Origin of the sequence: Brevundimonas sp., from assembly GCF_016742135.1 — a bacterium.
GTDB lineage: Bacteria > Pseudomonadota > Alphaproteobacteria > Caulobacterales > Caulobacteraceae > Brevundimonas.
The window spans coordinates 1-54222 of sequence record NZ_JACVCG010000001.1; the positions used below are offsets into that span (position 1 = coordinate 1).

General features: G+C 68.0%; 61 protein-coding genes and 2 tRNA genes (1 of these 63 only partly in view). 34 read left to right on the forward strand and 29 right to left on the reverse strand.

Going from position 1 to position 54222, the window contains the following annotated elements; all coding sequences use genetic code 11:
* Window positions 1-154 precede the first annotated feature (154 nt).
* A complete protein-coding gene (locus IBJ06_RS00005; protein WP_292156469.1) occupies window positions 155-922 on the reverse strand; it encodes a molybdopterin-binding protein in 768 nt (255 codons plus the stop codon).
* A 162-nt stretch (window positions 923-1084) separates the two neighbouring features.
* Here IBJ06_RS00005 and map point away from each other — a divergent pair, with 162 nt between their 5' ends.
* From map to IBJ06_RS00050, 9 genes are all read left to right on the forward strand, one after another.
* The gene (gene map / locus IBJ06_RS00010; protein ID WP_292156470.1) at window positions 1085-1906 is read left to right on the forward strand and encodes a type I methionyl aminopeptidase; all 822 of its coding nucleotides are present in this window, start codon (window positions 1085-1087) and stop codon (window positions 1904-1906) included.
* Window positions 1907-1937: 31 nt separating this feature from the next.
* Window positions 1938-2666, forward strand: a complete 729-nt coding sequence (gene radC, locus IBJ06_RS00015; protein WP_292156471.1) for a DNA repair protein RadC — start codon at window positions 1938-1940, stop codon at window positions 2664-2666.
* A complete protein-coding gene (locus IBJ06_RS00020) occupies window positions 2663-3646 on the forward strand; it encodes a N(4)-(beta-N-acetylglucosaminyl)-L-asparaginase (protein ID WP_292156472.1) in 984 nt (327 codons plus the stop codon). Before radC ends, IBJ06_RS00020 begins: the two co-directional genes overlap by 4 nt.
* Complete coding sequence (locus tag IBJ06_RS00025) at window positions 3643-4161, forward strand: GNAT family N-acetyltransferase (RefSeq protein ID WP_292156473.1); 519 nt, start codon at window positions 3643-3645, stop codon at window positions 4159-4161. The genes IBJ06_RS00020 and IBJ06_RS00025 overlap by 4 nt, the downstream gene beginning before the upstream one ends.
* 54 nt (window positions 4162-4215) lie before the next feature.
* Window positions 4216-4458 (forward strand): BolA family transcriptional regulator, encoded by a 243-nt coding sequence (locus tag IBJ06_RS00030; protein ID WP_292156474.1) that lies wholly within the window; start codon window positions 4216-4218, stop codon window positions 4456-4458.
* Window positions 4459-4461: 3 nt separating this feature from the next.
* Window positions 4462-5376 (forward strand): oxidoreductase, encoded by a 915-nt coding sequence (locus tag IBJ06_RS00035; protein WP_292156475.1) that lies wholly within the window; start codon window positions 4462-4464, stop codon window positions 5374-5376.
* A 63-nt stretch (window positions 5377-5439) separates the two neighbouring features.
* Window positions 5440-5796 carry a Grx4 family monothiol glutaredoxin gene (gene grxD, locus IBJ06_RS00040; RefSeq protein WP_292156476.1) on the forward strand — a complete coding sequence of 119 codons (357 nt, stop codon included), beginning with the start codon at window positions 5440-5442 and terminating at the stop codon, window positions 5794-5796.
* Window positions 5796-6227 (forward strand): acyl-CoA thioesterase, encoded by a 432-nt coding sequence (locus tag IBJ06_RS00045; RefSeq protein WP_292156477.1) that lies wholly within the window; start codon window positions 5796-5798, stop codon window positions 6225-6227. Before grxD ends, IBJ06_RS00045 begins: the two co-directional genes overlap by 1 nt.
* Window positions 6228-6321: 94 nt before the next feature.
* Window positions 6322-6738 (forward strand): hypothetical protein, encoded by a 417-nt coding sequence (locus IBJ06_RS00050; RefSeq protein WP_292156478.1) that lies wholly within the window; start codon window positions 6322-6324, stop codon window positions 6736-6738.
* A gap of 5 nt (window positions 6739-6743) precedes the next feature.
* Here IBJ06_RS00050 and IBJ06_RS00055 read toward each other — a convergent pair whose 3' ends face one another.
* The 11 genes from IBJ06_RS00055 to IBJ06_RS00105 all read right to left on the reverse strand — a co-directional run bounded on the left by IBJ06_RS00055 (window position 6744) and on the right by IBJ06_RS00105 (window position 13979).
* On the reverse strand, window positions 6744-6872 hold the full coding sequence (locus IBJ06_RS00055) for a hypothetical protein (RefSeq protein WP_292156479.1): 129 nt from the start codon (window positions 6870-6872) through the stop codon (window positions 6744-6746).
* Between the two features lie 108 nt (window positions 6873-6980).
* The gene (locus tag IBJ06_RS00060) at window positions 6981-7376 is read right to left on the reverse strand and encodes a hypothetical protein (protein ID WP_292156480.1); all 396 of its coding nucleotides are present in this window, start codon (window positions 7374-7376) and stop codon (window positions 6981-6983) included.
* A 249-nt stretch (window positions 7377-7625) separates the two neighbouring features.
* Window positions 7626-8243, reverse strand: coding sequence for a 30S ribosomal protein S4 (gene rpsD / locus IBJ06_RS00065; protein ID WP_209117257.1), 618 nt, complete (start codon window positions 8241-8243; stop codon window positions 7626-7628).
* 163 nt (window positions 8244-8406) lie between these two features.
* Complete coding sequence (locus tag IBJ06_RS00070) at window positions 8407-9021, reverse strand: superoxide dismutase (RefSeq protein WP_292156481.1); 615 nt, start codon at window positions 9019-9021, stop codon at window positions 8407-8409.
* A 98-nt stretch (window positions 9022-9119) separates the two neighbouring features.
* Complete coding sequence (locus IBJ06_RS00075) at window positions 9120-9344, reverse strand: hypothetical protein (RefSeq protein ID WP_292156482.1); 225 nt, start codon at window positions 9342-9344, stop codon at window positions 9120-9122.
* A 2-nt stretch (window positions 9345-9346) separates the two neighbouring features.
* Entirely contained in the window at window positions 9347-10180 is an 834-nt protein-coding gene (gene fghA, locus IBJ06_RS00080; RefSeq protein WP_292156483.1) for an S-formylglutathione hydrolase, read from the reverse strand.
* Window positions 10181-10195: 15 nt separating this feature from the next.
* Window positions 10196-11659, reverse strand: a complete 1464-nt coding sequence (locus IBJ06_RS00085; RefSeq protein ID WP_292156484.1) for a sodium:alanine symporter family protein — start codon at window positions 11657-11659, stop codon at window positions 10196-10198.
* A gap of 83 nt (window positions 11660-11742) precedes the next feature.
* Window positions 11743-12156, reverse strand: a complete 414-nt coding sequence (locus IBJ06_RS00090; RefSeq protein ID WP_292156485.1) for a type II toxin-antitoxin system VapC family toxin — start codon at window positions 12154-12156, stop codon at window positions 11743-11745.
* Window positions 12134-12388 carry a hypothetical protein gene (locus tag IBJ06_RS00095; RefSeq protein WP_292156486.1) on the reverse strand — a complete coding sequence of 85 codons (255 nt, stop codon included), beginning with the start codon at window positions 12386-12388 and terminating at the stop codon, window positions 12134-12136. The genes IBJ06_RS00090 and IBJ06_RS00095 overlap by 23 nt, the downstream gene beginning before the upstream one ends.
* Before the next feature lie 41 nt (window positions 12389-12429).
* Window positions 12430-12813: a VOC family protein gene (locus tag IBJ06_RS00100; protein ID WP_292156487.1), complete on the reverse strand. Its 384-nt coding sequence runs from the start codon at window positions 12811-12813 to the stop codon at window positions 12430-12432.
* A gap of 59 nt (window positions 12814-12872) precedes the next feature.
* On the reverse strand, window positions 12873-13979 hold the full coding sequence (locus tag IBJ06_RS00105; RefSeq protein ID WP_292156488.1) for an S-(hydroxymethyl)glutathione dehydrogenase/class III alcohol dehydrogenase: 1107 nt from the start codon (window positions 13977-13979) through the stop codon (window positions 12873-12875).
* A gap of 641 nt (window positions 13980-14620) precedes the next feature.
* On the opposite strand from IBJ06_RS00105, the gene IBJ06_RS00110 reads away from it, so the two are divergent.
* Window positions 14621-15343 (forward strand): NAD-dependent deacylase, encoded by a 723-nt coding sequence (locus IBJ06_RS00110; protein ID WP_292157247.1) that lies wholly within the window; start codon window positions 14621-14623, stop codon window positions 15341-15343.
* Here the strand turns inward: IBJ06_RS00110 and IBJ06_RS00115 are convergent.
* Both IBJ06_RS00115 and IBJ06_RS00120 read right to left on the reverse strand, forming a co-directional pair.
* Entirely contained in the window at window positions 15340-16122 is a 783-nt protein-coding gene (locus tag IBJ06_RS00115; protein WP_292156489.1) for an RNA methyltransferase, read from the reverse strand. The two genes, IBJ06_RS00110 and IBJ06_RS00115, sit on opposite strands and share 4 nt — an antisense overlap.
* 3 nt (window positions 16123-16125) lie before the next feature.
* The gene (locus IBJ06_RS00120; protein ID WP_292156490.1) at window positions 16126-17148 is read right to left on the reverse strand and encodes a S1/P1 Nuclease; all 1023 of its coding nucleotides are present in this window, start codon (window positions 17146-17148) and stop codon (window positions 16126-16128) included.
* Window positions 17149-17307: 159 nt separating this feature from the next.
* Between IBJ06_RS00120 and IBJ06_RS00125 the strand changes: the two genes are divergently transcribed.
* Window positions 17308-17841, forward strand: a complete 534-nt coding sequence (locus IBJ06_RS00125; RefSeq protein ID WP_292156491.1) for a 3D domain-containing protein — start codon at window positions 17308-17310, stop codon at window positions 17839-17841.
* On the opposite strand, the gene IBJ06_RS00130 is transcribed toward IBJ06_RS00125, so the two are convergent.
* The 3 genes from IBJ06_RS00130 to IBJ06_RS00140 form a co-directional block, all read right to left on the reverse strand.
* Window positions 17838-18158, reverse strand: coding sequence for an Mpo1-like protein (locus IBJ06_RS00130; protein WP_292156492.1), 321 nt, complete (start codon window positions 18156-18158; stop codon window positions 17838-17840). The genes IBJ06_RS00125 and IBJ06_RS00130 overlap by 4 nt on opposite strands.
* Before the next feature lie 122 nt (window positions 18159-18280).
* Window positions 18281-20233 (reverse strand): DEAD/DEAH box helicase, encoded by a 1953-nt coding sequence (locus IBJ06_RS00135; protein WP_292156493.1) that lies wholly within the window; start codon window positions 20231-20233, stop codon window positions 18281-18283.
* A gap of 127 nt (window positions 20234-20360) precedes the next feature.
* The gene (locus IBJ06_RS00140) at window positions 20361-21023 is read right to left on the reverse strand and encodes a helix-turn-helix domain-containing protein (RefSeq protein WP_292156494.1); all 663 of its coding nucleotides are present in this window, start codon (window positions 21021-21023) and stop codon (window positions 20361-20363) included.
* A 62-nt stretch (window positions 21024-21085) separates the two neighbouring features.
* On the opposite strand from IBJ06_RS00140, the gene IBJ06_RS00145 reads away from it, so the two are divergent.
* The 3 genes from IBJ06_RS00145 (at window position 21086) to IBJ06_RS00155 (ending at window position 22684) form a co-directional block, all read left to right on the forward strand.
* Window positions 21086-21487, forward strand: a complete 402-nt coding sequence (locus tag IBJ06_RS00145) for a nuclear transport factor 2 family protein (RefSeq protein WP_292156495.1) — start codon at window positions 21086-21088, stop codon at window positions 21485-21487.
* An 87-nt stretch (window positions 21488-21574) separates the two neighbouring features.
* Complete coding sequence (locus IBJ06_RS00150; RefSeq protein ID WP_292156496.1) at window positions 21575-22225, forward strand: glutathione S-transferase family protein; 651 nt, start codon at window positions 21575-21577, stop codon at window positions 22223-22225.
* A gap of 111 nt (window positions 22226-22336) precedes the next feature.
* A complete protein-coding gene (locus tag IBJ06_RS00155; RefSeq protein ID WP_292156497.1) occupies window positions 22337-22684 on the forward strand; it encodes a DUF1428 domain-containing protein in 348 nt (115 codons plus the stop codon).
* Between the two features lie 42 nt (window positions 22685-22726).
* Here IBJ06_RS00155 and IBJ06_RS00160 read toward each other — a convergent pair.
* Window positions 22727-22803, reverse strand: a tRNA-Arg gene (locus IBJ06_RS00160).
* A 145-nt stretch (window positions 22804-22948) separates the two neighbouring features.
* Here IBJ06_RS00160 and IBJ06_RS00165 point away from each other — a divergent pair.
* Window positions 22949-24244 carry a hypothetical protein gene (locus tag IBJ06_RS00165; protein WP_292156498.1) on the forward strand — a complete coding sequence of 432 codons (1296 nt, stop codon included), beginning with the start codon at window positions 22949-22951 and terminating at the stop codon, window positions 24242-24244.
* A gap of 725 nt (window positions 24245-24969) precedes the next feature.
* Here the strand turns inward: IBJ06_RS00165 and IBJ06_RS00170 are convergent.
* On the reverse strand, window positions 24970-25752 hold the full coding sequence (locus tag IBJ06_RS00170; protein WP_292156499.1) for an SDR family oxidoreductase: 783 nt from the start codon (window positions 25750-25752) through the stop codon (window positions 24970-24972).
* Entirely contained in the window at window positions 25749-26051 is a 303-nt protein-coding gene (locus IBJ06_RS00175; protein WP_292156500.1) for a 4a-hydroxytetrahydrobiopterin dehydratase, read from the reverse strand. The genes IBJ06_RS00170 and IBJ06_RS00175 overlap by 4 nt, the downstream gene beginning before the upstream one ends.
* 112 nt (window positions 26052-26163) lie before the next feature.
* Here IBJ06_RS00175 and IBJ06_RS00180 point away from each other — a divergent pair, with 112 nt between their 5' ends.
* From IBJ06_RS00180 to IBJ06_RS00195, 4 genes are all read left to right on the forward strand, one after another.
* Entirely contained in the window at window positions 26164-26877 is a 714-nt protein-coding gene (locus IBJ06_RS00180) for a Crp/Fnr family transcriptional regulator (protein ID WP_292156501.1), read from the forward strand.
* A 62-nt stretch (window positions 26878-26939) separates the two neighbouring features.
* Window positions 26940-27731 (forward strand): class I SAM-dependent methyltransferase, encoded by a 792-nt coding sequence (locus IBJ06_RS00185; protein WP_292156502.1) that lies wholly within the window; start codon window positions 26940-26942, stop codon window positions 27729-27731.
* Window positions 27719-29308: a 2-polyprenylphenol 6-hydroxylase gene (gene ubiB, locus IBJ06_RS00190; RefSeq protein WP_292157249.1), complete on the forward strand. Its 1590-nt coding sequence runs from the start codon at window positions 27719-27721 to the stop codon at window positions 29306-29308. The genes IBJ06_RS00185 and ubiB overlap by 13 nt, the downstream gene beginning before the upstream one ends.
* Window positions 29309-29358: 50 nt before the next feature.
* A complete protein-coding gene (locus IBJ06_RS00195) occupies window positions 29359-29886 on the forward strand; it encodes a hypothetical protein (protein ID WP_292156503.1) in 528 nt (175 codons plus the stop codon).
* On the opposite strand, the gene arfB is transcribed toward IBJ06_RS00195, so the two are convergent.
* The gene (arfB, locus tag IBJ06_RS00200; RefSeq protein ID WP_292156504.1) at window positions 29883-30284 is read right to left on the reverse strand and encodes an alternative ribosome rescue aminoacyl-tRNA hydrolase ArfB; all 402 of its coding nucleotides are present in this window, start codon (window positions 30282-30284) and stop codon (window positions 29883-29885) included. The genes IBJ06_RS00195 and arfB overlap by 4 nt on opposite strands.
* 57 nt (window positions 30285-30341) lie before the next feature.
* Between arfB and IBJ06_RS00205 the strand changes: the two genes are divergently transcribed.
* The 12 genes from IBJ06_RS00205 (at window position 30342) to gspM (ending at window position 41045) form a co-directional block, all read left to right on the forward strand.
* A tRNA-Gly gene (locus tag IBJ06_RS00205) sits at window positions 30342-30415 on the forward strand.
* A 210-nt stretch (window positions 30416-30625) separates the two neighbouring features.
* On the forward strand, window positions 30626-31498 hold the full coding sequence (locus IBJ06_RS00210; RefSeq protein ID WP_292156505.1) for a type II secretion system protein N: 873 nt from the start codon (window positions 30626-30628) through the stop codon (window positions 31496-31498).
* On the forward strand, window positions 31495-33546 hold the full coding sequence (gspD, locus tag IBJ06_RS00215; protein ID WP_292156506.1) for a type II secretion system secretin GspD: 2052 nt from the start codon (window positions 31495-31497) through the stop codon (window positions 33544-33546). Before IBJ06_RS00210 ends, gspD begins: the two co-directional genes overlap by 4 nt.
* A 4-nt stretch (window positions 33547-33550) precedes the next feature.
* Complete coding sequence (gene gspE, locus IBJ06_RS00220; RefSeq protein ID WP_292156507.1) at window positions 33551-35056, forward strand: type II secretion system ATPase GspE; 1506 nt, start codon at window positions 33551-33553, stop codon at window positions 35054-35056.
* Window positions 35056-36270 (forward strand): type II secretion system inner membrane protein GspF, encoded by a 1215-nt coding sequence (gene gspF / locus IBJ06_RS00225; RefSeq protein WP_292156508.1) that lies wholly within the window; start codon window positions 35056-35058, stop codon window positions 36268-36270. Before gspE ends, gspF begins: the two co-directional genes overlap by 1 nt.
* Before the next feature lie 166 nt (window positions 36271-36436).
* The gene (gspG, locus tag IBJ06_RS00230) at window positions 36437-36850 is read left to right on the forward strand and encodes a type II secretion system major pseudopilin GspG (RefSeq protein ID WP_292156509.1); all 414 of its coding nucleotides are present in this window, start codon (window positions 36437-36439) and stop codon (window positions 36848-36850) included.
* A gap of 133 nt (window positions 36851-36983) precedes the next feature.
* A complete protein-coding gene (locus tag IBJ06_RS00235; RefSeq protein WP_292156510.1) occupies window positions 36984-37400 on the forward strand; it encodes a GspH/FimT family pseudopilin in 417 nt (138 codons plus the stop codon).
* Window positions 37401-37512: 112 nt separating this feature from the next.
* On the forward strand, window positions 37513-37896 hold the full coding sequence (gene gspI / locus IBJ06_RS00240) for a type II secretion system minor pseudopilin GspI (RefSeq protein ID WP_292156511.1): 384 nt from the start codon (window positions 37513-37515) through the stop codon (window positions 37894-37896).
* Window positions 37896-38492, forward strand: coding sequence for a type II secretion system minor pseudopilin GspJ (gspJ, locus tag IBJ06_RS00245; RefSeq protein ID WP_292156512.1), 597 nt, complete (start codon window positions 37896-37898; stop codon window positions 38490-38492). Before gspI ends, gspJ begins: the two co-directional genes overlap by 1 nt.
* Window positions 38489-39475: a type II secretion system minor pseudopilin GspK gene (gene gspK / locus IBJ06_RS00250; protein ID WP_292156513.1), complete on the forward strand. Its 987-nt coding sequence runs from the start codon at window positions 38489-38491 to the stop codon at window positions 39473-39475. The genes gspJ and gspK overlap by 4 nt, the downstream gene beginning before the upstream one ends.
* A complete protein-coding gene (gene gspL, locus IBJ06_RS00255; protein ID WP_292156514.1) occupies window positions 39472-40581 on the forward strand; it encodes a type II secretion system protein GspL in 1110 nt (369 codons plus the stop codon). Before gspK ends, gspL begins: the two co-directional genes overlap by 4 nt.
* On the forward strand, window positions 40578-41045 hold the full coding sequence (gene gspM, locus IBJ06_RS00260; RefSeq protein ID WP_292156515.1) for a type II secretion system protein GspM: 468 nt from the start codon (window positions 40578-40580) through the stop codon (window positions 41043-41045). Before gspL ends, gspM begins: the two co-directional genes overlap by 4 nt.
* On the opposite strand, the gene IBJ06_RS00265 is transcribed toward gspM, so the two are convergent.
* The 8 genes from IBJ06_RS00265 to IBJ06_RS00300 form a co-directional block, all read right to left on the reverse strand.
* Window positions 41012-42697, reverse strand: coding sequence for an amidohydrolase (locus tag IBJ06_RS00265; RefSeq protein ID WP_292156516.1), 1686 nt, complete (start codon window positions 42695-42697; stop codon window positions 41012-41014). The genes gspM and IBJ06_RS00265 overlap by 34 nt on opposite strands.
* A 46-nt stretch (window positions 42698-42743) precedes the next feature.
* A complete protein-coding gene (locus tag IBJ06_RS00270; protein ID WP_292156517.1) occupies window positions 42744-42947 on the reverse strand; it encodes a hypothetical protein in 204 nt (67 codons plus the stop codon).
* A 359-nt stretch (window positions 42948-43306) separates the two neighbouring features.
* Entirely contained in the window at window positions 43307-43915 is a 609-nt protein-coding gene (locus IBJ06_RS00275; RefSeq protein ID WP_292156518.1) for a hypothetical protein, read from the reverse strand.
* A 134-nt stretch (window positions 43916-44049) separates the two neighbouring features.
* Window positions 44050-44850, reverse strand: a complete 801-nt coding sequence (locus IBJ06_RS00280; RefSeq protein WP_292156519.1) for a DpnI domain-containing protein — start codon at window positions 44848-44850, stop codon at window positions 44050-44052.
* 28 nt (window positions 44851-44878) lie between these two features.
* Complete coding sequence (locus IBJ06_RS00285) at window positions 44879-45097, reverse strand: hypothetical protein (RefSeq protein WP_292156520.1); 219 nt, start codon at window positions 45095-45097, stop codon at window positions 44879-44881.
* Window positions 45098-45102: 5 nt separating this feature from the next.
* Entirely contained in the window at window positions 45103-47061 is a 1959-nt protein-coding gene (locus IBJ06_RS00290) for an AAA family ATPase (RefSeq protein WP_292156521.1), read from the reverse strand.
* A 126-nt stretch (window positions 47062-47187) separates the two neighbouring features.
* Window positions 47188-49416 carry an excinuclease ABC subunit UvrB gene (gene uvrB / locus IBJ06_RS00295; RefSeq protein WP_292157251.1) on the reverse strand — a complete coding sequence of 743 codons (2229 nt, stop codon included), beginning with the start codon at window positions 49414-49416 and terminating at the stop codon, window positions 47188-47190.
* A 155-nt stretch (window positions 49417-49571) separates the two neighbouring features.
* Window positions 49572-51857: a TonB-dependent receptor gene (locus tag IBJ06_RS00300; RefSeq protein ID WP_292156522.1), complete on the reverse strand. Its 2286-nt coding sequence runs from the start codon at window positions 51855-51857 to the stop codon at window positions 49572-49574.
* A gap of 135 nt (window positions 51858-51992) precedes the next feature.
* Between IBJ06_RS00300 and IBJ06_RS00305 the strand changes: the two genes are divergently transcribed.
* From IBJ06_RS00305 to IBJ06_RS00315, 3 genes are all read left to right on the forward strand, one after another.
* Window positions 51993-52739 carry an extensin family protein gene (locus tag IBJ06_RS00305; RefSeq protein ID WP_292156523.1) on the forward strand — a complete coding sequence of 249 codons (747 nt, stop codon included), beginning with the start codon at window positions 51993-51995 and terminating at the stop codon, window positions 52737-52739.
* 349 nt (window positions 52740-53088) lie between these two features.
* Window positions 53089-53388, forward strand: coding sequence for a helix-turn-helix transcriptional regulator (locus tag IBJ06_RS00310; protein ID WP_209120614.1), 300 nt, complete (start codon window positions 53089-53091; stop codon window positions 53386-53388).
* A gap of 14 nt (window positions 53389-53402) precedes the next feature.
* On the forward strand, window positions 53403-54222 hold the 5' portion of the coding sequence (locus IBJ06_RS00315; RefSeq protein ID WP_292156524.1) for a hypothetical protein. It continues 269 nt past the right edge of the window; the window shows 820 of its 1089 coding nt (coding positions 1-820); the start codon lies at window positions 53403-53405; its stop codon lies beyond the right edge, outside the window.

Sequence of the window (54222 nt, forward strand, 5' to 3'; positions counted from 1 at the left end):
CTTCTGATCCGGACCCCGGACCGGACCGGCCTCTCCCCGCGAGAGACCGGCCCCGGCCCGGACCCGGCCAGAAGGTCGACAGACTGCAGGTCAACAGACCTCAATCCACCGCCGTGGCCCCCCGGTCACGGCGGTGGTGTCGTTTCCGGGGGGCTCAGACCTCGGCCACCCGCACGCCCCGGTCCGCCAGGGTGACCTCCAGCGCCTCCTTCAGGGCTTCCACGGCGGCCGACAGCATGGCCGCGTCGCGCCCGCGCACCACCAGCTGGGTGCCGTATTCGCCGACCGTGCCGTGTCCAAAGGGGTAGCTGCCGAAGCTCAGCGTCCGGTTGGCCTCGGCGGCGGCGCCCAGAAGGTCCGCGACATCGCCCTCGCCGACCCCGTCGACCCTCAGCGTCCGGGCATGGGTGATCGCCCCGACCTTGAGACGCGGGGCCACATCATCCAGCATGGCCGTCATGATCTTCGGAACGCCGGCCATCACGAACACATTGCCGATCTGGAACCCGGGCGCGTCCGTGACCGGATTGGCGATCAGCGAGCCGCCCTCGGGGATGCGCGCCATCCGCCGCCGCGCCGCGTTCAGCTCATCGCCATAGCGTCGCTCCAGGATTGCCAGCGCCTCGGGATTCTCCGGCAGGGCCACCCCCATGGCCTCGGCCACGCAGTCGGCGGTGATGTCATCATGCGTCGGGCCGATGCCGCCTGTGGTGAACAGATAGTCGTGGCTGGCCGACAGGGTGCGCACCGCGTCGACGATCTGGCCGCGCCTGTCACCCACCGTGCGCGCTTCCCTGAGGTCGATGCCGAGCGCGGTCAGAAACCGGGCCAGGGTGTTGAGATTGGTGTCCTTCGTCCGGCCTGACAGGATCTCGTCGCCGATGATCAGGACGGCGGCCGTGGGGGAGGGTGAGTCGCTCATCGTCTGCGCTCCGGCTTGCGCCCGGAGGCCGAAGGTCCGATATGGCCCGGCATCGGTCGCGGCAGGGTGGGCATTTGTGCTATCTTCATCGTGACCTTCTTTTCTGATGACGCGCTTCCGTTTGGCGGCGGACGTCAAAACTGACCTATCGGGACGCCCCGCATGTATGAAGCCCAGGATATGGACGGCGACGTTTTCGTCCGCACCAACGAAATCCGCCTTCACGACGAGGAGGCGTTCGAGGGCATGCGCGCGGCCGGCCGTCTGGTCGCCGAAGCGCTCGACATGATCGGCGACTACGTCAGGCCCGGCGTGACGACGGGAGAGCTGGACGACCGCATCCGCGAATTCACCCTGGACCACGGGGCCGTGCCGGCCTGCCTTGGCTACAAGGGGTATGAGAAGACCATCTGCACCTCGATCAACCACGTCGTCTGCCACGGCATTCCGGGCGACAAGGTTCTGAAGGAGGGCGACATCGTCAACGTCGACCACACCGTCATCGTCGACGGCTGGCACGGCGATTCCAGCCGCATGTTTGCGGTGGGCGAGATCAACACCCGCGCGCGTCGTCTGATCGAGGTCACCTATGACTCGCTCGAGGCCGGCCTCGCCCAGATCAAGCCGGGCAATACCTTTGGCGACATCGGCTATGCCATCCAGCGTCTGGTCGAGGATCAGCGCATGAGCGTGGTGCGGGACTTCTGCGGCCACGGCATCGGTCGTCTGTTCCACGACAGCCCCAATGTGCTGCACTATGGCCGCCGGGGCGAGGGCGCGGTGCTCAAGCCCGGCATGTTCTTCACGGTCGAGCCCATGGTCAATCTGGGCAAGCCCCAGGTGAAGGTGCTGTCCGACGGCTGGACGGCTGTTACGCGGGACAAGTCCCTGTCGGCCCAGTGCGAACACACCGTCGGCGTCACCGAAGACGGCGTCGAAATCTTCACCGCCAGCCCCGCGGGCCTGTTCCGCCCGAGATTCTGAGGCTAGCCTTCGCCCGAGGACGGGGAAGGTCATGCTGGAACAGCCACCGGAAAAGCCCAAAGCGCCCCATCACGCCGGCCATCGCGAACGGCTGAGGGAGCGGGCGCGCGGGGCCGGTATCCATCACCTGCCTGACTATGAGCTCCTGGAGCTGTTCCTGTTCCGCAGCCAGCCCCAGGGCGACGTCAAGCCGATCGCCAAGGCCCTGCTGGCCCGCTTTGGCTCGCTCGCCGCCGTACTCGCAGCCTCGGTCGAGGATCTGATGACCGTAAAGGCCGAGGACACCCGGGGCCGCACCAAGGGCATCGGCGCCGAGACCGCCCTCGATATCGCCGCCCTGCACGAGGTCGCCCGCCGCGTCGCCCGCGAGGAGGCTCTCAACCGTCCGGTCATCTCATCGTGGACCTCGCTGTTGTCCTATGTCCGGCTCAGCCTGCAGCATGAACCGCGCGAGCAGTTTCGCGTGTTGTACCTCGACAATCGCAACCAGCTGATCCTCGACGAGATCCAGAACCGGGGCACGGTCGATCACGCCCCCGTCTATCCGCGTGAGGTCGTCCGCCGCGCGCTTGAACTGTCCGCCAAGGCCATGATCATCGTTCACAACCACCCGTCCGGCGACCCCACCCCCAGCCGCGCCGACATCGACATGACCCGCCAGGTCATCGAGGCGGCTCGCGCCCTCGGCGTAGATGTGCACGACCATCTGATCGTCGGCCGCAAGGGCGTGGCCAGCTTCAAGCAGCTGGGGCTGATGTGAGCGGCCCGTCGCGCAGAACCGTGCTGGCCGGAGCCGCGACCGTTGCCGCTGCCGCAGGGGCCAGCCCGGGCGATACGCCGCCCGCCGTGCTCGTCTCGACGTGGGATTTCGGCGTGCCGGCCAACGCCGCTGCCTTTGCGGTGCGGGAGGCGGATGGCCCGGCCCTCGACATGGTCGAGGCGGGCGCCCGCGTGGCCGAGGCCGATGTCACCAATACGACGGTCGGGATCGGCGGCTTTCCGGATCGCGAAGGGCGGGTGACGCTGGATGCCGTCATCATGAACGGACGCGGCGACATGGGCTCGGTCTGCGCGCTGGAGGACGTCGTCCACGCCGTCTCCGTCGCCCGCCGCGTCATGGAGGCGACGCCCCATGTCATTCTGGTGGGCGAGGGGGCCCGCGCCTTTGCCCTGGACCAGGGGTTCGGGACCACCCGACTTCTGACGCCGGAGGCCGAAGCCGCCTGGAGGCGCTGGCTGGAGACCGCGGACTACGCGCCCCGTGCCAATGTCGAAAATACCGACTGGCGGGGCGGGGCCTCCGACCACGACACCATCGGTATACTCGGCATGGACCGGCAGGGGCGGATGGCCGGGGCCTGCACCACCTCGGGCATGGCCTTCAAGATGCGCGGGCGGGTGGGCGACAGCCCCATCCCCGGTGCCGGTCTGTCGGTCGATGACGAGGTGGGTGCGGCCACCGGGACCGGCGTGGGCGAGGACGTCCTGCGCGTCTCCGGCGCCCATGCGGTGGTCGAGGCCATGCGCGCGGGGCTGGACCCCGATACCGCCTGCAAACGGGTCATCGAGCGCCTCGCCCGCCTGCGGGGCGAGAAGATCGCCGACCATCAGGTTGCCCTGCTGGCCCTCGACCGTCAGGGACGGGCCGGAGGATACGCCCTGCGCCCCGGCTTTACCTATGCGGTCACCGATGCCGCGGGTGAAACCTGGCTGGTCCGCGCCGAAAGCCTGTTTTCATGAGCCGGGTGATCGAAACCGACCGCCTCATCCTCACCCCTGTGGCAGAGGGGGATTATGCCGACCTGTGCGCCCTGCTGGCCGACCCGGGCTTCTTCCGCCACATCTTCCCCCAGGCCCTGAACGCCGAGGAGGCCTGGTTCCGCCTGCTGCGCGACATCGGCCACTGGCAGGTCATGGGCTATGGCAACTGGACAATCCGCACCCGCGACGACGGCCGCTATGTCGGCAGCGTCGGCCTGCTGAATTATCACCGCATCGTCGACCCCGCCTTTGACGCCCCCGAAATCGGCTGGGGCCTGTCGCCGGCCTTTCAGGGCAGGGGCATGGCGTTCGAAGCCGCCACGGCCGCCGTCGCCTGGGCGGAACACCACCTCAAGGCCCACCGTCTGGTCTGTATGATCAGTCCGGCCAACGGCCCGTCGCTGGCGCTGGCCGGGCGGCTGGGCTTCGTCCCCTCTGCCGACACGATCTACAAGGGTGAGGCCGTGATCCTGCTGGAACGGTGCGGAACGTAGCCGGACATTAAGGTTTATGAGGCATGAGGGGAGGCGAATAATCAGGTTTCCCCCATGCCCATGTCCGCCGACAGTCTGCGATCGCATCTTCTGGAAGCCTTTCCGGATGCCGAGATCGACATCGTCGACCTGGCCGGGGACGGGGATCACTACCGCGCCCGCGTCGTGTCCGGGGCCTTTGTCGGGCTCACCCGGGTGAAACAGCATCAGATGGTCTATGCCGCGCTCAAGGGCCGGATGGGCGGGGAACTGCACGCCCTGGCGCTCGAGACCGCCGCACCGGAAGGAAGGGGTTAAGCCATGCGTTATCGTCCCTTCGGCCACTCGGGCACCGCAGTGTCCTCGCTGACGCTCAGCCTTGGCCACGCGGCCCTGGCGCGCGGCTTCGAGGCCGCCCAGTCGCTGATCTATTCGGGGCTGGAAGCCGGCATCAACAGCTTCCGCCTCGAGACCGCCGATCCGGTGCTGGCCGATGTCGTCGGACAGGCGCTCAGCCACGTCGACCGCAAGCTGGTCTCGGTCACCCTGATGCTGGGCACGGGCGACGGCCGCCGCGGCTCGCAGCGCGATTTCACGGCCGAGGGCATGACCCATGCCATGGACCGGGTGCTGCATGTCTCGGGCCTCGGCCACATCGACGTGGCCCTGCTGGACGAGCCCGAGGAACACGAACTGGCCCAGTCCACCCTGCATGCCCTCAAGGCGCTCAGGGCCGCCGAACGCGTGCGCCTGCTGGGTGTCGCGGGCGAGGGCGAGGTCATGGACACCTATGTCTCGACCGGCGCTTTCGACGTCCTGGCCACGCCGTTCCACGTCAACTCCGACTGGCGCATCCAGTCGCGCATGCGTCAGGCGCGCGAGCGCGACATGGCCATCCTCGGCTACGCCTATTTTCCCGAAAGCCTCGACACGCCGAAAAAGGCTGAGGCCGTCAATGAGCCGAAGCGCGGCCTGTTCGGCTTCGGCAAATCCCGCACGCCCGATACCCCGCTGAAGGGCGCGGGTACCTTTGCCTTCCTGCATCGCACCCCCGGTTGGACGGCCGAGCAGATCTGTCTCGGGTATGCCCTGGTCGATCCGTCGATCTCCAGCGTCATGATCCGCGCCACCACTGACGAACGCGTCAATGAACTGGCCCAGGTGCCCGAACGCGACCTGCCTCCGGGTCTGCCGGCCCAGATCGAAATGGCCCGCTTCGGGACTGCGGCCGCCTGACCCTGCCCTTGACCCGGCCTCCCGGGCCTCCTAGCTCACAGGGCTCGTGAGAAGGGACGCCCCGTGACCGATACCGCCGCCGCCGACCCCGTGCGCGATTTCATCGCCCGGACCATCGCCGACCATCCCGTGGTCCTGTTTATGAAGGGCACGCCGGATCAGCCGCGCTGTGGCTTCTCGGCCCAGGCGGTGCAGATCCTCGACCACCTCGGTGCCCCCTTCGTCGGCGTCGACGTGCTGCAGGACGACGGCCTGCGCGAGGGCATCAAGACCTTCACCGACTGGCCCACCATTCCCCAGCTTTATGTGAAGGGCGAATTCGTCGGCGGCTCGGACATCGTGCGCGAGATGTTCCAGGCGGGTGAACTGACCGCCCTGATGACCGACAAGGGTGTACCGCTCGGCGACGTGGACGCCTGATGGCCCGGGCACCGCTGGTCCCGCGCGAGGACCGCGAGGTCTTCGTCGTCCCGCTGGAGGTCCGTCCCGAACACATCGACGCCAATGGCCACGTCAACAATGTGGTCTATGTCGGCTGGCTGCAGGATGCCGGCACGGCCCACTGGAACGCTCGGTTTAACGCCGACACGCGCGCCCGCTGGTCCTGGGTCGCTCTCCGGCATGAGGTCGACTATCTGCGCGGCATTGAGCCCGGGGCCACGGGCGTCGTCGCGCGCACCTGGGTGGGCGACCCCCAGGGCCCCCGCTTCAATCGCTACGTCCGGATCGAGGACGGTCAGGGTCGCCTGTGCGCCCAGGGCGTGTCCGAATGGTGCCTGGTCGATGCCCGCACCCTGCGCCCGCACCGGATCGCGGGCGAGATGATCACCCCCTTCGTGGCCAGGGTCTGACCTTTCCGTGTGATCAGGGGCGGAAAGGGCTTGAACCGACCCGTCTTTACGTGAACGATTGCCGATCTGGGGTGGGCGGATAATGAGGTACCGGATGCGACGGATCGTGCCGACGCTGTTGATCGGGGTGATGATGTCTGGCGGGCTCGCGGCCTGCGGCGGAAACACCGAAGAGCTGCAGCGGGAGGCGGTCGGCTGCACCACCTACTTCACCGTGCTGAACGAGCAGATCGTGAGGGATGACCCCGCCCTTGCTGACCGCATCATGGCGGCGCTCGTTGATCCGGCTTCGGTCGACGCCGATCAGCAGAAGCAGACCATCAATCGTACCCTGGTGGACATGGCGGGTGGCACCGACGCCTGGCGCGCCGAGATGGACCCCGCTGCCGTCGCCACCCTCGACAATGAACAGTCGGCCCTCGCCCGCCGGCATGTCGCCGAGGACCGCTCGGCCGAGGCCGCCGAGCGGATCTCGACCTGCATCGACACCTGGAAACGCCTGAAGCGCTAGCGGCCTCAGTCCTCGTGGGCGGGCGCGTGGATGACCCGGGTCTCGGGCTTGTCGGTGGCGACGATGATGCAGCCGGCCAGCAGCGGAGCGCTGAGGGCAGCGACGGTGGCCAGAAGGGTCAGACGGCGAAGCATGGTGATATCCCCCGAAGGATGTTGACGTTACAGGCGCGTTTTCGCCCTATCCGGGCGCCGGTGCACGTGAATAATCCTCAATGAGGGCCTTTCGGGGGGCGGGTCGCCTCAGCCCCGGGCGGGGCGATAGGGGTTGGCCACCTGCAGGCGGGTGCCCGGGGCCAGACCCATTTCCTCAAAGCTCCAGCGCAGCTCGACGCCGTCTTCGGACGGTGTAGTGCAGGGGTCGTCCCGCACCCGGCGCAGGGTGACGCGCGCCCCGTCGTAGGTTTCGCGCACCACCGGCACCAGATCACTCTTTTCGGTGCAGCCGTTGCTGCTGATCCAGAACAGGACGGTGTCGCGGCCGACGGCGGCGGCCCGGATGGGCTCGACCACACCGGGACCGTCCTCAACCGCCGGACGGCCGCCCAGCCAGTCCGGCAGGCTCGCGCACCCCGACACCGACAGGGCGCCCAGGGCCATCGCCCCGATCAGTCCGGCATATCTGTGATGTGGTGACATGACCTGCCCCCGCGCCTTCCCATGCGTCAAGACTGCCCCAATTCGGATCGTTTGGCATCCCCGAACCGGCGTGCGTCCACGAAAAAGGGCCCCGGATCGCTCCGGAGCCCCATATTCTTGTGCTAACGCTCGCTGCTTGAGCACATCTTCTCGCCCTATGCTCGTGACGCGGTCACTCGCGACTTGAGGGCTGGTCCGGGAATGCGCTCAAGCAGCGAGGTTCCGCGAACCGAGCGTTAGCGCCCACACTTAGGACGAATAGTATTCGACGACCAGGTTGGGCTCCATCTTCACCGGGAACGGCACATCGGCCAGTTCCGGCACGCGCACCCAGCGCACCGAGAAGCCGCGATCGCCGACTTCCAGATAGTCCGGGATGTCGCGTTCCGACGACTGCATGGCCTCGAGGACCAGCGCCATGTTGCGCGACTTTTCCTTGACCTCGACGACGTCGCCGACCTTCACGCGGTACGAGCCGATGTCGACCTTCTTGCCGTTGACGGTCACGTGGCCGTGGCTGACGAACTGACGGGCCGCCCACACGGTCGGCACGAATTTGGCGCGGTAGACGACGGCGTCCAGACGCGATTCCAGCAGGCCGATCAGCAGCTCCGAGGTGTTGCCCTTGCGGCGGGCAGCTTCCTCATAGGTCTTGGCGAACTGCTTTTCGGTGATGTTGCCGTAATAGCCCTTCAGCTTCTGCTTGGCCTTCAGCTGCAGGCCGAAGTCCGAGACCTTGGACTTGCGGCGCTGGCCGTGCTGGCCGGGGCCGTACGACCGCTTGTTGACCGGGGACTTGGACCGGCCCCACAGGTTTTCACCCATGGCGCGGTCGATCTTGTACTTGGCGCTGTGGCGCTTGGACATGTGTCACTCTCTATCGTGATGCGGCCCGGCATCCCCGGTATTGGGAATGCGATCTCAACGGCGGTCCACGCATCATCCGTCATCAATCCCGCCCCGATCTTTCGACGGGACGTGAAGGCGGGGCTTATGGCGAGCCCGCCCCGCGGAGTCAACACGTCCGGGCTTATGACACGGCCTTGGCATAGAGGTCGTTGACCTCGTTCCAGTTCACCACCGACCAGAAGGCCTTCAGATAGTCGGCGCGGCGGTTCTGGTACTTCAGATAATAGGCATGTTCCCAGACGTCGGCACCAAGGATGACGGTGCCCTGCTCCTCGGCCACGTCCATCAGGGGATTGTCCTGGTTGGGGGTCGAGGTGACCTTCAGCTTGCCGTTCTGAACGATCAGCCAGGCCCAGCCCGAGCCGAACTGGCCGGCACCGGCGGCATTGAAGGCCTCCTTGAAGGCGTCCATGCCGCCCAGATCCTTGTCGATGGCGGCCTTCAATGCGCCCGACGGCTCGCCGGTCTGACCTTCGGGGGCCAGCAGCTGCCAGAACAGGGCGTGGTTCCAGTGGCCGCCGCCGTTGTTGCGCACGGCCTTGGGCAGTTTCGACATGATCTTGAACATGTCCTCCAGCGACTTGCCCTTCAGGCTGTCGTCGCCGTCCACTGCCTTGTTCAGATTGTCGACATAGGTCTGGTGGTGCTTGTCGTGGTGGAAGGTCATCGTCTCCTTGTCGATGGCCGGTTCCAGCGCGTCATAAGCATAGGGGAGGGGGGGCAGGGTAAAGGCCATGTCGGGCTCCTGGATCTGGGTAAACCTTGGCCGTACACATAGGTGTGGCCGCTTCTGACCCAAGGGCCGGTGCCGGAATTCGTTCCGAAATCGCCGGGTCAGGTCAGCGGGGCGTGCGCCTTGATGCAGTCCCGCACCGCCCGTTTCAGGTCCCCCGGGATCGAACCGGGATCCGTGCCCTCGGCCGCAAACACAGCCCGCATGGCGGCGTCATATCCATTGGGCAGGGCGGCGAGCACCCGCGCCTGTCCCTTGGGGTGCAGGCAGATGCCCAGCCTGACGCACAGCTCGGCGAACATGGCATCGTAATCGGGGTCTGCCATGGTCAGGCCTTCAGCCGCTTTGCGTGAAAGGCCAGATGATCCGCGATGAAACTGGCCATGAAGAAATAGGAATGGTCATAGCCGGGCTGCATCCGCAAGGTCAGGCGCTGGCCCGCCGCCTCGGCCGCCGCCGTCAGCAGTTCGGGCCTCAGTTGCTCGCCGAGGAAGGGGTCGGCGTCGCCCTGGTCGATCAGGATGTCGTCGAACTGGCCATGGGCCACGCCCGCCTCGATCAGCAGGGTCGCGTCGTGCCGGGCCCAGCGATCCCGGTCCGCCCCCAGATAGGCGGTCAGGGCCTTCTCGCCCCACGGACAGCGGGTGGATGAGGCGATGGGCGCGAAGGCCGAGACCGAGGCGAACAGATGCGGATGGTTCAGCGCCAGCGTCAGCGCGCCGTGCCCCCCCATGGAATGGCCCAGGATGGCCCGCCGTCCGGTGGTCGGGAAGTGGGCATCGATCAGCTCGACCAGGTCCCGGGTGACATAGGTCTCCATGCAGAAATGCGGGGCCCACGGCGCCTCGGTCGCATCGACATAGAAGCCCGCGCCCTGGCCCAGATCATAAGCCTCATCGTCCGCCACGCCTTCCCCGCGCGGGCTGGTGTCGGGTGCCACCACGATCAGGCCCAGCCGTGCCGCCGCCTCATAGGCTCCGGCCTTGGTGGTGAAATTGTCCTCGGTGCAGGTCAGGCCCGACAGCCAGAGGGCGACCGGAAACGGCCCCTTGCCTGGTGGCACGAACACCGACAGCTGCATGGGCGTGCCGGTGGCCGCGCTCTGGTGGCTCAGATAGGAAAGCGTCCCGCCGTGGACGACATGGGTCTTCAGCGTGTCCACGGCGGAACGTCTCCTCTAGTCGTGATCCTTGCCGGCGGTCTTGTCGCCGCGTGCCAGGGCGAACACCACGCTCGACAACGCCGCCAGCGCGATCAGGTTCGGCAGGGCCATGGCCGCGTTCGAGATGTCGCCCATGCGCCAGACGAACTCGATGTGCTGGAACGATCCGACAAAGATCATCACCACCCACAGCAGGCGCCAGGGAATGGCGACGCCCTGTCCGAACAGATGGGTCGCCGCCCGCTCCCCGTAGTAGCTCCAGGTCAGCAGCGTGGTGAAGACGAACAGGATCAGCGCCAGCGACACGACAAAGCCGCCGATCGTGGTCGAACCGAACAGGACCTGCGGGAACACGGCCGAGAAGGCCGCCAAGGTCATTTCAAACCCGCGCAGGTCCGAGTTCCAGACGTGCTCGACCGTCCCGGCCCCGGCGGGGAAGGCCCCCTGCACCGTCAGCATCACCAGACCGGTCATGGTACAGATCACCATGGTGTCGATGAAGGTGCCCATCATGGCAAAGCGCCCCTGACGCGCCGGGTCATCGGTCCTGGCCACGGCGTGCGCCATGGGGGTCGAGCCCTGACCGGCCTCGTTCGAGAACAGACCGCGCGCCACGCCGGCCCGGATGGCCATCATCACGGCCGCCCCGGCAAAGCCGCCGGTCGCCGCCATGCCGGTAAAGGCGCTGTCGAAGATCAGGGCAAACGAGGCCGGCAGGTCCTCGATGTTCAGGATCAGCGCCAGCAGGGCCAGCAGCAGGTAGGAAACGACCATGAACGGCACGACCTTTTCGGCCACGCTGCCGATCGACTTGATGCCGCCGATGATGACGATGAAGACGGCGGCCGCCACGATCAGGCCCGCACCCCATTCCGGCACGGGGGCCAGGCTGGTGATGGAGTCGGCGATGGAGTTGGCCTGGATCATATTGCCGGTGGCGACGGCCGAGAACAGCGTCCCCAGACAGAACAGGATGGCCAGCCAGCTCCACTTCTTGCCCAAGCCCTTGCGGATGTAGCTCATCGGTCCGCCGCGATAGGTGCCGTCCGGCCCCACTTCGCGGAAGCGGATGGCCAGCGAGCCCTCGGCAAAGGCCAGCGCCATGCCGAACAGCGCCGTCACCCACATCCAGAACAGGGCGCCGGGACCGCCCAGGGTGATGGCGGTCGCCACCCCCGCAAGGTTACCCGTGCCGACCTGTCCCGACAGGGCGGTCGACAGGGCCGCGAACGGCGAGATCTCGCCCTTGCCCGACGGGTCTTTCTTGAACAGCCCGGCGAAGGCCTCGCCCAGCTTCAGGATCGGATAGAAGCGCAGGCCGATCATGATCCAGGCGCCGACGCCCAGCAGCACGATGACCATGGGCGGGAAGGGGATCAGCTCCTCGCCGTTCCAAAGTCCGCCCCAGATGAAGTCGCTGACGTTGGTGACCTGGTCGTAAAAGGCCTGCACGCCTGCGGGCGTCGCTGTTTCGCTCATTCCCCATTCCCCCGGGATGCCGATGAAAGCGGGCACCTTACCCGGCTGTTCCGGAATGGGAACGACTTTTTGAACGCGCGGCGTTACCCGGTCTGCAGTGGCCGCAGGTCAAGTCCGGGCAGGTCGGCAAACTTGCGGGTAAGTCGGCTGTCTGCCGTGATCAGGGGCAGGGCGAGGCTAATGGCCATCGCGATATAGACACAGTCATAAACCGCATGGTCGCGTTCCAATCCCAACTTCAGCGCCAGCGGCCAGTACTCCCGCTCGTCCCGCAGATCGATCAGGCGGGTCAGGCGGCCCATTTGCAGCAGGCACCAGTCCCTTTCATACCGACCGGCCCTGGCCTGCCCCCGCAGCGCATTGGCAAATTCGCTGCCCAGCAGGGTCGGCGCGACGGGTGCCCAGATCTTGCCGGCCTCAATCGCAGCGGGCGTCAGCGGATCATCAACGACCCAGCGAACGACGACGCTGGCGTCAAAGATCGCCGCTGATGGCACGATCCCGTTCCTCCCGGCCCTCCCGAATGGCCGCATCGACGTCGATGCCTGCACCCCGCGTCGCTTCCCGCATCCGGGCGGCCAGTTCCCAGAAGTCGTCCTGCTCCTTGCGAGCGGCCTCGGCCACCAGATTGCGCAACCGTTGCTCCAGCGAGATGCGTTCGCGCTCGGCCTGGGCCTTCAGCTCGGCGATCTCATGGTCGGGAACATTGCGGATCAAAAGCTGGCCCATAGGGCTATGATAGCGCCTTGCTATCATCAGAGCAACCTCTGTTACCCTGGGCGGTGCAGCGCGCAGACCTTGTTGCCCGACGGATCGCGCAGATAGGCCAGCACCAGTTTGCCGAACGGACCGTTGCGCTCGCCGGGCGGGTCCTCGATGGCCGTCCCGCCTGCGGCCACGCCGGCGTCATGGAAGGCCTGAACCATGTCGGCCGTCTTCGCCGCAAAGCCGATGGTGCCGCCGTTGGCGTGACACGCCGGCTCACCATCGATCGGCTTGCCGACCGCAAAGGCCCCCATGCGCGTCCGCCACCAGTAGCGCCCCTTCGGGTCGGGCCCCTGCGCCGGCTCATGCCCCAGGGCGCCGAGGACGGCATCATAGAAGCGGCGCGACGCCTCGACGTCATTGGCGCCAACGGTGATGTGTGTGAACATGGCTTCCCTCCTCTTGGTCCGGGGACGCTAGTCATGTCCGTTTCTTTTGGCAACTACCCCTAGAACACCACCACGCTTCGGATGCTCTTGCCCTCGTGCATCAGGTCGAAGGCCTTGTTGATGTCTTCCAGCGGCATCGTGTGCGTGATCATGGGGTCGATCTCGATCTTGCCGTCCATATACCAGTCGACGATGCGCGGCGTGTCGGTGCGGCCGCGCGCGCCGCCAAAGGCACTGCCGCGCCAGACCCGGCCGGTGACCAGCTGGAACGGGCGGGTGGCGATCTCCTTGCCGGCCTCGGCCACGCCGATGACGATGCTCTCGCCCCAGCCCCGGTGACAGGCCTCCAACGCCTGACGCATCACCGTGGTGTTGCCGGTGCAGTCAAAGGTGTAGTCCGCCCCGCCGCCGGTCAGCTCGACCAGATGGGCCACGATGTCCGCATGGTCCTTCGGGTTGACGAAATGGGTCATGCCGAATTTGCGGCCCCACTCTTCCTTGTCGCTGTTGATGTCGACACCGACGATCATGTCGGCCCCGACCATCTTCAGCCCCTGGATGACGTTCAGCCCGATGCCGCCCAGACCGAACACCACGGCATTGGCGCCGGGCTCCACCTTCGCTGTATTGACCACCGCGCCCACGCCCGTGGTCACGCCGCAGCCGACGTAGCAGGCCTTGTCGAACGGGGCGTCCTTGCGGATCTTCGCCAGGGCGATCTCGGGCAGGACGGTGTAGTTCGAGAAGGTCGAACAGCCCATATAGTGGGCGATGGACTGGCCCTTGTAGCTGAAGCGGCTGGTGCCATCAGGCATGACGCCCTTGCCCTGGGTGCCCCGGATGGCGGTGCACAGATTGGTCTTGCGGCTCAGGCAGCTTTTGCACTGGCGACATTCCGGCGTGTACAGCGGGATCACATGGTCGCCGACCTGGACCGAGGTCACGCCCGGCCCCACCTCGACCACCACGCCCGCGCCCTCATGGCCCAGAATGCTGGGGAAGATGCCCTCGGAATCCAGCCCGTCCAGCGTATAGGCGTCGGTGTGACAGATGCCCGTCGCCTTGATCTCGACCAGCACCTCGAACGCCTTCGGCCCCTCCAGATCGACCTCGACGATCTCCAGCGGCTTCTTCGCTTCAAAGGCAACGGCGGCGCGGGTCTTCATGGGGGAGGGCTCCGAGACTTGTCCTTCTCCCCCTGCGGGAGAAGGTGGCAGGCCACAGGCCTGACGGATGAGGGGTCGCACCAGCGACAAATGGTTTCAAGCCAAAACCGGCCCGGCAACCTTCATCCAGACCCGTCATCCTCCGACTTGATCGGAGGATCGGTGCGGGCAGGCCGCCCGCCGTGGTGGGCGACACCGATCCTCGGGTCGAGCCCGAGGATGACGAGGGGTTGGGGGCAGTGGCTACGACGCTCGTCACCTGAATACCCAACCCTTTCAACACCCCGCACGTTTCCCGCAGCGATCTTCCCGCCCTGGTCGTCGGGTGATGCATGCTGTCCGGTTGCCGAGACCCAGGCCGACGGAGGCGCGAATTCAGACCATTCAGACGGTTCAGACGGTGTTTTTCGTCCCCTCTCCTATGGGAGAGGGGGTTGGGGGTGAGGGGCGCACCCCTCCTTCGGCGGGAGCCGTCGCACCGCCCCTGCTACGGCCTTCGCCGACGGCTATCGCCGACCCTCATCCGGCGCTCACGCGCCACCTTCTCCCATCAGGAGAAGGATACTACTGCGATGCGGGGGCCCGCACTTCAGACGATTCAGACTATTCAGACCCTGTTTTCCGAAGGCACCGTCCGGACCATGGCCCACCGCAACATCGTCATCCTGACCGGCGCGGGCATTTCTGCGGAGTCCGGCGTGCCGACCTTCCGCGCCTCGGACGGGCTGTGGATGGGCCACCGGATCGAGGATGTGGCGACGCCTGAGGCCTTTCACCGCGACCCGGCGACGGTCCATGAGTTCTACAACGCCCGCCGGCGTCAGCTGGCCGAGGTGCAGCCCAATGCCGCGCACCGGGCGCTGGCCGACCTCGCCGCGCGCTGGCCTGGCACCCTCACGCTGGTCACCCAGAATGTCGATGACCTGCATGCCCGCGCCCATGCGGACGTCGCGCCCGCTAAGAGCTTTCGCCTGATCCCCATGCACGGGGAACTGCTGAAAGCCGCCTGCACCCGCACGGGGCGTATCTGCGACTGCCCCGGAGACCTGTCCATGGACAGCCCTTCGCCCCATCACCCCGAGGGTCGGCTGCGTCCGCACATCGTCTGGTTCGGGGAGATGCCGCTTGAGATGGAGGTCATCCATGACGCCTTACAGGCCTGCGACCTGTTCATCGCCATCGGCACGTCGGGGGCGGTCTATCCCGCAGCCGGCTTCGTCGAGATCGCCCGCCACGCCGGGGCCCGCACGGTCGAGCTGAACCTCGAACCCTCGCTGATCTCGGACCTGTTCGGCGAAACGCATTTCGGCCCGGCGACCGAGGTCGTCCCGGCCTTCGTCGCGACCCTTCAGGCAGCAGGCTAGGTCTCGCCCGCCTTCTTCGCCGCCATCCGGGCCAGCAGCCGTCCGCGCCCTTTGGCCAGCGCGTGGATCACCCCGCGAAAGGTCGCGACCTCCTGCGCGCTGAACCCGGCCCGGCCCAGCATGACGCGCAGGTTCTGGCTCATCGACGGCTTCTTCTCGGGCGGATGGAAAAAGCCCCCCGCCTCCAGCTCGGTCTCCAGATGCTCATACATGCCGACCAGCAGGTCGTTCGACGCGGGCGGGTCGCCCTCGCGGAAGCGCGGCGGCGGGGCATCGAGGATCAGCGTCCGCCACTCATAGGCATTGATCGCCACCGCCTGCGCCAGGTTCAGCGAATGGTGTCGGGGGTCGATGGGAATGGTGGTGATGCCCTGGGTCAGGGCGATGTCGGTGGTCTCCAGCCCCGCCCGCTCGCCGCCGAACAACAGGCCGACACTCAGCCCCGAGGCCCGGTCGTCATACAGCAGGCGCGCCGACTCGCGCGGCGTCCGCACCGGCATCCGCGTCTCTCGCGGGCGGGCCGTGGTCGAAAACACCGTGTTCATGTCGGCGATGGCCTCGGCCACACTTTCAAAGACCTGTACGCCCTCCAGCACCCAGTCCGCACCCGAGGCCGTAGCCCAGGCCCGGTCCTGCGGCCAGCCGTCGCGCGGGCTGACCAGCCGCAGCTCGGACAGGCCAAAATTCGCCATCACCCGTGCCACCGCCCCGATGTTGTCGGCCAGCTGCGGCTTGTCGAGGATGATGACGGGGCCGGGCGGCGTGGCAGGCTCGCTCACCCGTCAGTCCTGACCGATCATCGACAGCCAGGGGTCGGCGGTGCCGGCCTCGACCTCGGCAACCTTGATCGCGGGCCAGCCGATCGAGCGGGTGCCCGACTCGCGCCAGGCCAGTATGATCAGGTCGCGCAGCTCGCTGGCCCCCGCCGCCAGCCTCTGGGTGGCAAAGTCCACGCCGCGCGGATCCGTCCCGACGAAGGCCCCCGCCTTCTCCAGCCGATAGAAGGGCACCACCTCGGCCAGCGAGACCAGCAGATAGTCGGCGGTGCGGGCGCGCAGATCGAACCCGTCCAGACGCGGCGCGGTCATGGCCGCCTCAATGCCCTGCAGATTGATCCGGTCGCGCACGAACTCCCCTTCGAACAGGCCGTGCGTCTGGCGTGAGCGGGTGAAGCCCTCGGGATTGTCCGTGTCGCGGTCCCAGCCGTTGTAGTGGATGGTCGTGTGCAGCGGCTGCGAGCCGTCCGAGACGTAGTGCGACAGCATGCCGATATCCCGCAGCAGCAGGGCCTCGCGCCGCAGCCGGTCCTCGCGGTACCAGGCCTGACGCGCCAGGTCGGTCTCGCGCGCTTCGGCGGCCGTCAGCACCCGCCAATAGGCAAAGTCCTGCACCACCTGCAGCCAGGCATCCATGATCGCATAGGGCAGATAGCCGGCGTCATTGACCTTGATCCCGGCCTCCAGCAGCAGGGCGTCATATTCGGACTTGAGCGTCGGCAGGTCACGGATGTGGGGCCCGGCCCCGGTCATGATCAGACCATCCTCGGTCATGTCGACGAAGTGGGCGGTGTCGCGCTCGCGGCCGTGCGGCTGGCCCGCGCCCTTCCAGCGGTCGGGCTCGCGCGACAGTTCCCCGACCTGGGCCGCGGCCTCGGCCGTCCTCAAAAAGGCCGGCAGTTCCTCGGGCAGGGCGCGCATGGCGGCCTGTCCGACCATCCGGTGGCCGCTGGCCCCCCAGGCCGCGACGTCGGCGGCGGGCAGAACAATCAGCGTCAGGGCGACGGCGGTGGCGATCAGGGGTTTCATGGATGGGCTCCCGGCAGGGTGGGCCCCTCCGTTAGAACGGGACAGGCGGGGCGTCCAGCATCCGGCCTTTCCTTCGCCCTTTGCCGTCTTCTTGTCCCATTCGGGGGGCAAACACCCGCCGCCGGTCGGCTCGAGGACCGGCGATATCGCGATTCCCCCATGCTCAAGACCCTCGCTCTGGTGCTGGCCCTGGTGACCCCCGCGGTCGCCTCATCCATCGACCCTGTGCCCTATGACGCACTGGTCTCGGCCGAGGCCGAAGCCGCCGAGCACGGGTTCGCTCCCGATGTCTGGCTGTCACTGAACGAGGATCAAAAGGCCCTGGCCCTGCGCCCCGCCGACTGGAGCCTGTCGGCGCGCCTCTATCACGCAGGCGGGGGTGGAGCGACGGGCAACGATTCGCTGGGTTGCCGCCCGATCGCCATGCGCACCGTCGCCATCGATCCGCGCGTCGTGCCCCGCCGCACCCGGCTGTTCATCAAGGAAACGGTCGGGCTGGAACTGCCCGACGGCACCATCCACGACGGCTACTGGTATGCCTCGGACACCGGCGGCGCCATCAAGGGCAACAAGATCGATCTCTACACCGGCCACGGTCGCGGCTCGATGGCTCCGGCCATGCCGCTGAACATGCGCTCGCTGACGGTAGTCCGCGCCGGCACCTTCGACGGCTGCCCGCCCGCCTGGGACTAGAAGCGGCGCTTGCCGCTGACGGTCTCGAAGAACATCCGCCAGTCGCCCATGAGGCTCCACAGCGGGTATTTGAAGGTCGCCGGCCGGTTCTTCTCGAAGAAGAAATGCCCGACCCAGGCAAAGCCATAGCCCACCACCGGCATGGCCAGCAGCCACCAGGCGTTCCGCGTCACGATCGCCGTTCCCAGCACGACCAGCACCAGCGCTGATCCCACAATGTGGATCCGCCGGCACGTCCGGTTGGAGTGCTCGTGGATGTAGTACGGATAGAAGGCCTCGAATGAGGCGAACCGTTCCTCAGGGGCGTGCGTGCTCATGGGCAAACACTGTCCCCCGATCCCCGCGATGGCAAGAGGTAGATCCTCCCCCGTTCACGGGGGTGGAGGAAGGTTCGTCTACGAACCGACGACGGGACCGCGCAGCGGTGGAGGGGGCGGCTCTAGCCCGCGCGCTTGTGCGGCTTGCCGGCCTTCCTGAACGGCGGCTTGCTCCGGGGGACCGGGGCAGCACCCTCGGTCCGGGGCCGTGGCGCGCCCCCCTTGAACGGCGCATTGCCACGCAGCTTGCCGTTGGCCTTGGGATTGCCCTTGGCCTTCCACGGCTTGCGGTCCCCGGCGGGGGCGGCAGGGGGCTCGGCACCGGCTTCGGCCCGGAACGGTGGCTTCTTGGCCTTCCAGGCGGGGCGGGGACGCTCGGCGCCTTCACCCTCGGCACGCGGGGCGTAGTCTTTCTTGACGAAGGGGCGTTTCGGCCGGGCCTCATAGGCGTTGTCGGGGGCAGATGACGGGGTGATCGCCACCTCGGCATTCTTCGCCGAGGCCAGGGCCGACCTGAAGCCCTCGACGGCCCCCAAGGCGATCTCGAAGCGGGTCTCGTGCGACAGGATGCGGATCGAGCCGATCTCGCGCTTGGTGATCCCGCCCAAACGGCAGATCACCGGAATCAGCCATTTGGGATCGGCCTGTTTGCCCTCGCTGTGGCGGCCCACATCGGCGCGGAACCAGGCGACCTCATGCGGTTGCAGCCGCTCGGTGGGCCAGGCGGTGGCCGCATCGCCGCGTTCCTTGCGCATCGGGCGCTCGCCCGGATCTGTCAGCTCCTCGGGCGCCGGCATCCTGGCCCGTTGCAGGCGGATGAAGGCACAGGCGATCTCTTCCGGCGTACGCTCGTCCATCAGCCGCTTCGCCAGGGCGAAATCCTCGTCCGATACGGTCTCGTCAAAGATCGGACCGGCGATCAGGCGCGCCTCGTCCTGCGCCCGGATGGCATCGGCGCCCGGCGCGGCGTCCCAGCTGGCCTCGACCCCGGCCGAGGACAGCAGCATCTCGGCGCGACGCCGCTTGGGATTGGGCACCAGCAAGACGGACACGCCCTTCTTGCCCGCGCGGCCCGTGCGGCCCGACCGGTGCAGCAGGGTCGCCCGGTTGACCGGCAGCTCCGCATGGATGACCAGCCCCAGATCGGGCAGGTCCAGCCCGCGCGCGGCCACGTCGGTGGCCACACAGACCCGCGCCTGACCGTCGCGCAGCGCCTGCAGGGCATCGGTGCGCTCGCGCTGGCTCAGCTCGCCCGACAGGCCGACCGACTGGAATCCGCGTTCCCGCAGGGCCGCCTGCAGATGCTTGACCGACTCGCGCGTCGAACAGAACACCAGCGCGCCCGGCGCCTCAAAGAAACGCAGCACATTGACCACGGCGTGCTCGATCTGGTTCGGCGCGATCCGCATGGCGCGGTATTCGATGTCGCCGTGCGGCTGGCTCCTGTTGGTGGTGTCGATCCGCACCGCATCGCGCTGATAGCGTTTGGCCAGGATGGCGATCTCACGCGCGATGGTGGCCGAGAACAGCAGGGTCCGGCGCTCGGACGGCGACTGGTCGAGGATGAATTCCAGATCCTCGCGAAAGCCCATGTCGAGCATTTCGTCGGCCTCATCCAGCACCGCCAGCTTCAGCTCCGACAGGTCCAGATTGCCGCGGTCGATATGGTCCTTCAGCCGCCCGGGCGTGCCGATGACGATGTGGGTGCCCCAGCCCAGGGCGCGGGCTTCCTTGCGGGCATCCATGCCGCCCACGCAGGTGCCGATCTTCGCGTCGGTCCCGGCGTACAGCCAGGTCAGTTCGGTCGCCACCTGCATCGCCAGTTCCCGCGTCGGCGCGATCACCAGCGCCAGCGGCTTGCCGGCCTTGCCGAACCGTTCGGCCTCGCCCAGCAGGGTCGGGGCTGCCGCCAGGCCGAAGGCCACCGTCTTGCCCGATCCGGTCTGGGCCGAAACCAGCAGGTCCGAGCCCGCATGGTCGCCCTCCAGCACGGCGGCCTGCACCGCCGTCGGCTCGGCATAGCCACGTTCGGCCAGGGCGCGATCAAGCGCGGGATGGGTAGCGGGAAACGGCATCGAAAGTCCTGAACAGCAAAAAGGGTCGCCGAAACGACCGCGCCCGGCCAAGGCAGAAACCTCGGGCCGGGCGGTAAGGGAGGCCGCCTCTATACACCGATAAAGGCCATGGTGGGGCGGGATTTGCCTATCCGACCCTCGGCGGCAGCCTGAACAGGCCGGCAAACGCCCCGAACAGGTCGCGGCCTCCGGCCTCGAACGCATCATCGGGCAGCGGTGCGTCGCCATAGACGGCCGCCGCGACCGCTTCCGGCGTCGACACCAGCCGCAGGTCGGCATGGTCAGGCCGTCCACGTCCTGTGGTCAGAGCCCCGCCTTCGATGCGCGCGAAATAGCCTTCACCGCCCAGCTGAAATCCCACGGTCATATCCGGCGTGGCGGGCCGGGCGGCATACATGGTGCGCAGAGACAGCATCAGCGACACGGCGCTCAACGGCAGGGTCGGATCGTGGAGGGGCGAGCGCGCGGCCCAGCGGCCCAGCACCTTCAGCGGCTCTTCCAGCTCCAGCCCCCAGTCGGTCAGTTCATAGACCTGCACCCCGGCGGGCGGCTCCAGCTTCCGCCTGCGCAGCACGCCCACGTCTTCCAGCCCCGCCAGTTTCTGGCTCAGAACATTGGCCGACAGGCCGGGCAGGGACGCCCGCAGATCGCTGAACCGTCTTGGCCCCAGCATCAGTTCACGCGCCACCAGCAACGCCCATCGCTCGCCCACCAGCTCAAGCGCATGGGCGGTGCCGCAAGCGTCATCGTACGGTCGTCCGCGCTTGATGGTTATTTTTTCTAACTTCATGCTTGCATAAGATAACCGTCTGCCGCATCGTTCTCAAGCAGCACGCAGATCGGGAGCGCGAGATGGGCGCCGATGCCGAAATCCGGGATCTCATCAGCCGCTGGGCGCGGGCCGTCGGCGATCAGGACATCGCCGGCATCCTGGCCCATCATTCGGATGACATGCTGATGTTCGATGTGCCTCCACCCGCTGTTCTGAGGGGTCTGCAGGCCTACCGCGAGTCCTGGACGCCCTTCTTCGAATGGGCGCGCGGTGGCCTGGTCTTCGACATCATATCGATGGATGTCACGGCGGGGGATGACGTGGCCTTCGCGACGGCTCTGCTGCAGTGTGGCCGGCCGGGGGCCCTCGATCCGCTTTGCCCCCTGCGGCTGACCGTGGGCCTCAGCAGGACCGACGGTCACTGGACCATTGTCCACGAACATCATTCCTTTCCAGACCGGTCGGTGGGTCATCCGGCCTGACCTCCCGTTATCGATCCTCACGGCAAGGAGCGCCCCATGGCCTTTCTCGACATCCCTCCCGTTCCGATCGCCGCCCGGTGACCCGACTTGCGCCCGGTCATCACCGCCTTTGAAAACTCTCCTGACCGGGGTCAGGGCCTGGCCCGGGACATGCGCGTGCGCTGGGCTCTGGAGGAGTTGGGCGCGTCCTGCGACGTTCGGTTGATGAGCTTCGACACGTTGAAGCAACCTGAACACCTGGCTCGGCAGCCTTTCGGACAGCTACCAACCTATGAGGATGAGGACGTCACCCTGTTCGAGAGCGGGTCCATCCTGATCTATCTGGCCGACAGGCACGGCGGCCTGCTACCCCCTGATCCGGTCAACCGGGCCCGCGCCATTACCTGGATGTTCGCCGCATTGAACACGGTGGAGCCCCCGGTGTTCGACCGGGCCATGTTGCATGTGCTGGAGGCCGACAAGCCGTGGTTTCAGGAGCGCCTGAAGGCCGTTGAGGGCCTGATCGACAAGCGCCTGGCCAGCCTCTCGGCCTGTCTGGGCGAGCGCGACTGGCTGGAAGAGGGCTTTACCGGTGGCGATCTCCTGATGGCCACGGTTCTGATGCGCCTCAAGGGATCGGCGCTGCTTGCGGCCTACCCGAACCTGGTCGCCTACCTCGCCCGTGCCGAGGCCCGCCCGGCTTTCCAGCGCGCCTGGCAGGCCCAATACGCAACCTATATCGCGGCCAATCCAATGTGAGCTGTTACCCTTGCTCTGACGCCGTCGCGACAGGGCATCCATCCCCCGGCCCTCCGGCAGCGACCCACCCCCGTGGCGAACGTCAGGGCCTCCTCAAAGGAGACCAGAACAATGGCCTTTCTCGACATCACCGTCATCCCCGTGCCGACCGCCAACAAGGCCGCCTATCTGGAGCATTCGCGCCAGTCGACGGTCTTCTTCAAGGAACAGGGTGCCCTCAAGGTCACCGAATGCTGGGGCGAGGATGTGCCCGACGGCAAGGTCACCGATTTCAGGCGCGCCGTGGCCCTGAAAGATGGCGAGACGGTCGCCGTCGGCTGGATCACCTGGCCCGACCGCGCCACCCGCGACAAGGCCTGGGAGACCCTGATGCAGGACGAGCGCATGATGAAGCTCGACATGCCGTTCGACGGCAAGCGCATGATCTTCGCCGGCTTTGACGTGCTGATCGACGGTTAGGGCGGCGGAATGCCCGCCATGCCGGGTCTGGTTCAGGGGAAATGGCGCACCCGAGAGGATTCGAACCTCTGACCCCTGCCTTCGGAGGGCAGTACTCTATCCAGCTGAGCTACGGGTGCGGACCAGGGAAGGGGGTGCTTACAGGATCGCGGGGCGGGCCTCAATCCCAAACCGTGGCCCCCGGGACGCCCGCTGACGGTTTCGCCTTGGCGCGCGTGGCCGAGGGGCTTAAGCCTTGGGCAAACCATCCGGGAGTGATCACCCATGCGTATGCCGGCCCTCGGCCTTGTCGCCGCCCTCGTCCTGCTGGTCGCCGCCTGCGCCAGTGTTGCACCGCGCGGTCCGGACGGCGAGGCCGCCCTCAATGTCATCGCCGAGGACTATGTCCATCTGATCCTCGAGATCGGTGAGCATGAGCCGGGCTATGTCGATGCCTATTATGGCCCCGAGGCCTGGCCAGCCGAGGCCAAGGCCAATCTGCGCACTGTGCCGGATCTGATGCAGGCGGCCGAGACCCTGCTGGCCGAGATCGAGGCCGTGCCCGATGCGGGCCTCTCGCCCGACCTGCGCCAGCGCAAGGCCTATCTGAGCGCCCATGTCTCGGCGGCCCACGCCCGGCTGCGCATGATCACGGGCGAAAAGATGGGCTTTGCCGATGAGGCCGAGGCCCTGTTCGGCATCCGGCCCGAGCTGCGTCCGCTGGAAAGCTTCGACCCGGTTCTGGCGCGGCTGGATGCCCTGCTGCCGGGCGAAGGCTCGCTCAACGCCCGGCTGGGGGCCTTCCGGGGCGGCACCGCCATTCCGCGCGACCGCCAGGAGGTGGTCATGGCGGCCGCCATCGCCGAGTGCAAGGCGCGCACCGAGGCCCACATCGACCTTCCCGAGGGCGAAAACTTCACCCTCGAATTCGTCACCGACAAGCCCTGGTCCGGCTACAACTGGTATCAGGGCAATGCCCAGAGCCTGATCCAGATCAATGTCGACCAGCCGATCTCGATCGAGCGCGCCGTCGATCTGGGCTGCCACGAGGGCTACCCCGGCCACCACGTCTACAACATGCTGCTGGAGAAGACCTTCGTCCGCGAAAAGGGGTGGGTCGAGATGAGCGTCTACCCCCTCTACAGCCCGATGAGCCTGATCGCCGAGGGCAGCGCCAACTATGGCATCGACCTGGCCTTCCCGGGCGAGACGCGGGGCCAGTGGGAGCGCGAGGTCCTCTATCCCCTGGCCGGCATCAATCCCCAGGTCGTCGAGCTTCAGAACGCCATCCTGGACGTTACCCGCGAACTGGCCCGCGCCGAATACACCATCGCCGACGACTATCTGTCCGGCCGGGCCGACCGCGAGACCACCATCCAGCGCCTGATCAAATACGGTCTGCACAGCCGCGGCTCGGCCGAGCGCCGCATCCGCTTCATCGACACCTACCGCAGCTACATCATCAACTACGGCCTCGGCCGCGACATGGTTCAGGACTGGGTCGAGGCCCAGGGCCCGGACCACTGGGCCACCATGGAACGCCTGCTGGCCAGCCAGATCCTGCCGACGGACCTGTTGTGACACATCGTCTCCTCCCTGCCGCGTAGCGGTGGGGAGGGAGGCCGCCTTTTCCTGAGTCCCCTCTCCGTTGGGAGAGGGGGTTGGGGGTGAGGGGCTCACCGCATCCTTCGGCGTGAGCCGTCGCACCCGCCCTGCCACGGCTTGCGCCGACGGATGACGACGACCCTCATCCGTCGCTCGCGCGACACCTTCTCCCATCGGGAGAAGGAAGAATGCGATGGGTCGAAGGCAGCAACTATGATAGCCGCCCACAAATTCCCCAACCCTTTCAACGCCCCTCCCGTTTCTCGCACCGTTCTGCCCGACCAGGCCGCGAGCTGTGCAATCCTCAGAGCGTCCCGTTGCACGGAGGGCTCGTAAGGCCTGCGACCTTATGGCGGCGGGAGCGGATGGAGCGGGGTTGAAGGCGCGCTGTCCGGCTTCCGGGTCTCAGGGAGGCTTCGGCGGCCGGGCGAAAGGCCCGCCGTCAACACTGGGTCGAGGGGGATACTCGATCGTCCGGGAGGTGTCGCAGGACACCCCCGCCCGCCGGGGGCGCTGCGGTAAGGCGATAACACCGCCACCCGACGCAAGCTCCCGGATAACCAGCCGCGCGGAGCGTCTGTCTTCGTCGAAACGGTAAACTCTATTCACTCCGGGCGAAGGCCCGGCGCTCCGCCTGCCCTCCACCTCTGCCCCACGGGCGAGAGGGGCTTTGGCTCGTCAGAAGGAGGACCGTGAAAGCCTCACTGCGCCAGCATGCCGCCGTCGATCTTGAACTCGGACCCGGTCACGAATTTCGACTCATCCGAGGCCAGATAGACCACGCACCACGCCACATCGTCGGGCTCGCCGATCCGCTTCAGCGGAATGCCGCGCGTCAGCCGTTCGTGGGCCTTGGCCTCGTCGCCGCCGGCCATGGCGATGAAGGGGTCGAGGATCGGGGTCTTGATGAACACCGGATGGACCGAGTTGCAGCGCACGTTCCAGTCCTGCTTGGCGGCTTCGAGGGCGACGGTTTTGGTGTACATCCAGACGGCGGCCTTGGTGGCGTTATAGGCCCCCATGCCGGGTGCCGCCGCCAGTCCCGCCACAGAAGAAATGTTGATGATCGACGCCGGGGCAGAGGCGCGCAGGTGCGGCATGGCATGCTTGCAGCCCAGCATGATGCTCTCGATGTTGACCGCCTGGACCTTGCGCCAATTCTCCAGCGTATCGGCCTCGGCATAGCGCAGCTCGCCGCCGATCCCGGCATTGTTGATCAGCACCGACAGCCCGCCCATGTCCTCGGTCGCTTCGGACACCACGCGGACCCAGTCCTCCTCGCGCGCGACATCGTGGGTGAAGGCGAATACCCGACCCGGATGATCGGCCAGCAGCCGATCGCGCAGCGCCTCGACCGCCCCGCTTTCCAGATCGGTCAGGGCGACCGTGGCGCCTTCCTCCAGCAGCCGCAGCGCCATCGCCTGGCCCAGCCCGCCGGCCGCGCCGGTGATCAGCACACATTTTCCCCTGACGCGATCGGTCATGCGCGGGCTCCCATGGCGGTGGCGACCTCATTCATGAAGCGGGCCAGATCGACGTCCTTGTCGGTCACCCCGTCGGCGTCATGGGTGGTCAGCCGCACCTCGACCCGGTCATACACATTGAACCACTCCGGATGGTGGTCGCGCTTGTCCGCCATCAGGGCGACCCGCGTCATGAAGCCGAAGGCCGCGTTGAAGTCGGCGAAGCGAAAGGTCCGGCGAATGGCGTCGCCCTCGCCCGGATCGACGGCCCATCCCTCAAGGCTCTGGACGGCCGTTTCGGCCCCGATCTTTGCGGTCATGGCGTGGCTCCCTTGATGCGACGCTCCCCCTATAGACCGGTCGGGGACCCCACCGAAAGGCGGGAACGAATGGTCAAGCTTTATCGTTGACGCGGAACGGAGGGAGGCACGCATGGACGCGTTCACGGACAATCTCTGGTTGGCGACGCTGCGACCGGTCGATCAGAAGCGGCTGGCCCCCCACTTGCACGAACGTCCCTTCGACCCGGGGCTGATGCTGTACGACATCGGCGAGGCGGTCGATGCCGTCTGGTTCCCCCTGCACGGGGTCGTGTCCCTGATGACGGTGGTGGGCGACGATCGCGCCGTCGAGACGGCCGCCATCGGGCGCGAGGGGCTGGTCGGGGTCACCTGTGGCCCCCTGAACGGGCGGGCCGCGACCCGCGCCGTCTGCCAGATTGAGGGGGTGGCCGCCTGCTGTCCCGCCGATGTCTTCGCGGATCTGCTGCGGCAGAGTGAGCCGATGCGCATGGCGCTGTCGCGCTTTACCGAGGGGCTGATGGCGCAGGTCCAGCAATCGGCGGCGTGCAACGCCCAGCACCGGCTGGACCAGCGCCTCGCCCGCTGGCTGCTGACCACCCACGACCGGACCGACAGCGACCGGCTGGAGCTGACCCAGGCCGATGTGGCCAACATGCTGGGCGTGCGCCGCGCCACGGTCAGCGAGGTCAGCGCCGAGCTGGAAGGCCGAGGCCTGATCCGTCGCGGGCGCGGCTGGATCTGTGTCACCGATCGCAAGGCGCTGGAGGCTGCCGCCTGCGGTTGCTACGGCCTGATGCGCGGCGTCATGGCCGATCTGGGCCTGCCCCAGACGGTCGAGGGGTGATGCCGCCGCCGCGACCACACGGACCGGTGACGCCGCTTCCCCGACAGGCTAAACCGCCGGACATGAGCACCGCCGACCCCGCCGATCAGACCACCTCGCCCTTCGGCTACCGCGACATGCCGCGCGACGAGAAGGTGCGCCGGGTGCGCGGCGTGTTCGACAGCGTCGCGCCCTCCTACGACCGGATGAACGACCTGATGAGCGGGGGCGTCCATCGTCTCTGGAAGGATGCGGCCGCCGCCCGCCTCAACCCGCAGCCCGGCGAAGTCATCCTCGACGTTGCCGGCGGCACGGGCGATCTGGCGCTCCGCTATGCGAAACTGGCCCGCAAGGCCGCCGCCCGCCGGGGGGGTGAGCCGGCCACGATCCTCGTGCTCGACTACAATGCCGAAATGATCGCCGCAGGTCGGGCGCGGGAGGCCGGGGCCCGCGAGGCCTCGCCCGAGCTGACCTGGATGGTCGGCGACGCCCTCGCCCTGCCGCTGCCCGACGCCTCGGTCGATGCCTGGTCGATCGGCTTCGGCATCCGCAATGTGGCCAAGGTCGAGGAAGCCCTGGCCGAGGCGCGCCGGGTGCTGAAGCCCGGCGGCCGCTTCCTGTGTCTCGAATTCTCGCACCCGACCAGTGAGGCGCTCTCGAAGGCTTACGACGCCTGGTCGTTCAACATGATCCCCCGCATCGGTGGCTGGGTCGCGGGGGATCGCGACAGCTACCAGTATCTGGTCGAAAGCATCCGCCGCTTCCCCGACCAGCAGACCTTCAAGGCCATGATCGAGCAGGCCGGCTTTTCGAACGTAAGCGTCACCAATCTGTCGGGCGGGATCGCCGCGCTGCATCACGCCTGGGCGATCTGACCCTGACCCGCGCCTTCCGACAGCCTCCGCCTCCGCCCCGGACCCTGCCGGTACGCCATCCCGTGGCTGCGGCCCTGCGCCTGATCGGTTGGGGCTGGATCCTGATCCGCCACGACGCCCTGATGCCGCGCGAGATTACCCCTCTGCTGCCCGCCTGGCTGCGACCGCTGGCGGGCCTGCTGCACCTGTTTTCCGGCCAGGAGGCGCGCACCGGCCGTCCCGGCGAGCGTCTGGGCCGGGCCTTCGAGCGGCTGGGACCGGCGGCCATCAAGCTGGGCCAGGTGCTGGCCACGCGGGCCGACATCTTCGGCACGCAGTTCGCCCTCGACCTTGGGCGTCTCAAGGACCGGTTGCCGCCCTTTCCGCTGGAGCAGGCCCGTATCGAGATCGAACGCGCCCTCGGCCGTCCGGTCGAGAGCCTGTTCACCGACCTGCAGCCGGCTCTCGCCGCCGCCTCCTTGGCCCAGGCCCACGCCGCCCATCTGCACGACGGCCGCAAGGTCGCCGTCAAGGTCCTGCGCCCCGGGGTCGAGGGACGGGTGGCCGACGGGCTGGACGCCCTGCGTCTCGCCGCCCGCATGGCCGAGCGCTTCGTGGCCCCCGCCCGCAGGCTGGAACCCCGCGCCTTCGTCGAGACCATCGCCCGCTCGATGGAGCTTGAGCTCGACATGCGTCTCGAGGCCGCCGCCGCCTCGGAGATGGCCGAAGTCATGCAAAGGAGCGAGTCGGACGGCGTCGTCCTGATGACCGCGCCCGGCGTGGTCTGGGACGGGGTAGGCAAGCGGGTGCTGACGCTGGAGTGGGCGGACGGCCTGCCCATGACCGACCCGGCCTGTCGCGAACAGCCGGGACTCGACACCGATGCCCTCGCCGACAATGTGGTGCGGGCCTTCCTGATCCAGGCGCTGGACCACGGCACCTTTCACGCCGACCTGCACGAGGGCAATCTGTTCGCCTCGCCGCCCGCACGGCTGGTGGCGGTCGATTTCGGCATCGTCGGTCGGTTGGGCAAGGAGGAGCGCCGCTATCTGGCGGAAATCCTGTGGGGCTTCCTCAGCCGCGACTATGACCGCATCGCCCGGGTCCATTTCGAGGCCGGCTATGTGCCGCCCAGCCATTCGGTCGAGGCCTTTGCCCAGGCCCTGCGCGCCGTCGGCGAGCCTGTGATCGGCAAACAGGCCAGCCAGGTCTCCATGGGCCGGTTGCTGGGCCAGCTGTTCGAGATCACCGCCCTGTTCGACATGCGGCTCAGGCCCGAGCTGATCCTGCTGCAAAAGACCATGGTCTCGGTCGAGGGCGTGGCCCGCAGGCTTAACCCCGACCACGACCTGTGGGCCGCCGCCCGTCCGGTGGTGGAGCGCTGGATCCGCCGCGAGCTGGGCCCCCAGGCCCAGGTGCGGGATGCGCTGGAAGAGGTGGTCACCGGCCTCAGGGCCCTGTCCCAGCGTATCCGGCGCGATGCCGATGACACCGCCGCGGCACCCGTGGTGGTCGTGCCCCGGGCCTCGCCCTGGCCGATGGTTCTGTCTCTGGTCGCGCTGGGCCTGGCGACGGCTGCCCTTGTTCTGTCGCTTTGACGCGGCAATTGTCGCCTCGATCCCTGTACCGCCACAGCCGGAGGCAAGGCATGCATACCCCCCGACAGACCCTGATAACGGGCGCGATCCTCGCGCTGGTCGCCGGCCTGATGGCGACTCCGGCCCTGGCCCAGCAGACCCCGCCTGCCCCGGACAGTGACGTGGCGGCCGCCCGCCTGCCCAATGCCTTTGACGGCACCCCGCGCACCGCCCCGCCGGTGGCCGTCCAGCAAACTCCCACGGCCGAGGCCCCGGACGTGGCGCGCGGTCGGGAGACCCTGACGGCCGTCATTGCGGATGCCCAGGACGGCAGCCTCGATTTCACCGGTTTCACCGACGACGTCGCCGACCGCCTGCGCCCGGTTGAGGCCGAGCTGACGGCGGCCATCCAGAGCTTCGGCGCGCTGGAATCCATCGCCTATGTCGGTCATCAGAACGGGGCCGACATGTTCGAGGTCCGTTTCGAGAGCCTGCTGACCCAGTGGGTGATCGGCTTTGACGGCGACGACCGCATCGCCGTCCTGCTGTTCCGCGAAGCCCCCGACGAGGCCCCTCCGGCCCCGTCTTCCGGAAACTAATCCGCGTCCGGACGCCCGCGACCGCTCTTGATCTGCGCGCGGCGGGTCTTGGCCTGCAGCCGCCGTTCCTTTGACGCCCGCGTCGGGCGGGTGGCGATGCGAGGGCGCGGCGGCGGCGTCACCGAATCGATCAGGGCATGCAGCCGATCGACGGCGTCCTGCCGGTTTCGCTCCTGCGTCCTGAACCGGGTGGCCGTCAGCACCAGGATACCGTCCAGCGTCAGTCGCCGTCCCGCCGCCTTCAGCAACCGCGCCCGCACCCCCTCCGGCAGGCTGGGCGAGCGCGCGACGTCAAACCGCAGTTCCACCGCCGTCGCCACCTTGTTGACGTTCTGACCCCCCGGCCCCCCGGCACGAAAGAACCGGAACTCTAGCTCACTTTCGCCGATACGGATCATTCGGCCAGTCTAGCGCGCCGCACGCGCCCGGACTATGGTCCGCCCGACCGCCGCCTTGCGGGTGTAGCTCAATGGTAGAGCAGCAGCTTCCCAAGCTGACGACGAGGGTTCGATTCCCTTCACCCGCTCCAGCGCCCGTGTTCTCCGACGCACGATGACGGCCCCGCGACACTGGCTCCGCATCCGGAACAATCTTCGCGATTCATACGCGGCATTGTCATCAAGCCGCGCGGGCTGGCGGGGGCGGGTCCGGGGTAAGAGCATCCGCGATCGGAGCGGATGAGACCCATCCGTCATCTGAAGATGTCGGGGCCCGGTTCGGGTCGGCGGGGCGAGTGTCGGTGATCCGCAGCGTATCCATCCTTGAGGTCTGGCCCTCCGCCTGGCCCGTCGTCGGGGCGGGACGGCGGGCGGGTGTCGCGCGCCCGCGAGGCCCGGGGTTGCGACGGGGTGTCGAACTGGTGATCGCGGCCCTGATCCTGATCCAGGTCGTGCGACTGGTGATGCTGGTCGGGGCGCCCGATGCCGGGGTGCAGGCGGCAGGGAACCAGGCCCCGCCCGACACCGGCGTGCTGTCGCGGTTTGATGCCTTCTTCCACACCGGCGAACGCAGCAGTCTGGCGGGCATGACCCAGGCGGGCAGCGAGCAACTGCGGCTGTTCGGGGTCAGGGCCGGTGAGGGCGGGGGCGGGTCGGCCATTCTCGGCCTGCCGGATGGCACCCAGCTGTCGGTCGGGGTGGGAGAGGAAATCCAGCCCGGGCTGGTGCTGCGCGCCGTAGCCCCGGATCATGTGACGGTCGCCCGGGGCAGCTCGGTCAGCCGCATCGATTTCGGCGAGGTGCCGGTCGGGGCCGCCAGCGTGCCGCCGCCGCCCGCGACGCCGCAGGTGGTGGCCCCGCCCGGCCCGCCTGCATCCCGGCCCGAGGCCACCGTCGTCGACCCGGCCCGCCTGATGGCCGAGGCGGGTCTTCGCCCCCGTATGCAGGGCCTGTCGGTCAACGGCTTTACCGTCATGGCACGGGGCCAGAGCGCCGACCTTCAGGCCGCCGGTCTTCGCGCCGGGGATGTCATCCTGTCCGTCAACGGCATTGCCCTGGACGGCCCCTCGGCCATCAACCGCCTGCGCACTGATCTGGCCGAGGCGCCAGAGGCCGTCATCCGCTTCGAGCGCGACGGCACCCCCCAGACCACCACCGTAAGGACCCGCCCGTGATCCGGTCGTCATCCAGACTGTTCGGCCGTGTGGCCGCCCTGATGCTCGCGGCGCTTGTCGTGCAGGTCGTGCTGCCCGTGGCGCAGGCCCATTCGCAGGAGCGCCAGATCCTGAATGTGCAGGGTGCCGACATCCGCGCCTTCATTCAGGACATCGCCCGTTCGACCGGACGCACCTTCATCGTCGACCCCTCGGTGACCGGCACGGTGACGGTGACCAGCGACCGGGCCCTGACCCCGGCCGAGACCTATGAGGTGTTCCTGTCGACCCTGCGGGCCAATGGTCTGGTGGTCATTCCGACCGCGTCGGGGGCCTACCGCATCGCCCCGGCCCAGGGCGCGGCCCAGGGTCCGGCCTCCGTGGGCTCGGAACGGTTCGCGACCGAGGTCTTCCAGTTGCACCACATCGACGCCGCCTCGGCCGCCGAGACCATCCGCCCTCTGGTCGGGCCGCAGGGGCAGGTGCTGGCCAATCCCAACAGCAACACCGTGGTGGTCGCCGACTTCGCCGACAATCTGGCGCGGGTGCGCGCCCTGATCGCCCGCATCGATGTGGACCGCACCGACATTGTGGTCGTCACCCTCGAGAACTCCTCGGCGCGCGAGATCGCGGCCGTGCTGGCCGAAGTGCTGGCCCCGGTCGGCGGTCAGGCGGGGCAGGGGCTGGTCAAGGTGACGGCGGTCGAGAGCTCCAACTCCATCGTGCTGCGCGGCGAACCGGCGGCGCTGGTCCGGGTACAGTCGCTGATCTTCGACCTCGACCAGCGGGCCCTGACCTCGGCCGATGTGCGGGTGATCTTCCTCCAGCATATCGATGCCGAGCAGCTGTTGCCGGTGCTGCAGCAGATCGTCGGCCAGCCGGTCACGCCGTCGTCGGCCTCGGGCGTGCAACCGGTCGAGGGGGGCGAGGCGGCGGCCGCGTCCCTCGCCCCGGGCCAGCGCGCCACCATTGCCCGCTATCCCGGGGCCAATGCCCTGGTGATCTCGGCCCCGCCCGAAACCCAGCGCATGCTCGGCGATGTCATCGCGCAGCTGGACCGCCGCCGCCAGCAGGTGCTGATTGAGGCCATCGTCGTCGAACTGTCCGACAATGCCGTGCGCGAACTGGGGGTCCAGTGGCTGCTGGCGGGCGAGGACGGCAATCCGATCCTGGCCACTAACTATTCGCAACGCGCGGCGCCCCTGCTGTCGATCGGCGGTGCCCTGGCCGGTCGTGACCTGGACGAGGACGATCCCCTGCGCGACGAGCTGGCCAAGGCGGCGCTGAACGGCCTGCTGGGCGCCAATGGCTTCATCGGGGGCGGCGGTGGCCGGGTCGGCGACGCCCTGTTCGGCTTCATCATCAATGCGGCCAGGTCCGATGCCGGATCGAACCTGCTGCAGACGCCCTCGCTGATGACCCTCGACAATGAAGAGGCGACCATCCTGGTCGGGCAGGAAGTGCCGATCACCACGGGCGAGACCCTGCTGAACGGCAATACCAATCCGTTCCGGACCACCCAGCGGCAGGACATCGGCGTCAAACTGGTGGTCCGGCCCCAGATCAATGCGGGGGGCTCGGTCACCCTGTTCATCCGCCAGGAAGTGTCGAGCATCAACGGCATCCTCAGCAGCAACGCCGGCGACCTGATCCTCGACAAGCGCGAGCTGGAGACGACGCTGGTGGTCGATGACGGCGATATCGCGGTCGCCGGGGGCTTGCTGGACCAGAACGACCGCATCTCCATGGACCGGGTGCCCTATCTGTCGGACGTGCCGCTGATCGGGGGCCTGTTCCGCTCGGAAAGCCGCCAGCGCGGGCGCACCAATCTGATGATCTTCATCCGCCCGACCATCATCCGCAGCCCGGCCGATGCCCAGCGCCTGACCGCCGACCGCTGGGGCTATATGCGCCAGGAGCAGCTACGCGTCGCCCCGGGGCAGGAGCCCAGCCTCGACGAGCTGATCCGCGATTATATCCGCACCCAGCCGCCGGTGCCTCCGCAGTACCTCGAGACCGCCCCGGTCGCTCCGGTCGACGGCGGCACCCTGCCGCCGCTTCAGCCCTGATCCCATGACGATGCTGGCCGACCCCACCCTCAGTTATGCCTTTGCCAAGCGCCACGGCGTGGTGGTGACGGAGCGCGGCGACATGGCGGTCGTGGCCCTGCGCGAGGGGGCCGATCCACTGGCGCTGGCCGAGGCCCGGCGCGTGCTGGGGTGTCCGCTGAAGGTCGAGTCGGTCAGCCGCAGCGCCTTCGACCGCCTGCTGTCCGAAGCCTATGCCGGCGATCCGGTGGCGGGCTCGCACGGCGGGGACGACCTGGCCCTGCCCGGTGGTCTGGACAGTCTGGTTGACGAGATCCCGGCCGCCGCCGACCTGCTGGACACCACGGACGATGCGCCGGTGATCCGCCTGATCAATGGCCTGATCGCCGAGGCGGTGCGTGCGGGGGCGTCCGACATCCACCTCGAGCCCTATGAGCAGGCGCTGGTGGTGCGCATGCGGGTCGATGGCGTGCTCAAGGAGGCCCTCAGCCTCAGCCCGCGACTGACCCCCGTGGTGGTGTCGCGGATCAAGGTGATGGCGCGGCTCGACATCGCCGAACGGCGCATCCCGCAGGACGGACGCATCCCGCTGGCGCTGGGCGGCAAGACGTTGGATGTGCGCGTCTCGACCCTGCCGTCGCGGGCCGGGGAACGGGTGGTGCTGCGTATCCTCGACAAGGATCAGGCGGGTCTGGGCCTGCGTGATCTCGGCATGGATGAGGGCACGCTTGCTGCCTACGAATCTGCGCTGGCCGAGCCGAACGGCATCCTGCTGGTCACCGGTCCGACAGGCTCGGGCAAGACCACCACCCTCTATGCCGGCCTGTCGCTACTGAACACCGGCACGCGCAACATCCTGACGGTCGAGGATCCGGTCGAATACGCGGTCGAGGGCGTCGGCCAGACCCAGGTCAATGCCAAGGTCGGCATGACCTTTGCCGCCGGGCTGCGGGCCATCCTGCGTCAGGACCCCGACGTGGTCATGGTCGGCGAGATCCGCGACGTCGAGACCGCCTCGATTGCCGTTCAGGCCGCCCTGACCGGTCACCTCGTGCTGTCGACCGTCCACACCAATGATGCGGCGGGCGCCGTGACCCGCCTGCGCGACATGGGGGTCGAGCCCTTCCTGCTGGCCTCGACCCTGCGCCTGATCATGGCCCAGCGGCTGGTGCGGCGCCTGTGCCCCCATTGCCATACGCCCGAGGTGGCCGATGCGGCGACCGCGCGGCTGGTCGGCATTGCGGCGGGCCAGACGGTCTGGCGCCCCACGGGCTGCGATCACTGCAACCAGTCCGGCTATGTCGGCCGCGTCGGCCTGTATGAGACGATCCGCGTCACCGACACCCTGCGTCGGCTGATCACCACCGGCGCCGACGAAGCCGCCATCAATGCCGAAGCGCTCGGGGACGGTCGCACACTGGCCGGTCAGGCGCGGGCCCTGGTGCTGGAGGGCACGACCTCGGTCGAGGAGGCGCTGCATGTCACCCGCACCCGGTCCGAGGACCTGCCGGCGATCGAGGCGGTGGCCTGATGCCCCGCTTCGACTATGTGGCCGTGGACGGCGGGGGGCGCACCGTCAGGGGCAGTGTCGAGGCCCCCAATCTGGAGGCTGCCCGCGATCAGGTTGGCCGCAAGCAGTTGATGTCGCTGGAGGTCCAGCCCGGGCGAGGCATCTCCCGATCCGATACTACGAAGAGCGGCGGGGGGACGAAGCTGGACGCCCGGTCGCTGGCGCTCGCCACCCGCCAGCTGGCCACCCTGATCTCGGTCGTGCCGGTCGAGGAGGCCGTGCGCACCCTCGCCCTTCAGGCCGAAAAGCCGAAGGTGCGCCGCTGTCTGGAGGCGGTGCATCAGGGGGTGGTCGAGGGCCGCCGCCTGTCCGAGGCCATGGGCGAACAGGGCCGGGCCTTTCCGCCGCTGTACCGCGCCATGGTGGCGGCGGGCGAGTCCTCGGGCGCACTGCAGCCGATCCTCGAGCGGCTGGCCGACGGGCTGGAGCGCGAGCAGGAGGTGCGCGGCAAGGTCATCACCGCCCTCGTCTATCCGGCGGCACTGGCGGTCGTGGCGCTGGCCGTGATCACCGCCCTGATGACCTTCGTCGTGCCCAGGGTGGTCGACCAGTTCTCCAGTATGAATCAGGACCTGCCCCTGCTGACGCGGATCATCATCGGCATCTCCCACGCGTTGCGCGACTGGGGCTGGGTGGCGGCCCTTGTGCTGGTCTGTGCGGGAGCGCTGGCCGGTCTTGCCCTGCGTCGCCCGGCTCTCAGGCTGAAGGCTGACACCCTTTTGCTGCGTCTGCCGATCACGGGACGGCTGACACGCGACCTGCATGCGGCGCGCATGGCCCGCACCCTCTCGACCATGATCGCCTCGGGCCTGCCGGTGCTGGAAGGGCTGAACCTGACCGCGCGCACGGTCTCGAACACCCGGCTGGCCGCCGCCACCCGCGTCATGGCCGATGTGGTCCGCGAGGGCGGCTCGCTGGCCGGGGCGATGCGCCGGGCCGATGTGTTTCCGCCCCTGCTGGTGCACATGACCGCCTCGGGCGAGGGGGCCGGGCGGCTGGAGCCCCTGCTGGACCGCGCCGCCGACTATATGGAACGCGAGTTCGCCACCTTTACCGCCGTGATGCTCAGCCTGCTGGAGCCCGGCATCATCATCGTCATGGGCGGGGTGGTGGCGCTGATCGTCCTGTCGATCCTTCTTCCGATCCTTCAGATCAACACCCTGGCCATGGGATGACATCATGACCCACACCCGCGAACATCAGATCCTCCCCCGTCCTTCACGGGGGAGGGGGACCACCCGCAGGGTGGTGGAGGGGGCGACCCTCAAGCGCCGGCGTCCGGGTTCCGCCCCCTCCACCGCTCCGCGGTCCCCCTCCCCCGAAGCTGCGCGTCGGGGGAGGATGGGATTCACCCTCGTCGAGATGATGGTCACCATCGTCATCATCGGCCTGCTGGCGACGGTGGTCGTCATCAACGTCCTGCCCAGCCAGGACAAGGCCATGGTCGGCAAGGCCCGCGCCGATCTGGCCACGCTGGAAAATGCGCTGGAGCAATACCGGCTGGACATGCTGGCCTTCCCGACGACGCGCGAGGGGCTGTCGGCCCTGACGACGGTGCCGTCCGGCTCGCCGCGCGCCGACCGCTATCGCACCGGGGGCTACATCCGTCGCCTGCCGGAAGACCCGTGGGGCAATCCCTATCAGTACCGCCGCGAGAGCCAGCACGGTCAGGCTTTCGACGTCTTCTCATACGGTGCCGACGGCAAGCCGGGAGGCGAGGGCAATGACGCCGACATCGGCAACTGGCAGGGCTGAGATCCTCCCCTGCGAAGCGGGGGAGGGGGACCACAGAGTGGAGGAGGGGGCGGAACCCGGACACCGCCGCTTGCCGGTCGCCCCCTCCACCCCCCTTCGGGCGGTCCCCCTCCCCCGTGAAGGACGGGGGAGGATGGGCTTCACCCTCGTCGAGATGATGGTGACGGTTGCCGTTATCGGGCTGGCGGCGACGGCCGTGGTGCTGGCCGCACCCGACCCCACACCCCGCCTGCCGGTCGAGGCCGAGCGGCTGGCGGCGCGACTGGTGCGTGCGCGTGAGGAGGCCATCCTGACCAACCGGCCGGTCGCGGTCGACATCGGCGCAGACGGCTATGGCTTTCGCGTGCGGGCCGAGGACGGCTGGACGCCCCTGACCGAGGGCCCGTTCGACCGTGTGGCGTGGGAAGGCGGCACGCGCGTCGCGCCGGAGACGACCGTGCTGTTCGACCCGGTCGGTCTGGCCGAACCGGCGCGGCTGTCGCTCAGCCGGGACCGCGCGCGGGCCACGGTCACGGTCGATCTGGCCGGAGAGGTGCATGTTGGGAGCTAGACTCTTCCCTCACCTCCGTTCATCCCCGCGGAAGCGGGGAGCCAGAGCTTTGGGTGCAAGGGCCCTGCGCTGCGCGGATGCTGCCCAGAACTGGGTTCCCGCTTCCGCGGGAATGAGCGGAAGATTTTTTCTGCGACGTCGCCGCAGGTCAGGCTTCACCCTGATCGAGATGATGGTGGCGCTGGCGGTCTTCAGCCTGGCAGCGCTGGCCCTGCTGCGCATGACGACCGAGAACACCCGCACCGCCGGTGAGCTGGAGACGCGGACCCTGGCCGGCATCGTCGCCGACAATCTGGCGGTTGAGACGCTTGTGGCGGTCGACCCGCCCGCACCCGGGGAGACGGCGGGCGAGACCGATCTGGGCGGGCGGCGCTGGATGTGGCGCCGGATCGTCAGCGGCACGGGCGACCCGGCCCTGCTGCGAATCGAGGTGCGCGTCTCGGACGACGGCGTGTGGACCTCGGCCGAGGCGGTGCTGTTCCGGGCGATGTCGTGATGGCGAGGCGGACCCGCGCGGGCTTCACCCTGACCGAGGTGCTGATCGCGCTCACGATCTTTGCCCTGATCGCGGCTGCGGGTACGGCGGTGATGGGGGTGTCGATCGACAGCCGCTTTACGGTCAAGGCCGCGTCCGAGCGTCTGGCTGAGGTGCAGCGCATGCGCGCCCTTCTGAAGGCCGATGTCAGTCAGGCCGTGGCGCGCCCGCTGGCGGGCGGCGACGGGCTTGTGCCGCTGCGCACCCGCGCTGCGGTCGGGGCCGACCCGACGCTGGTGCTGGCCCTGACCCGCACGGGGGCCGGTGCCGGGCTGGACGAGGACGGATCGGGCCTGATCGGCATCGAATATCATCTGGTCGAAGATCGGCTGGAGCGCCGCGTGCGTCCCCACCCCGATGCGCCGGGCTCGGGTGTGGTTCAGGTCGTCGCCACCGGCGTGACCGTGGCCGAGGCCTCCTTCGTCGCGCTGGGCGTCGACACGCCGGTGTTTGAACCGCGTCTTCGCCAGACCATGCCCGATGCCGTGCGCCTGCGCCTGACGATGGAGACCTATGGCCCTCTGGACCAACTGCTGCTGATCGGGAGCGGGCGATGAGGCGGACTCGCCGCGACCGCAAGGGCATGGCCCTCCTGACCGTGCTGCTGATGGTGACCGTCATGGCCGCCATCGCCGTGGCCCTGCTGGACGATGTGCGCTTCTCGACGCGGCGTGCCAGCAACCTCGCCTCGGTCGGTCAGGCCCAGTGGTATGCTCTGGGGGCCGAGGCTCTGGCACGCAAGCGGATCGAGCGCCTGATCCGGCAGGCGGGGTCGGTCACCCCGACCGAGCCGGACTGGAACGGTCGGCCCTTCGCCTTTCCGGTCGAGGCCGGGCAGATCACCGCCGTGGTCCGCGACGGTCAGGCCTGTTTCAATCTGAACAGTGTCGTCTCCGGGATCGAGGGGGCGTACGTCGTCCGTCCGCGCGGGGCCGAACAGCTGGTGGCGCTTGGCCGGGCGCTGGGTGTCGACGAGGGCCGGATGCGGGCCGTCGCCGAGGCCCTGACCGACTGGATCGACAGCGACCAGACGCCCCTGCCGCGCGGGGCCGAGACCGCCGCCTATGCGGGTCGCGAGACGCCGCTGCGCACCCCCGGCGCCCTGCTGCTGGAGGCGGGCGAACTGCGCCTGATCCGGGGTGTGGACGCCGAGGTCTATGGCCGGTTGCGGCCCTTCGTCTGCGCCCTGCCGACCCCCGACCTGTCGCCGATCAATCCGAACACCCTGAGCGTCGACGACGCGCCCCTGCTGGTGATGCTGAGCGAGGGGCGGCTCAATCCCGCCCGGGCGCGGGCCGCCATCGCTGCCCGGCCCCGTGGGGGCTGGCGCGACATCGGCGCCTTCTGGAGCCAGCCCGCGCTGGCCGAGGCCACGCCGGCTTCCGAGGTCTATGACCAGCTGACGCTGACGACGCGCTATTTCGCCTTTCGCAGCGACGTCGATTTCGCGGGCGCCCGGGTGACGCGCACCGCCCTGTTCCGAACCTTTCCTGATGGCCGTGTCGAAACGGTCGTCCATCGCTGGACCGCTGACCGATGAGCCGAAGCCGCCTGGTGCTGATCCCCGCCGACGGCAGCGATCCTGCCCCCTTCCTGATGCTCGATGCCGACGGGCGGGTGCTGGAGCGTGGCCATCTATCGCCCGAGGCCCCGGCCCTGCCCGGCGCACGCGTGCGGACCGTGGTCGTGGTGCCCGGCGCCGATGTGCTGATCCGGTGGTTGACCCTGCCGGCCGGTCGTCCTGTCCAGCAGAGGGCGGCGGCCCTGTGGGCCCTGCGCGACGATCTGGCGGTCGACCCGGCCGGCATGCGGGTCGCCCTGGGTCCGGTCGAGGCGGACGGGTCGCGGCTGGTGGCGGCGGTCGATGACGCCCGTCTTGGCGAGTGGACCGGCCGTCTGGCGTCACTCGGTGTCGAGGGCGCGACCCTTGTGCCCGACTGTCTGGTGCCTGACGCGCCGGAGGAGGCGGACCGCCTGCGCAGTCTCGTCTTCGGTCCGGCGGTCGCCGTGCGGGGGCAGGGGCTGGCGGTTTCGGTCCAGCCCGATCTGGTGCCGGTGATCGCCGCCGGTCGCACCGTCGAGCCGATCGACAGCGAGGCCGCGGTCGAGGCCCGGCTGATCGCCACGGCGCTCGCCCCGCCCGTCGATCTGGGCGGCAGCGAGCGGCGGGCACCGGTGGGCGAAGGCTGGAAGGCGTGGCGGCTGGCGGGGGCCCTCGCGCTGGCCCTGCTGGTCTCGCCGCTGGTGCTGACGGCGGCCGCTGCGACCCGCGACGATCTGGCGGCCAGCCGTCTGCGCGACGATGCCGAGGCCCGGGCGCGGGTGCTGTTCCCCGACATGGCGACCGATGCCGATCCGCTGGCCGAGGCCGAGCGACGGCTGGCCCTGACCTCTCCCCCGGGCGGGGTGGCGGTGGTCGCCGCCGTGCTGTTCCAGGCGCTGGAGGGCGTGCCCGGGGCCGAGCTGGACAGTCTGACCGCCGATCCGGTGTCCGGGGTCAGGGCCACAGTCAGCTATACGGCGTTTCAGGATCTGGAGGCGATCCGCAGCGGGGTTGAGGCCCTGGGCCTGCGCATGGTCGAGGAGGCGACGCTGGAGGAGGGCGACCGCATCGCCAGCGACATCATCGTGGGAGTGGGGGCATGAGGGCGGTGACGGACTGGCTGGCGGGGCGGACGCCGCGCGAGCTGTGGATGCTGATCGGGCTCGCGGTGGTGGCGGGCGGTATCCTCGTCTTCTACGGCGTCGTTCAGCCGCTGAACGACTGGCGAGAGGCAGCGGCGGAGCGGCGGGCCGAGGCGACCGAGGCCACCCGGCTGATCGCGGCGGCGGAGGCGCGCATCCGGCCCGGTGCCACCTCCGACCCCGCGCGTCTGGCCGAGGTGGCCGGTCCGCTGGCCGAGGCGCAGGGACTGGCGGTCGAGCTGTCGCCCGGCGAGGACGGCGGCCTGGCGTTCAGCGCCCAACAGGCGCCCACGGCGGCGCTGTTCAGCTGGCTGGCCGCCCTGGAAGACCCGCACGGCATCGAGGCGGTCGCCATCAGCGTCACGGAAAACGCCGATGCAACGCTGCAGGCTCAGGGCCTGCTGGTGTCCTCTCCCGCCCGGTAGACCACCTCGCCGTCAACGATGGTCAGCACGGCCTTTGCGTTCGGCAGCTCGGCCTCGGGCGCGGTCATCAGGTCGATGTCAAAGGCGGTGAAGTCGGCGCGCTTGCCCGGCTCGATCGTGCCCAGCTCCTCCTCGCGGAAGCTGGCGTATGCCGGCCACAGGGTGAACATGTGCAGGGCCGTCATCCGGTCCACGGCCTCGTCCGGGCGCCAGTCCGGGCCCTGGAAGCCTGTCAGGTCGCGGCGGGCCACGGCGGCATAGAATTCGATGGCCGGATCGCCGCGCTCGACGGGGGCATCGGAGCCCCCGACCACGATCACGCCGAGATCCACGAGGCTGTGCCAGGCATAGGCGCCGTCGAGGCGGGCATCGCCCAGCCGGGCCGGGGCGAAATGCAGATCGCCGATGGCGTGGCTGGGCTGCATCGAGGCGATGATCGGCAGGTCCACGAACCAGCGGTAACCCTGGGGCCGCAGGATCTGGGCATGCTCGATCCGCCAGCGCACATCCTCGCCGTTTGGACGTTCCGAGGCGGGCACAGCCTCCAGCGCCTCGGCGTACCAGTCGGCGACGGAGGCATTGCCCCGGTCGCCGATGGCGTGGGTGGCGATCTGGATGCCTGAGCGCAGCGCGGCCTCATAGACGGGCACGGCCGCCGCGCCGTCGATCTGCATCAGGCCGGTGGTGTCGGGCCGGTCGGCATAGGGTTCGAACAGGGCCGCCCCGCGCGAGCCCAGCGCTCCGTCGGCATACATCTTGACCGCCCTCGTCACGACCCGCCCGTCGGCGACCGAGCGGGGGCCCGAGGCGAACAGGGCCTGGGCGCCGTCGGGCGTGACGCTGTTGTAGACGCGGATCGACGCCTCGCCCGCTCCGGCCATGTCCTCCAGCAGGGGCACATCCCCCCAGGGCGCGCTCATGAAATGGATGCCGGTCCAGCCATAGCGGGCATAGACGGCAAAGCCTGCGCGATACATCTCGCGCCGCGTGGCCTCGGTCGGCGGCGGGATCAGGCCCGCGACCAGCGCCTCGGCCGCATCGACCAGCAGGCCCGTCGGCTGGCCGTTCTCGTCCTTGAGGATCTCGCCGCCCGCCGGGGCCACGGTCGAGGCATCGATGCCCGCCGCAGCCAGAGCCGCCGAGGAGGCCACCACCGCATGGCCATCGGCCCGGCCCAGCAGCACGATCCGACCGGGCGCCGCCGCATCCAGATCGGCGGCGGTCAGGAACCGCCCCTCGGGCCAGTGGGTCTCGATCCAGCCGCGCCCGATGATCGGCCCCTCGGGGTGCGCCACCGCCCAGGCCTCCAGCCGCACCATGGCCTCATCGACCGAGGCCGACCCCTCGAGGTTCAGCGTCATCTCGCGCGCGCCGATGCCGTCGAGGTGCGCATGGCCATCGGTAAAGCCGGGGAACAGGGCCGCGCCGTCAAGGTCGATGACCGGCACCCCCGCATGATCGGGCAGGCCCGCCTCGGCCCCGACAAAGACGATCCGCCCGTCCCGCACCAGCACCACCTCGGCCGAGGGGGTGGCCACCACCCCCGTATGGATCGGCCCGCCCCGGATCAGCATGTCCTGGGCCAGGGCCGCGCCGGGCACCGCAAGCAGCAGGGCGGAGACGAGGGCGGAAAGCGGGAGTAAAGGGCGCATGGTCACCTCACGGGATCGGGACCTCCGGGGTGCAACCGTTGCCGCGTCAGGTCAAGTCGGGACGCTCATCCGCGTCGGGAAGCTCATAGCCGGGCCGTGGCGGCAGGCCCCGCGCCGCCCGCTTCCGCGCCAGCGCCGCCCGGTGATGGTCCATCCGGCTTTTCAGCTCGGCTTGCAGGGCCGCGAACTCTTCGGGGGAGCAATCGTCTTCCGGGTCGGGAGCCGGGCGGGCGGTGCGGGGATGCGGCATGGGCGGGGGTCCTTTTGTTGAAAGGGGAGGCGGGCGGTCATACCTCCCCCCTCGGGGGAGGGGAACCGCGAAGCGGTGGAGGGGGCCGACGCGGGGCATCGGCGCCCGAGTGGCAGACGGCGGCGCTGCCCCCTCCACCCTCCTTCGCCCTGCGGGCTGCGGACGGTCCCCCTCCCCCAGAGGGGAGGAATTTGGGAACGGGCATGCCTCTACGCCCCTGCCGGTTCCGGCAGCGGTGGGGAGGACGGCGGGACGCCGGGCCTTCGCCCGGAGGTTCTATGGTTTACCGTTTCGACGAAGACTGACGCCCCGCGCAGACGGTTTTCCGGGAGCTTGCGTCGGGTGGCCGTGTTCGGGCCTTACCCCGCCCCATCCCCCTTTGGCCCGTCTCGCCTCACCGGGACCGGCACATGCGGCGCCACCCCGGGCGGCAGGCCGTGGTCCTCGCGCCAGGCCTCGCGGTTGGCCGACAGCACCAGCTCGTCGATCCACCACAGCGGCAGCAGCTTTCCGTCCTCGCGCCACAGCGCCAGGTCAAGCCCTCGCCCGGCGATCCAGGCCCGGTCTGCCGCGATCACGGCCTCACCCAGATGGTCCGCCCGCCAGTGCAGCACAAAGGCCAGATGCCAGATCGGCGTGCCCTCCAGCGAGCCGCCCGTCATCGCCTTGCACAGCTGTTCAGCCAGCGCCCGCGCCTCCAGCCGCTGATGCTCGAACCGCGCCAGCGCCGCCTCCGCATGCCGGTCCCAGCCCTCCACAGGCTCCGGCCGGGGATCGGCGGGCTTGCGACGGCTCCATCCTTCGGAGGCCCGCCGCCGCCACAGGTTCGCCAGCCCCACATCATAGCGCCGCGCCAGCGAGGCCCCGGTCTCCCCCGCCTCCCACGCCCGCCGCACCTCGGCCCAGGTATCATCCGACCGGATTTTCGGCCCGCGCGGGGTGTGCGGCTCGTCGTCGAAATAGTCCATGGGCCGGAGGCTAGGCACCGGGTGCGTCAGGAGCGGACGTGGGGTGCTACCCGTCTCCTCCCCATCTCAGATGGGGAGGGGGACCCTGCGAAGCCTTGGCGAAGCAGGGTGGAGGGGAAAACGACGGCACAACTTCAGCCGAGCGCCCGCCGATACGTTCCGCGTCGTTCGGTGAACTCCAGCCAGCCCCGGTCGCGTAGCACCTGTAGCTGCTGCCTGATCTTGGGCCGGACATTGTTGTTGTCGGGATAGAGGGCCGACAGGGTCGCCTCGTGGGCATAGACCTCGTCGATATCGAACTCGGCCTTCCCGACCGCCTCGACCGCCGTCATGACGGCCAGCAGCCAGCCGCGCGCTTTCAGGCTGGTGTCCTTCAGGAACAGGGTCGATTGCCAGCGCGACAGCACCTCGCCCTTGGGCACAGGCGCGCCGCCGGTGACCAGCGGGATGCGCCCCGACACCGGCACCTGACCGATCAGGATGTGACACCCGACCCAAGGATTGCTGCGCCCCCTGGGCAGGGTCGGGTTCTTCTTCTCGATGATCTCGGGCGTGAAGAAATGCTTCGGCACGACGATCAGGTCCGTGACCCTCGATGCCGCCCTGTCATAGCTCATCGCAAACAGGCTGGGATTATTACGCGCCGACAGCCGCTTCATCATGGCGCCATAGGCGCCGTCCAGAATCTTCGGCCCCAGACGCCCGCCCTTGGCCTTCAGCTCGAATTCCTCGGCGCAGTCCTCACAGACGAAATCCCCGACGGGTGAATTGTTCGGCAGGGGGCGCAGCCGCGCCGCGCCGCAGGCCGGACAGAACATATGCGCCGCGACCCAGCCCTCGCTCTGCGCGCGAATGTTCTGCGTCGGCCCCTTGAAGACGGCCTGTTCCTCGGCAAAGCCGAAGGGTGGGCTCCAGGGGGGATCGTCTTCGGCCATGGATGGACCATGGCCGGGGAAGGGTTAGTCAGCCCTTACCGCGCGAATAGCCGTCTATGTCATCGCCCTGATCGTCGATGGCCGACATGCGAACGGCGTCGAACTCCGTCACGCCCTGCTGCTGCCAGGTGACGGGCGTAAGCCCCTCAAAGACCAGATCGACGGCCTCCTCGGCGGACCCGGCCTCCACCTCGCAGGTGTAGTCGACGTAGGCATCCACGCGGGACAGGATGGTGAACTTCGGCATAAGCGTCAGAGGAGGTCGTTAAGCGCTCCAAACAGCCTTTCAAACCGGTCCAAGGAGTCCGGGCTTTCCTCCATCAACTTGAGCGCTTGGTTCGGGTTCTCGAAAAACCATGAGGCAGGCGTGAAATGATCGAAATCTGGCCACGACGGGCGAAGACGGAATACGCCCTCCACCATCTTCACGATGCGCTCTGATTTCGGTTCAACCTCACTGAAGTCCGCCGTTTTCAGCTTCGGCTTCAGCAATGAACCGTACGCCGCATTGACGATATCAACGTAGATTTTCTCGCCAAAGAAATCTTCTATGTCCGAGTGCTCATTCTCGACGAAGTCACTGGTTGTGAAAAAATGTCCCGCGTTCAAAATGTTCGATGACAGAATCTGCTCGACCTTCCGACGGTCAGTCGGTCCAAAATCCGACAGCGCAGCGACATGGAGACCGTTCCCGCCAAATAGCGATACAAAAGGCTGAAGCTTATCTATGCCGCCCGAGGGGCATATGACCCATCTTGGATCGAGGCTCACCCGATCAAGCTTCTTAAGGGCTTGGGATGCTGCTTTGAGGAAGAGAATGTCAGAGGGCCCTTCAACCAGAAGGGTGTGCTCGCCAATAAATAGCGACTGAGCAATGTCGTACCCGAGCGCCCCTTGAAGCGGAAACAAGGTGTCTCGATCCGTGGCCAGCGCGTCGGAACGGACCTTAGTTCCGAGAACCTCTAACCTTCCATTCGGCAGAGTTTTGATGACATCCTCAACCACTCGAACCGCAGCCAAGTCCTCGCTGGGAATCAGGAAGGGCGAGTGGGTAGTGAAGAGCACCTGATGGTGGGGCTTCAACTGCTCGTATATGTATCTCAGCAGGTCCCTTTGCGCCTTTCCATGTAGAGTAAGTCCTGGCTCGTCAAGAAGTATAATGACGTTTCCGTCTTCATTTTTTATCTGAGTAAATTCGACCAAGAATGAGAAAAACCAAATAAATCCTGCGCTACGCTCGGAAAACGGCACTGATGCGCGATGATTGGTGTTCTTTACGCGAGACCTTATTACAGTGCCTGTGTTGAATGGTGGGGCATCGCCTGGGCGACCTGGCGAGACATCTACTTCTACCTCGAGCGCGGTATTTTGGGACCAATACTCAAATATCTGATCCGTCAACCTGTTAGACGCCGCCTCGCACTCGGACTTCAGCTCTTCGTACCGCTCAGCCGCAGAAATATCTTCGAGGTCGGTACCTGCATATTCCAAGAACTGAAGAAATATCGCATCAGACCGAGACAGGCGCCCATTATCGCGATCTGCAAGAATTTTTTCTACCTGAACTTCACCGGACATGCGGTCGAAGTGAGAGAAAAGCTTAAAGCGTGGCGTCGTGGCATCCAGAATGTCTCGCGCTTTCGATAGTCCGCTATTCGCAGGAAAGCGCTTTAGTTCCTCTAGCAAAGCTTTCTGCTTATCGGTCGGTGAGGGCAGCTCTGACAGGACCTTTGCCGCGACGGCCGTGGTGGAAACGTCTTTAAGCGGGCCAGCTTCAACTACATCAAAACGATGTTGCTTCAGCATGTTATCAAGGATCGCCTTATCATTTATCGGCAACAGCCAGCTTGTGTGCTTGCTGCCGTACGACTTTGAGATCGTCACTGTACCACCAGTATAGACCCCTTCCCCAAGCGTGGCCTTGATCTTGGCGATTTCCGACTCCGTCAAAGACCATTGGGACTCGCAGACTACCGCTTCCTTTCCGCCGTGACGCTGCCGGTACTCTGCTCGGAAACGTCTCGGATAATCGATGACCTTGTCGTACTCCTTCTCCTCTTCCCCGTAGGGTCGGAGTTGATGGAGTGCATTCAGGATAGCGGTCTTCCCTGCCTCGTTTTTTCCGACGAGACATGTCACATCGCCGATGCTGAACTCTTCCGAATCCTCAACGGAACGGTAGTTCTGAATGTGGACCTTGTTCAGTCTCATCGCGCCCTCGCATTAAGAGGGCGTCATGCTTCACGAATAACATCAGTTGGTCAAGCGGACGTTCACTTTTTGTGCTAGGCTCTATCGGTCCCCGCCTGTCCGCGCCTTTGATCCGGCTATCCCCCCCTACAACCGCCCCTTCCTGAACGCCTCCGCCTTCTCCGCCGCAGCCTCGGCCCGCCAGCGTTTGGGGGCGGACTTGTCGACCTCCTCGCCCACGCCGGTCAGCATTTCGTTGGCGAACTCCAGGTCGAGGGCCTTCATCCGTTTGATTTCGTCTCTCAGCCGTGCCGCCTCCTCGAACTCGAGGTTGGCGGCGGCCTCGCGCATCTTCGCCTCCATGTCCTTGAGGGCGGCCTGGAAGTTGGAGCCGGTGAAGGGTTTGGCCTCTTCCTTAAGGCCGGGGGCGGTCAGGCGGTCCATCGCGCGGCTCTCATAGGGGCTGGCGAGGATCTCCTTGATGTCGCGGCGGACGGACTCGGGCGTGATGCCGTGTTCGGTGTTGTAGGCGACCTGTTTCTCGCGGCGGCGGTTGGTCTCGGCGATGGCGCGCTCCATCGAGCCGGTGGTCTTGTCGGCATAGAGGATGACGCGGCCGTCGACGTTGCGGGCGGCTCTACCGATCGTCTGGATCAGGGAGGTTTCGGAGCGGAGGAAGCCCTCCTTGTCCGCATCGAGGATGGCGACCAGGCCGCATTCGGGGATGTCGAGCCCCTCGCGCAGCAGGTTGATGCCGATCAGGACGTCAAAGGCGCCGAGGCGGAGGTCGCGCAGGATCTCGATGCGCTCCAGGGTGTCGACGTCGGAGTGCATATAGCGGACGCGGACGCCCTGTTCGTGCATGTATTCCGTCAGGTCCTCGGCCATCTTCTTGGTGAGGACGGTGACGAGGGAGCGGTAGCCGGCGCGGGCGGTGGCCTTGACCTCATCGATGACGTCATCGACCTGGTTGCGGGTGGGGTCGCTGACGGGGCGGATCTCGACCGGCGGGTCGATCAGGCCGGTGGGGCGGATGACCTGTTCGACAAAGACGCCGCCGGTCTGGGCCATTTCCCACGGGCCGGGGGTGGCCGAGACGTGGACCGTCTGGGGCCGCATGGCGTCCCACTCCTCGAACTTGAGCGGGCGGTTGTCGATGCAGGAGGGCAGGCGGAAGCCGTATTCGGCCAGCGTCGACTTCCGCTTGTAGTCGCCGCGGAACATGCCGTTGATCTGGCCGATGGTGACGTGGCTCTCGTCGACGAACAGCAGGGCGTTGTCGGGGATGTATTCGAAGAAGGTGGGCGGGGGCTCGCCGGGCGCGCGGCCGGTCAGCCAGCGGCTGTAGTTCTCGATGCCGGCACAGGCGCCGGTGGCCTCCATCATCTCGAGGTCGAAGCGGGTGCGCTGTTCCAGCCGCTGGGCCTCCAGCAGCTTGCCGTTCTCGTTCATCCAGTCGAGCGTCTCCTTCAGCTCGGCCTTGATGCCGTCGATGGCCTGTTTCAGCGTCGGGCGCGGGGTGACGTAGTGGCTGGCGGCATAGACGGTGATGGTGTCGAGGTCGGCGGTCTTCTTGCCGGTCAGGGGGTCGAACTCGTGGATGGCCTCGATCTCGTCGCCGAACAGGCTGAGGCGCCAGGCGCGGTCCTCGAGGTGGACGGGGAAGATTTCGATGACGTCGCCGCGCTTCCTGAACATGCCGCGCTCGAACGTCAGGTCGTTGCGCTTGTACTGCAGCGCGATCAGGTCGGCGCGCAGCTTGGCCTCATCGATCTGGTCGCCGACGTTCAGGGTGAAGGTCATGGCCGTATAGGTCTCGACCGAGCCGATGCCGTAGATACAGCTGACCGAGGCCACCACGATCACATCGTCCCGCTCCAGAATGGCCCGCGTCGCCGCGTGCCGCATCCGGTCGATCTGCTCGTTTATCGAGCTGTCCTTCTCGATGTAGGTGTCCGTCCGGGGGACGTAGGCCTCGGGCTGGTAGTAGTCGTAGTAGGAGACGAAATACTCGACGGCGTTGTCGGGGAAGAAGGCCTTGAACTCGCTGTACAGCTGGGCGGCGAGGGTTTTGTTGGGGGCCAGGATCAGGGCCGGGCGCTGGGTCTGTTCGATGACCTTGGCCATGGTGAAGGTCTTGCCCGAGCCGGTCACGCCCAGCAGCACCTGATCGCGCTCGCCCTCGGCCGCCTGGGCCACCAGTTCAGCGATGGCGGCGGGCTGGTCGCCGGCGGGGGTGTATTTCGTCTCCAGCCGGAAGGGCCGCGAGACCTTGTCCGTCGGGCGCGAGGGCCGGTGCGGCACCCAGTCGGCCGGCGCGCCGGGCGCCTCCTCGGGCGTCAGGCGCGGGCCGGTGACCGGTGCGAACATGGGCATGGACCCGGGCGCGCCGGAAAAGGCCGCCGGGGCCTCGGACACACCGGTGACGGAACGCGACGATCGGGGAGAACGGGCCATGAACGGAAAGGTAGTGCGCCATGGCCCGCGCGGCTAGGGGGCCCGTGCGGCCAGGGGGCCCGCGCGGCCAGGGATCAGAACCTCAGGCGGATGCCGGCGGTGGCGAGGCGGGGCGCGCCGGGGCGGGCACCGGCGGGCGAGAAGCCGACGTTGTGGACCTCGTCCGTGACGTTCTGGACCGAGGCGAACAGGGTGGCCGAGGGGGTCACGTCCCAGTCGGCGGCCAGGTCCAGAAGGGTGCGCGCCTCGATCCGCTCGCCGTCGGGGATGGGGCCCGATCCGGCGACGGCACGGGCGTCCGAGACGCGGTTGACGGCGGCATTGACGCGCCAGCCGCCGAAGTCCAGCCCGCCCGTCAGGGTCAGCTGGTGGCGTGGCAGATAGGGGAGGGCGTCGCCCGAGGTGACATTGCCCCAGGGCTCATAGGCGGAGGTGAAGCTGGTCCGGAACTCCGCATCCGTCAGGGTATAGACCAGCGACAGCGGCACGCCGAAGCCGAGACCCATCGCATCGCCCGCGTCCCAGGCACCGGTGACCTCCAGCCCCGCGACCCGGACCTCGCCGCCCGAGAACTGGTCGCCGATGGTGCAGCCGCCGCTGGTCGAGGCGGTGCAGGTGCCCAGCAGATTGTCATAGGCATTGAGGTAGCCGATCGCCTCGAACGACAGGGCGCCGCGGTCGAAGCGGACGCCGGCCTCATAGTTCCAGGAGGTCTCCGGATCGACGCTGGAGCCGGGGCCCGGGTTGGCAAAGCCGCGATGGGCGCCGGCCACCAGCCGCACTTCGTCGGTCAGGTCGTACGTCAGGCCGAGGCCCGGCAGCCAGACGTCGACCTCGCTCTCGATCACGGCCGTGGGGGTGGTGCGCGACGGCGGACTGGTCGGATAGTTGGTGCGGGTCAGCGCGATGGTCTCATACCGCAGGCCGGGCGTGACGGTCAGGCGGTCGAGGGTGATCACGTCGCGCACGAAGAAGGCCCAGGCCTCGGCCTCGCCCACACGGTTGTCCTGGGCGCCGTCGACGCCGCGCGTGGTCAGGATCATGTCGCCGTCGTCCATGCGATAGACGTCGTCGCGCTGGAAGCGGTCCTCGGAATCGGTGTGCCAGCGGGCCGAGACCTCCAGCTGGTGGGTCAGGGCCCCGGTCGAGAAGCGGGCGGTCAGGACCGACTGGATGCCCTCGGACTCATAGGCCCGGTTGTTGTTGCGCACGCGCAGCGCCTGGGGTCCGCTGACGAAGCCGGGGTCGCCGCGCAGGATGGCCATCTGGGTCGGATAGGCGGTCGGATTGTCCAGCACGGACGAGATGCCGACCCAGCCGGTGCCGGACGTGTTGCGCACATCGTTCAGCTTGTACCAGGCGCGCGTGGTCTCGTTGCGATAGGCGGTGGTGGTCAGGTTCAGGCCGGGGCTGAGGTCGAGGCTGTACGTCAGCTGCAGGGTGCGGTGGTCGACATCCATGGCGTCGACCTGGCTGCCGGCATAGCGGCGGTACGGGGTGGCGGCGAAGTCGTCCAGCGTCAGGCCGAGGTAGGTCTCGTCCGAGTGCTCGTCCAGCTCCTGGTATTTGAACACCAGCGACTGGGCGCGGGCGGCACCGGGCGCGGTGCGCAGGCCCAGTTTGAGCACCCGGTCGTCGATGTCGAAGCCGGTCGGGCCGCCGTTGTCCAGATTCTTGAAGCCGTCGGACTGTTCGAGCAGCCACTCGGCCTGGGCCCCGAACTGCCAGCCGCTGTCGCCGAGGTCGCTCCAGCCGCCCAGAACGCCGTGACCACGGAAGGCGCCGTAGCTGCCGCCCGAGAGTGAGAAATAGCCGGACAGGTCATCGCCCTCGGTGCCGCCGATCGGGGTGGAGGTGAAGTTGATCGCGCCGCCCACGGTCAGGGGGCCGTATTTGATGGCGCCGGGGCCCTTGACCACCTCGACCCCGGTCATGCGGGCGATGCGCGGGAAATAGTAGGCGGCGGGCGCGGAATAGGGGGCCGGGGCGATCAGCACACCGTCCTCCATGACGGCCACGCGAGCCGAGCGGTCGGTGCCCGAGCCCCGGATGCCGATATTGGGCCGCAGGCCGAACCCTTCCTCGTCCTGGATGACCACGCCGGGCACCAGACGCAGCACGCGGTGGACATCGGTGTAGTCAAAGGTGCGCAGGGTCTCGTCGTCGAGGAAGGTGGCGGCCCCGCCCAGCGCGCGGGCCTGCTGACGCGAGCCGACCACGGTGATCGGGTCCAGCACCGTCGGATCTTCCGCTGACGCGCCCGCCAGCAGGACCGGTGTCGCCGCCGGAGCCTGGGCCAAAGCGGGGGCGGCGGCGAGCGTCAGGGCAAGGGCGGCGGTGGTGGTCAGCAGGCGGGTCACATGGGCTCCGAACGCGAGTAAGAATGACTATCAGTTGCGCGCTCCTAGTCCAGCTGGATGGCCGTTGCAAGTGCGGCGCAAGTGCGCAGGGCGCCTGGGCCGCGCCGCGCCGCGAATCCCGCTAGTCTGCACTTCATGAAACACGCTCGAGTGATTGCAGGACTGATGCTGCTGGTGCTGGCGTCGTGCGGGCGGGCCAATCCGCCGCCGCCGGGGTGGGGGGATCGGGGGCCCGTTGCCCAGCCGCCGGCCCATGCGCCGGTCAGCGTGCGGCTGGCGTCGGGACTGATCGACCAGCGGCCGGATCGCGGCATGCGCGAGCGGGTGGACGCTGCGGGGACGGACCTGGCGGTCTGTCGGGCCGAGCTGGAGGCGGCGCGGGTGACCTTTACCCCCGTGCCCGACCGGGTGGATTCGGAGACCTGTGGTCTGGCAGGAGCGGGCACTCTGGACATCGACCGGGGCACGGTGGCGCGCCTGTCGCCCGGGGGGCCGGTGATGACCTGCCAGACGGCGCTGGCGCTGTCGGTGTGGCGGCGGCAGGTGGTCGAGCCGGCGGCGCGCGAGATCTTCGGCCAGGACGTGGTCGATATCGTCCACTATGGCACCTATTCCTGCCGCTCGGTGTCGAACCGGCCGGGCGCGCGGCCCAGCGCCCATTCGCGCGCGGCGGCGGTGGACTTTGCCGGGGTCATCCTGCGCGACGGCACGCGGGTGATGGTCAAGCAGCACTGGTACGGCGACGGGCCCGAGGCGCGGTTCCTGAAGCGCATCCGCGACGAGGGCTGCTGGATCTTCGCCACCGTGCTGAGCCCGGATTATGACGCGCCGCATCAGGACCATCTGCACCTGGAGCCGGGGGGGCGGGCGTTTTGCAGATGAGCAGGGCCCTGACGCTCGCCGCGCGGCGGCTCGCTGCTTGAGGGCAGGTCTTGTTGCCCTATCGCTCCGCTCGCGGAGCCTCGCTGCTTGAGGGCGTGATGCCAGTGTTCTCTTTCCGCCTGATCTCCCCCAGCTCTCAGCGTCACCCTCGGGCTTGACCCGAGGGTCGGTGCGGGCAGGCTGGTAGCCGGGGTGGATGACACGATGCTCGGATCAAGTCCGAGCATGACGAGCCGGGTAGAAGTACGGCTCTTGACTCCCTCATACAGTATGCCCCATACACTGTGTGTCACACACTATGTGACGCGAGTGGAGTGGGCCCTTGGGCGAGACCGATCTTTATGAGGCGATGCGGCTGGAGCTCAGGCGGGGGTCGCTGGTGCTGGCGGTTCTGGCGCGGCTGAAGACCGAGCAGTACGGCTATTCCCTGCGCGTGGCGCTGGGCGAGGACGGGCTGGAGATGGAGGAATCGACCCTCTATCCGCTGCTGCGCCGGCTGGAGAGCCAGGGGCTGCTGACCAGCGAATGGCGCGAGGAAGAGCGCCGCAAGAAACGCTTTTACCGGCTGTCGCCTGCAGGCGAGGCCATGCTGGGCCGGCTTGAGGCCGAATGGCGCAGGCTGTCGGCCTCGCTGGACCGAATTCTGTGATCACGGAGGGGGCGATGGACCTGATCGAACGTTATCTGAAGGCCGTGGGGGCGCAACTCCCCGCCGCGGGCCGCGACGACATTCTGGCGGAGCTGCGTGACCTCTTGATGAGCCGGGTCGAGGAGCGCGAGGCCGAACTGGGCCGGCCGCTGACCGAGGCCGAGGTCGAGGCCGTGCTGCGCGAGGTGGGGCATCCGCTGACGGTGGCCGCCCGCTATGGCGCCGGGCCGCAGCATGTGGTGGGGCCCGAGCTCTACCCCTGGTGGCTGTTCGGGGTGAAGACGGCGCTGACGGTGCTGGTGCTGATCACGGTGGTGGGGGCGGTGGCGCGCATCCTGTTCGGCGGGGCCGAGGTGGGGCAGGCCATCGGCCAGGCCCTTGCCGGCCTGTTCTCGAGCGGGCTGACGGTGGTCGGGCTGGCGACGCTGGCGGGCTTCATCATCGAGCGACAAAAGGACAAGCCGGCCTTCCTGACCGAATGGCGGGCGAAGGATCTGGGCATGTTCGAGGTGGGCGTGTTCAGCCGCAGCTGGTGGGATTCGCTGGGCGGCAAGGTCGATGACACCCTGGCGGATACCGACCGGGCGCTGGCTGCCTCCACGCCGAAGATGTCGCCGACGGCGGGCGCGCTGGGCAGTGCCACGGCCTGGGGCATCTTCCTCTTGTGGTGGTCGGGTCTGCTGGGGCTGGGCTTCCGGCCCGAGGATCTGGGCGGTGAGCTGGTGCGCGGCGGGGTCGACTATGGTCTGCTGTTCGCGGACACGGTGGCGCTGCTGTACTGGCCGGTGGTGGCGTTGGCGGCGGCCCAGGGGGTGTTCCACCTGATCCGGGCGA

Coding starts and splice junctions, on each gene's coding strand:
- IBJ06_RS00140 (WP_292156494.1), bottom strand. CDS start 21,023: ATGAAGTTAGAAAAAATAACCATCAAGCGCGGACGACCGTACGATGAC.
- IBJ06_RS00050 (WP_292156478.1), top strand. CDS start 6,322: ATGCGACGGATCGTGCCGACGCTGTTGATCGGGGTGATGATGTCTGGC.
- IBJ06_RS00280 (WP_292156519.1), bottom strand. CDS start 44,850: ATGGCCGAAGACGATCCCCCCTGGAGCCCACCCTTCGGCTTTGCCGAG.
- IBJ06_RS00270 (WP_292156517.1), bottom strand. CDS start 42,947: ATGCCGCATCCCCGCACCGCCCGCCCGGCTCCCGACCCGGAAGACGAT.
- IBJ06_RS00170 (WP_292156499.1), bottom strand. CDS start 25,752: ATGACCGATCGCGTCAGGGGAAAATGTGTGCTGATCACCGGCGCGGCC.
- IBJ06_RS00135 (WP_292156493.1), bottom strand. CDS start 20,233: ATGCCGTTTCCCGCTACCCATCCCGCGCTTGATCGCGCCCTGGCCGAA.
- IBJ06_RS00035 (WP_292156475.1), top strand. CDS start 4,462: ATGCGTTATCGTCCCTTCGGCCACTCGGGCACCGCAGTGTCCTCGCTG.
- IBJ06_RS00060 (WP_292156480.1), bottom strand. CDS start 7,376: ATGTCACCACATCACAGATATGCCGGACTGATCGGGGCGATGGCCCTG.
- gspM (WP_292156515.1), top strand. CDS start 40,578: ATGAGGGCGGTGACGGACTGGCTGGCGGGGCGGACGCCGCGCGAGCTG.
- IBJ06_RS00275 (WP_292156518.1), bottom strand. CDS start 43,915: ATGGACTATTTCGACGACGAGCCGCACACCCCGCGCGGGCCGAAAATC.
- gspL (WP_292156514.1), top strand. CDS start 39,472: ATGAGCCGAAGCCGCCTGGTGCTGATCCCCGCCGACGGCAGCGATCCT.
- rpsD (WP_209117257.1), bottom strand. CDS start 8,243: ATGTCCAAGCGCCACAGCGCCAAGTACAAGATCGACCGCGCCATGGGT.
- IBJ06_RS00175 (WP_292156500.1), bottom strand. CDS start 26,051: ATGACCGCAAAGATCGGGGCCGAAACGGCCGTCCAGAGCCTTGAGGGA.
- uvrB (WP_292157251.1), bottom strand. CDS start 49,416: ATGCCCATGTTCGCACCGGTCACCGGCCCGCGCCTGACGCCCGAGGAG.
- IBJ06_RS00005 (WP_292156469.1), bottom strand. CDS start 922: ATGAGCGACTCACCCTCCCCCACGGCCGCCGTCCTGATCATCGGCGAC.
- IBJ06_RS00085 (WP_292156484.1), bottom strand. CDS start 11,659: ATGAGCGAAACAGCGACGCCCGCAGGCGTGCAGGCCTTTTACGACCAG.
- radC (WP_292156471.1), top strand. CDS start 1,938: ATGCTGGAACAGCCACCGGAAAAGCCCAAAGCGCCCCATCACGCCGGC.
- IBJ06_RS00125 (WP_292156491.1), top strand. CDS start 17,308: ATGCTCAAGACCCTCGCTCTGGTGCTGGCCCTGGTGACCCCCGCGGTC.
- IBJ06_RS00100 (WP_292156487.1), bottom strand. CDS start 12,813: ATGTTCACACACATCACCGTTGGCGCCAATGACGTCGAGGCGTCGCGC.
- IBJ06_RS00290 (WP_292156521.1), bottom strand. CDS start 47,061: ATGAGACTGAACAAGGTCCACATTCAGAACTACCGTTCCGTTGAGGAT.
- gspJ (WP_292156512.1), top strand. CDS start 37,896: ATGGCGAGGCGGACCCGCGCGGGCTTCACCCTGACCGAGGTGCTGATC.
- IBJ06_RS00235 (WP_292156510.1), top strand. CDS start 36,984: ATGGGCTTCACCCTCGTCGAGATGATGGTGACGGTTGCCGTTATCGGG.
- IBJ06_RS00145 (WP_292156495.1), top strand. CDS start 21,086: ATGGGCGCCGATGCCGAAATCCGGGATCTCATCAGCCGCTGGGCGCGG.
- IBJ06_RS00095 (WP_292156486.1), bottom strand. CDS start 12,388: ATGGGCCAGCTTTTGATCCGCAATGTTCCCGACCATGAGATCGCCGAG.
- IBJ06_RS00265 (WP_292156516.1), bottom strand. CDS start 42,697: ATGCGCCCTTTACTCCCGCTTTCCGCCCTCGTCTCCGCCCTGCTGCTT.
- IBJ06_RS00120 (WP_292156490.1), bottom strand. CDS start 17,148: ATGAAACCCCTGATCGCCACCGCCGTCGCCCTGACGCTGATTGTTCTG.
- gspF (WP_292156508.1), top strand. CDS start 35,056: ATGCCCCGCTTCGACTATGTGGCCGTGGACGGCGGGGGGCGCACCGTC.
- IBJ06_RS00310 (WP_209120614.1), top strand. CDS start 53,089: ATGCGGCTGGAGCTCAGGCGGGGGTCGCTGGTGCTGGCGGTTCTGGCG.
- IBJ06_RS00030 (WP_292156474.1), top strand. CDS start 4,216: ATGCCCATGTCCGCCGACAGTCTGCGATCGCATCTTCTGGAAGCCTTT.
- IBJ06_RS00055 (WP_292156479.1), bottom strand. CDS start 6,872: ATGCTTCGCCGTCTGACCCTTCTGGCCACCGTCGCTGCCCTCAGCGCT.
- IBJ06_RS00285 (WP_292156520.1), bottom strand. CDS start 45,097: ATGCCGAAGTTCACCATCCTGTCCCGCGTGGATGCCTACGTCGACTAC.
- gspK (WP_292156513.1), top strand. CDS start 38,489: ATGAGGCGGACTCGCCGCGACCGCAAGGGCATGGCCCTCCTGACCGTG.
- IBJ06_RS00165 (WP_292156498.1), top strand. CDS start 22,949: ATGCGTATGCCGGCCCTCGGCCTTGTCGCCGCCCTCGTCCTGCTGGTC.
- IBJ06_RS00070 (WP_292156481.1), bottom strand. CDS start 9,021: ATGGCCTTTACCCTGCCCCCCCTCCCCTATGCTTATGACGCGCTGGAA.
- map (WP_292156470.1), top strand. CDS start 1,085: ATGTATGAAGCCCAGGATATGGACGGCGACGTTTTCGTCCGCACCAAC.
- IBJ06_RS00025 (WP_292156473.1), top strand. CDS start 3,643: ATGAGCCGGGTGATCGAAACCGACCGCCTCATCCTCACCCCTGTGGCA.
- IBJ06_RS00130 (WP_292156492.1), bottom strand. CDS start 18,158: ATGAGCACGCACGCCCCTGAGGAACGGTTCGCCTCATTCGAGGCCTTC.
- IBJ06_RS00105 (WP_292156488.1), bottom strand. CDS start 13,979: ATGAAGACCCGCGCCGCCGTTGCCTTTGAAGCGAAGAAGCCGCTGGAG.
- IBJ06_RS00110 (WP_292157247.1), top strand. CDS start 14,621: ATGGCCCACCGCAACATCGTCATCCTGACCGGCGCGGGCATTTCTGCG.
- IBJ06_RS00305 (WP_292156523.1), top strand. CDS start 51,993: ATGAAACACGCTCGAGTGATTGCAGGACTGATGCTGCTGGTGCTGGCG.
- IBJ06_RS00155 (WP_292156497.1), top strand. CDS start 22,337: ATGGCCTTTCTCGACATCACCGTCATCCCCGTGCCGACCGCCAACAAG.
- IBJ06_RS00195 (WP_292156503.1), top strand. CDS start 29,359: ATGCATACCCCCCGACAGACCCTGATAACGGGCGCGATCCTCGCGCTG.
- IBJ06_RS00075 (WP_292156482.1), bottom strand. CDS start 9,344: ATGGCAGACCCCGATTACGATGCCATGTTCGCCGAGCTGTGCGTCAGG.
- gspG (WP_292156509.1), top strand. CDS start 36,437: ATGGGATTCACCCTCGTCGAGATGATGGTCACCATCGTCATCATCGGC.
- arfB (WP_292156504.1), bottom strand. CDS start 30,284: ATGATCCGTATCGGCGAAAGTGAGCTAGAGTTCCGGTTCTTTCGTGCC.
- gspI (WP_292156511.1), top strand. CDS start 37,513: ATGAGCGGAAGATTTTTTCTGCGACGTCGCCGCAGGTCAGGCTTCACC.
- gspE (WP_292156507.1), top strand. CDS start 33,551: ATGACGATGCTGGCCGACCCCACCCTCAGTTATGCCTTTGCCAAGCGC.
- IBJ06_RS00185 (WP_292156502.1), top strand. CDS start 26,940: ATGAGCACCGCCGACCCCGCCGATCAGACCACCTCGCCCTTCGGCTAC.
- IBJ06_RS00045 (WP_292156477.1), top strand. CDS start 5,796: ATGGCCCGGGCACCGCTGGTCCCGCGCGAGGACCGCGAGGTCTTCGTC.
- IBJ06_RS00180 (WP_292156501.1), top strand. CDS start 26,164: ATGGACGCGTTCACGGACAATCTCTGGTTGGCGACGCTGCGACCGGTC.